Origin of the sequence: Nonomuraea candida (assembly GCF_000725485.1) — a bacterium.
GTDB lineage: Bacteria > Actinomycetota > Actinomycetes > Streptosporangiales > Streptosporangiaceae > Nonomuraea > Nonomuraea candida.
The window spans coordinates 1-56573 of the sequence record NZ_JOAG01000033.1 but is presented as its reverse complement, the minus strand read 5'-3'; the positions used below and the strand labels follow the sequence as shown (position 1 = coordinate 56573).

51 protein-coding genes, 1 tRNA gene and 1 pseudogene (1 of these 53 running past the window's edge) are annotated in these 56573 nt (G+C 72.0%); 21 read left to right on the top strand and 32 right to left on the bottom strand.

From position 1 onward, the window contains the following. From IO39_RS30145 to IO39_RS51115, 3 genes are all read right to left on the bottom strand, one after another. Positions 1-1123: the 5' portion of an FAD-binding oxidoreductase gene (locus IO39_RS30145; RefSeq protein WP_043630067.1), read on the bottom strand. The gene continues 227 nt to the left of window position 1, outside the view; only the first 1123 of its 1350 coding nucleotides appear in the window; its start codon is at positions 1121-1123; the stop codon falls past the left edge of the window. A 130-nt stretch (positions 1124-1253) separates the two neighbouring features. Further along, positions 1254-2237, bottom strand: coding sequence for an NAD(P)-dependent oxidoreductase (locus tag IO39_RS30140; RefSeq protein WP_043630066.1), 984 nt, complete (start codon positions 2235-2237; stop codon positions 1254-1256). Next, on the bottom strand, positions 2234-3781 hold the full coding sequence (locus IO39_RS51115) for a serine/threonine-protein kinase (RefSeq protein ID WP_084773732.1): 1548 nt from the start codon (positions 3779-3781) through the stop codon (positions 2234-2236). The genes IO39_RS30140 and IO39_RS51115 overlap by 4 nt, the downstream gene beginning before the upstream one ends. A gap of 238 nt (positions 3782-4019) precedes the next feature. Between IO39_RS51115 and IO39_RS30130 the strand changes: the two genes are divergently transcribed. Then, positions 4020-5141, top strand: a complete 1122-nt coding sequence (locus IO39_RS30130; protein ID WP_043630120.1) for a CaiB/BaiF CoA transferase family protein — start codon at positions 4020-4022, stop codon at positions 5139-5141. After that, positions 5138-6289, top strand: a complete 1152-nt coding sequence (locus tag IO39_RS30125) for a cytochrome P450 (protein WP_043630064.1) — start codon at positions 5138-5140, stop codon at positions 6287-6289. Before IO39_RS30130 ends, IO39_RS30125 begins: the two co-directional genes overlap by 4 nt. Here the strand turns inward: IO39_RS30125 and IO39_RS30120 are convergent. After that, on the bottom strand, positions 6246-7466 hold the full coding sequence (locus IO39_RS30120; RefSeq protein WP_043630063.1) for an FAD-dependent monooxygenase: 1221 nt from the start codon (positions 7464-7466) through the stop codon (positions 6246-6248). The two genes, IO39_RS30125 and IO39_RS30120, sit on opposite strands and share 44 nt — an antisense overlap. Positions 7467-7545: 79 nt before the next feature. On the opposite strand from IO39_RS30120, the gene IO39_RS30115 reads away from it, so the two are divergent. Continuing rightward, positions 7546-8067, top strand: a complete 522-nt coding sequence (locus IO39_RS30115; RefSeq protein WP_043630060.1) for a TetR/AcrR family transcriptional regulator — start codon at positions 7546-7548, stop codon at positions 8065-8067. A 132-nt stretch (positions 8068-8199) separates the two neighbouring features. On the opposite strand, the gene IO39_RS30110 is transcribed toward IO39_RS30115, so the two are convergent. Continuing rightward, positions 8200-8652: a GyrI-like domain-containing protein gene (locus tag IO39_RS30110; RefSeq protein ID WP_043630058.1), complete on the bottom strand. Its 453-nt coding sequence runs from the start codon at positions 8650-8652 to the stop codon at positions 8200-8202. A 96-nt stretch (positions 8653-8748) separates the two neighbouring features. Here IO39_RS30110 and IO39_RS30105 point away from each other — a divergent pair, with 96 nt between their 5' ends. Beyond that, the gene (locus IO39_RS30105; protein ID WP_043630118.1) at positions 8749-10188 is read left to right on the top strand and encodes a GuaB1 family IMP dehydrogenase-related protein; all 1440 of its coding nucleotides are present in this window, start codon (positions 8749-8751) and stop codon (positions 10186-10188) included. A gap of 206 nt (positions 10189-10394) precedes the next feature. Here the strand turns inward: IO39_RS30105 and IO39_RS59110 are convergent, their stop codons facing one another. Continuing rightward, positions 10395-11327 (bottom strand): SDR family NAD(P)-dependent oxidoreductase, encoded by a 933-nt coding sequence (locus IO39_RS59110; protein WP_043630056.1) that lies wholly within the window; start codon positions 11325-11327, stop codon positions 10395-10397. 99 nt (positions 11328-11426) lie between these two features. Here IO39_RS59110 and IO39_RS30095 point away from each other — a divergent pair, with 99 nt between their 5' ends. From IO39_RS30095 to IO39_RS58085, 3 genes are all read left to right on the top strand, one after another. Beyond that, on the top strand, positions 11427-11801 hold the full coding sequence (locus tag IO39_RS30095) for an FKBP-type peptidyl-prolyl cis-trans isomerase (protein WP_043630054.1): 375 nt from the start codon (positions 11427-11429) through the stop codon (positions 11799-11801). A 457-nt stretch (positions 11802-12258) separates the two neighbouring features. Further along, entirely contained in the window at positions 12259-13782 is a 1524-nt protein-coding gene (locus IO39_RS30090) for an ATP-dependent DNA ligase (RefSeq protein WP_043630052.1), read from the top strand. A gap of 379 nt (positions 13783-14161) precedes the next feature. Beyond that, the gene (locus tag IO39_RS58085) at positions 14162-15043 is read left to right on the top strand and encodes a septal ring lytic transglycosylase RlpA family protein (RefSeq protein WP_245642369.1); all 882 of its coding nucleotides are present in this window, start codon (positions 14162-14164) and stop codon (positions 15041-15043) included. Between the two features lie 222 nt (positions 15044-15265). Here the strand turns inward: IO39_RS58085 and IO39_RS30075 are convergent. Together IO39_RS30075 and IO39_RS30070 are read right to left on the bottom strand one after the other, a co-directional pair. Further along, positions 15266-16303, bottom strand: a pseudogene (locus tag IO39_RS30075) (phosphotransferase family protein); the annotation flags it as partial. Between the two features lie 535 nt (positions 16304-16838). Beyond that, the gene (locus IO39_RS30070; RefSeq protein ID WP_043630046.1) at positions 16839-17441 is read right to left on the bottom strand and encodes a DUF1707 and DUF4870 domain-containing protein; all 603 of its coding nucleotides are present in this window, start codon (positions 17439-17441) and stop codon (positions 16839-16841) included. A gap of 133 nt (positions 17442-17574) precedes the next feature. On the opposite strand from IO39_RS30070, the gene IO39_RS30065 reads away from it, so the two are divergent. Then, entirely contained in the window at positions 17575-17919 is a 345-nt protein-coding gene (locus IO39_RS30065; protein ID WP_043630044.1) for a hypothetical protein, read from the top strand. Between the two features lie 336 nt (positions 17920-18255). Here IO39_RS30065 and IO39_RS30060 read toward each other — a convergent pair whose 3' ends face one another. Then, the gene (locus IO39_RS30060; protein WP_052423551.1) at positions 18256-19362 is read right to left on the bottom strand and encodes a DUF4192 domain-containing protein; all 1107 of its coding nucleotides are present in this window, start codon (positions 19360-19362) and stop codon (positions 18256-18258) included. Positions 19363-19913: 551 nt separating this feature from the next. Here IO39_RS30060 and IO39_RS30055 point away from each other — a divergent pair. Continuing rightward, positions 19914-20297 (top strand): DUF4260 family protein, encoded by a 384-nt coding sequence (locus tag IO39_RS30055; protein ID WP_211267221.1) that lies wholly within the window; start codon positions 19914-19916, stop codon positions 20295-20297. 97 nt (positions 20298-20394) lie between these two features. Here the strand turns inward: IO39_RS30055 and IO39_RS30050 are convergent, their stop codons facing one another. The 5 genes from IO39_RS30050 to IO39_RS30030 all read right to left on the bottom strand — a co-directional run bounded on the left by IO39_RS30050 (position 20395) and on the right by IO39_RS30030 (position 25368). After that, a complete protein-coding gene (locus IO39_RS30050) occupies positions 20395-21129 on the bottom strand; it encodes an EI24 domain-containing protein (protein ID WP_063765367.1) in 735 nt (244 codons plus the stop codon). 10 nt (positions 21130-21139) lie between these two features. Continuing rightward, the gene (locus IO39_RS30045; RefSeq protein WP_043630042.1) at positions 21140-21727 is read right to left on the bottom strand and encodes a Maf family protein; all 588 of its coding nucleotides are present in this window, start codon (positions 21725-21727) and stop codon (positions 21140-21142) included. A gap of 10 nt (positions 21728-21737) precedes the next feature. After that, positions 21738-22439 (bottom strand): DUF937 domain-containing protein, encoded by a 702-nt coding sequence (locus IO39_RS30040; protein WP_084773726.1) that lies wholly within the window; start codon positions 22437-22439, stop codon positions 21738-21740. 67 nt (positions 22440-22506) lie between these two features. Further along, complete coding sequence (gene ftsH, locus IO39_RS30035; RefSeq protein WP_281200201.1) at positions 22507-24501, bottom strand: ATP-dependent zinc metalloprotease FtsH; 1995 nt, start codon at positions 24499-24501, stop codon at positions 22507-22509. 36 nt (positions 24502-24537) lie between these two features. Then, entirely contained in the window at positions 24538-25368 is an 831-nt protein-coding gene (locus IO39_RS30030; protein WP_043630039.1) for a hypothetical protein, read from the bottom strand. Between the two features lie 167 nt (positions 25369-25535). On the opposite strand from IO39_RS30030, the gene IO39_RS30025 reads away from it, so the two are divergent. After that, on the top strand, positions 25536-26501 hold the full coding sequence (locus tag IO39_RS30025) for a DUF3616 domain-containing protein (protein ID WP_052423549.1): 966 nt from the start codon (positions 25536-25538) through the stop codon (positions 26499-26501). Positions 26502-26570: 69 nt separating this feature from the next. Here IO39_RS30025 and IO39_RS30020 read toward each other — a convergent pair whose 3' ends face one another. Both IO39_RS30020 and IO39_RS30015 read right to left on the bottom strand, forming a co-directional pair. Then, positions 26571-27233: a peptidyl-tRNA hydrolase gene (locus IO39_RS30020; RefSeq protein ID WP_084773721.1), complete on the bottom strand. Its 663-nt coding sequence runs from the start codon at positions 27231-27233 to the stop codon at positions 26571-26573. Further along, positions 27230-28582 carry an MFS transporter gene (locus IO39_RS30015; protein ID WP_043630035.1) on the bottom strand — a complete coding sequence of 451 codons (1353 nt, stop codon included), beginning with the start codon at positions 28580-28582 and terminating at the stop codon, positions 27230-27232. The genes IO39_RS30020 and IO39_RS30015 overlap by 4 nt, the downstream gene beginning before the upstream one ends. Positions 28583-28653: 71 nt before the next feature. Between IO39_RS30015 and IO39_RS30010 the strand changes: the two genes are divergently transcribed. From IO39_RS30010 to IO39_RS29995, 4 genes are all read left to right on the top strand, one after another. Then, positions 28654-29604 carry a GlxA family transcriptional regulator gene (locus IO39_RS30010; RefSeq protein ID WP_245642368.1) on the top strand — a complete coding sequence of 317 codons (951 nt, stop codon included), beginning with the start codon at positions 28654-28656 and terminating at the stop codon, positions 29602-29604. A gap of 95 nt (positions 29605-29699) precedes the next feature. After that, positions 29700-30272 (top strand): CGNR zinc finger domain-containing protein, encoded by a 573-nt coding sequence (locus IO39_RS30005; protein WP_043630033.1) that lies wholly within the window; start codon positions 29700-29702, stop codon positions 30270-30272. An 85-nt stretch (positions 30273-30357) separates the two neighbouring features. Further along, positions 30358-30801 (top strand): VOC family protein, encoded by a 444-nt coding sequence (locus tag IO39_RS30000; RefSeq protein WP_043630031.1) that lies wholly within the window; start codon positions 30358-30360, stop codon positions 30799-30801. Beyond that, positions 30801-31661 (top strand): pyridoxamine 5'-phosphate oxidase family protein, encoded by an 861-nt coding sequence (locus IO39_RS29995; protein WP_043630029.1) that lies wholly within the window; start codon positions 30801-30803, stop codon positions 31659-31661. Before IO39_RS30000 ends, IO39_RS29995 begins: the two co-directional genes overlap by 1 nt. Positions 31662-31736: 75 nt before the next feature. Here the strand turns inward: IO39_RS29995 and IO39_RS29990 are convergent. Both IO39_RS29990 and IO39_RS29985 read right to left on the bottom strand, forming a co-directional pair. Continuing rightward, a tRNA-Ala gene (locus tag IO39_RS29990) sits at positions 31737-31809 on the bottom strand. Positions 31810-31902: 93 nt separating this feature from the next. Beyond that, positions 31903-33225 (bottom strand): MFS transporter, encoded by a 1323-nt coding sequence (locus IO39_RS29985; protein ID WP_043630027.1) that lies wholly within the window; start codon positions 33223-33225, stop codon positions 31903-31905. A 22-nt stretch (positions 33226-33247) separates the two neighbouring features. Between IO39_RS29985 and IO39_RS29980 the strand changes: the two genes are divergently transcribed. Together IO39_RS29980 and IO39_RS29975 are read left to right on the top strand one after the other, a co-directional pair. Next, positions 33248-33886 (top strand): TetR/AcrR family transcriptional regulator, encoded by a 639-nt coding sequence (locus tag IO39_RS29980; protein WP_043630026.1) that lies wholly within the window; start codon positions 33248-33250, stop codon positions 33884-33886. Between the two features lie 168 nt (positions 33887-34054). After that, a complete protein-coding gene (locus IO39_RS29975; protein ID WP_043630024.1) occupies positions 34055-35140 on the top strand; it encodes a 50S ribosomal protein L11 methyltransferase in 1086 nt (361 codons plus the stop codon). Positions 35141-35201: 61 nt separating this feature from the next. On the opposite strand, the gene ftrA is transcribed toward IO39_RS29975, so the two are convergent. Next, a complete protein-coding gene (ftrA, locus tag IO39_RS29970; RefSeq protein WP_043630021.1) occupies positions 35202-36173 on the bottom strand; it encodes a transcriptional regulator FtrA in 972 nt (323 codons plus the stop codon). Between the two features lie 6 nt (positions 36174-36179). On the opposite strand from ftrA, the gene IO39_RS29965 reads away from it, so the two are divergent. The 3 genes from IO39_RS29965 to IO39_RS29955 are packed head-to-tail and all read left to right on the top strand — an operon-like array spanning position 36180 to position 38286. Further along, on the top strand, positions 36180-37235 hold the full coding sequence (locus IO39_RS29965; RefSeq protein ID WP_342671452.1) for a type III polyketide synthase: 1056 nt from the start codon (positions 36180-36182) through the stop codon (positions 37233-37235). Further along, a complete protein-coding gene (locus IO39_RS29960; protein WP_043630017.1) occupies positions 37235-37744 on the top strand; it encodes an isoprenylcysteine carboxyl methyltransferase family protein in 510 nt (169 codons plus the stop codon). The genes IO39_RS29965 and IO39_RS29960 overlap by 1 nt, the downstream gene beginning before the upstream one ends. Further along, positions 37741-38286, top strand: coding sequence for a TIGR03086 family metal-binding protein (locus IO39_RS29955; protein WP_043630015.1), 546 nt, complete (start codon positions 37741-37743; stop codon positions 38284-38286). Before IO39_RS29960 ends, IO39_RS29955 begins: the two co-directional genes overlap by 4 nt. Here IO39_RS29955 and IO39_RS29950 read toward each other — a convergent pair. After that, positions 38255-39940 carry an asparagine synthase-related protein gene (locus IO39_RS29950; protein WP_245642366.1) on the bottom strand — a complete coding sequence of 562 codons (1686 nt, stop codon included), beginning with the start codon at positions 39938-39940 and terminating at the stop codon, positions 38255-38257. The genes IO39_RS29955 and IO39_RS29950 overlap by 32 nt on opposite strands. A gap of 370 nt (positions 39941-40310) precedes the next feature. On the opposite strand from IO39_RS29950, the gene IO39_RS29945 reads away from it, so the two are divergent. After that, the gene (locus IO39_RS29945) at positions 40311-41648 is read left to right on the top strand and encodes a vWA domain-containing protein (protein ID WP_245642365.1); all 1338 of its coding nucleotides are present in this window, start codon (positions 40311-40313) and stop codon (positions 41646-41648) included. Between the two features lie 74 nt (positions 41649-41722). Here IO39_RS29945 and IO39_RS29940 read toward each other — a convergent pair whose 3' ends face one another. Continuing rightward, positions 41723-42115 carry a DUF3224 domain-containing protein gene (locus IO39_RS29940; protein WP_043630007.1) on the bottom strand — a complete coding sequence of 131 codons (393 nt, stop codon included), beginning with the start codon at positions 42113-42115 and terminating at the stop codon, positions 41723-41725. A 66-nt stretch (positions 42116-42181) separates the two neighbouring features. Next, a complete protein-coding gene (locus IO39_RS29935; RefSeq protein WP_281200198.1) occupies positions 42182-43345 on the bottom strand; it encodes an FAD-binding protein in 1164 nt (387 codons plus the stop codon). 136 nt (positions 43346-43481) lie between these two features. Between IO39_RS29935 and IO39_RS29930 the strand changes: the two genes are divergently transcribed. Beyond that, entirely contained in the window at positions 43482-43829 is a 348-nt protein-coding gene (locus IO39_RS29930; RefSeq protein ID WP_043630002.1) for a PLD nuclease N-terminal domain-containing protein, read from the top strand. Here IO39_RS29930 and araA read toward each other — a convergent pair. The 10 genes from araA to IO39_RS29880 form a co-directional block, all read right to left on the bottom strand. After that, complete coding sequence (gene araA, locus IO39_RS29925) at positions 43826-45280, bottom strand: L-arabinose isomerase (protein ID WP_043630000.1); 1455 nt, start codon at positions 45278-45280, stop codon at positions 43826-43828. The genes IO39_RS29930 and araA overlap by 4 nt on opposite strands. Beyond that, complete coding sequence (locus tag IO39_RS29920; protein ID WP_439331490.1) at positions 45277-45930, bottom strand: L-ribulose-5-phosphate 4-epimerase; 654 nt, start codon at positions 45928-45930, stop codon at positions 45277-45279. The genes araA and IO39_RS29920 overlap by 4 nt, the downstream gene beginning before the upstream one ends. Next, positions 45930-47549, bottom strand: a complete 1620-nt coding sequence (gene araB, locus IO39_RS29915) for a ribulokinase (protein WP_084773719.1) — start codon at positions 47547-47549, stop codon at positions 45930-45932. Before araB ends, IO39_RS29920 begins: the two co-directional genes overlap by 1 nt. Before the next feature lie 69 nt (positions 47550-47618). Next, positions 47619-48644, bottom strand: coding sequence for a LacI family DNA-binding transcriptional regulator (locus tag IO39_RS29910; protein ID WP_245642364.1), 1026 nt, complete (start codon positions 48642-48644; stop codon positions 47619-47621). Positions 48645-48677: 33 nt separating this feature from the next. Continuing rightward, positions 48678-49937 carry a multiple monosaccharide ABC transporter permease gene (gene mmsB / locus IO39_RS29905; protein WP_043629995.1) on the bottom strand — a complete coding sequence of 420 codons (1260 nt, stop codon included), beginning with the start codon at positions 49935-49937 and terminating at the stop codon, positions 48678-48680. A 5-nt stretch (positions 49938-49942) separates the two neighbouring features. Next, complete coding sequence (gene mmsA, locus IO39_RS29900; protein WP_043629992.1) at positions 49943-51472, bottom strand: multiple monosaccharide ABC transporter ATP-binding protein; 1530 nt, start codon at positions 51470-51472, stop codon at positions 49943-49945. Between the two features lie 49 nt (positions 51473-51521). After that, positions 51522-52631, bottom strand: coding sequence for a multiple monosaccharide ABC transporter substrate-binding protein (gene chvE, locus IO39_RS29895; RefSeq protein ID WP_043630105.1), 1110 nt, complete (start codon positions 52629-52631; stop codon positions 51522-51524). Positions 52632-52828: 197 nt separating this feature from the next. Beyond that, a complete protein-coding gene (yjfF, locus tag IO39_RS29890) occupies positions 52829-53803 on the bottom strand; it encodes a galactofuranose ABC transporter, permease protein YjfF (RefSeq protein WP_245642375.1) in 975 nt (324 codons plus the stop codon). A 5-nt stretch (positions 53804-53808) separates the two neighbouring features. After that, positions 53809-54819 carry an ABC transporter permease gene (locus tag IO39_RS29885; RefSeq protein WP_043629989.1) on the bottom strand — a complete coding sequence of 337 codons (1011 nt, stop codon included), beginning with the start codon at positions 54817-54819 and terminating at the stop codon, positions 53809-53811. Continuing rightward, positions 54816-56354, bottom strand: a complete 1539-nt coding sequence (locus tag IO39_RS29880; protein WP_043629987.1) for a sugar ABC transporter ATP-binding protein — start codon at positions 56352-56354, stop codon at positions 54816-54818. Before IO39_RS29880 ends, IO39_RS29885 begins: the two co-directional genes overlap by 4 nt. Positions 56355-56573: the final 219 nt, after the last annotated feature.

Below are 56573 nucleotides of genomic sequence, written 5' to 3'. Positions count from 1 at the left end.
CCCAGAAACCGAAGTTGACGTAGAGCTTGCCCGGTTCGAGCGGGTAGTGGGGCCAGCGGGAGCCGGCCCGCAGCGGGCACATCCACACCGGGGTCATGCCCACCTTGTCGTGGAAGAACTCCAGGAACTCCGCCCCGCGCTCGACCGGCGTCTCCACGTCCTGGATGACCGGCTCGTGCACCGGCTGGCCGCGCCACCTGTCGAGGCGGGCGGTGAAGCCGTATTTGCGGTCGAGCGCGACCAGGCGCCGGTAGACGTCGGAGCGCATCCAGCGGCGCGGCATGAGCGAGCGGACCACGGGCTGCTGCACGCCGAAGGCGCGCGAACACCAGAACCAGTCGGTGTCCCAGCGCCACAGGTAGTCGCGGACGGTCAGCCAGTCGCGGGTGCGCTGCCTGATCGACTGGTAGTAGATGCGCATGCCGGTGTAGTCGGAGATGTAGGGCGCGCGGTCGGCGAAGCGGCCGAGCGTGAGGTACATCTCGCCGGGCTCGAAGAAGACGCCGTCCACGAAGTCGACGCTCTCGCCGTCGTAGACCATGCTGTCGCAGATCTCCTGCATGGCCAGCATGCACTTGCCCGCGTCGGTGAACCTGACGTGGGTCAGGTGCACGTACGGCTGGACCTTGCGCAGCTTGATCCTGATGCGCAGGGCGTAGCCGAGCGTGCCGTAGGAGTTCGGGAAGGAGCGGAACAGGTCGGCGTGCTCGTTGTCGTCGCGGGCCACGACGACGCGGCCGTCGCCGGTGAGGATCTCCATCTCCTCGACCGACTCGTGCGGCAGCCCGTCCCTGAAGCTGGTGGACTCGATCCCCAGCCCGGTGACGGCGCCGCCCAGCGTGATCGTCTTGAGCTGCGGCACGACGTACGGCATGAGCCCGTGCGGCAGCGTGGCGTCCACCAGGTGCTCGTACGTCGTCATGCCCTGGACCTCGGCCGTCATGGTCTCGGGATCGACGCTGATGACCTGGTCGAGATCCCGGGCCGAGAGCTTGGCCGTCCTGCCGCCGTCGCGGAACCTGAACAGGTTGGACGTGGCCTTGGCGAGCCGGGGCGCGGCGTCACCCGGAATCTCGGCGTACGACCGCCTGATCTGCTCTACTGCCCGACGGTGAGCCGACATCGTCGTCGTCACGAAAGCACCCCCTTGAGCCGGCAGAGATCGTCCGTAAGACCGTATCTCCCATGAGCGACCCGGAACAGACCGGGGTCGTTAAAGACACGAAAACTGTTCATCGTGCCAGGTGAATCCCCTACTCGGCAGGCGATTCCGTAAAATTCCTGCTGATCACGGACGGAGCGCCGTTCACCACGTGAGCCACCTCCCGCCCTTCCACCACGGCCGTCAGGTTCTCCATCACGGCCGCGACCAGGCGCCCGCTCGCCTCCGGCGTCACCCCCGCGACGTGCGGCGACAGCAGCACGTTCGGCAGGTCGCGCAGCGGGTCGCCGGGCGGGAGCGGCTCGACGTCGAAGACGTCCAGCGCGGCGCCGCCGAGGTGGCCCTCGCGCAGCGCCGCCACGAGCGCCTGCTGGTCGACGACGCCGCCCCTGGCCGCGTTGACCAGCAGGGCGCCCCGCTTCATGCGGCGGGGGTCGAGCAGGCCGCGCGTCTCGTCCGAGAGCGCGATCACGACGACCACGACGTCGCTGCCGGACACGAGCGCGTCCAGGTCCTCGAAGCCGGGGTCGGCGCGCGGCGTGCGGGTCCAGTAGGTCACCTGGCAGCCGAGCGCCCGGAACATCGCCGCGCAGGTGGCGCCGATCGGGCCGTAGCCGATGACGCCGACGCGTTTGCCGCGCAGCTCCATCGGCCGCAGGCCCTGCTGGGGCCACTCCCCCGCGCGTACGGCGGCGTCGCCGGCGCCCAGCTTGCGGGCCAGCGACAGCGTGGCGGCCAGGCACCACTCGGAGACCGCGGCCGCGCTGACGCCGGGCGTGTTGGCCACCGGCACCCCGGCGGCGGCCAGCGCGGCGAGGTCGTGGCCGTCCACGCCCACGGACGGCTGCTGCACGAACGCCAGCCGGGGCGCGGCGCGCACCGCCGCGGCGTCGAGGACGAGCGTGCCCGTCCAGTCGCCGAGCACGATCTCCGCCTCCGGCAGCGCCGCCAGCAGCGCGTCCCTGTCACGGGAGGCGGGCAGGCGCACCCTCACCCGGTCGCCGAGCGGGGCCAGCAGGCTCCGCATGAGCTCCTCGGGCAGCGGCGGGAGCGCCAGCAGGTCCCAGGGCCTCATGGCGCCACGGTGAAGCTGCCGATCACCTGGCGCATCAGAGCCCTGTTGCGCGGCCACTGCCTCTCGGCGACCGTCCAGGACAGCACGTACGCGGTGTCCCCCACCACCAGGGCCCGGCGCACCTCGCGGTAGCGAGCGCCCGGGCGCACCCAGCGCTGCTCGTTCTCCTCGCCCGCGGTCCAGGAGAACTCCCACTCCACGGCCTTGACGCCCTGGTGGGTGACGGTCCTGCGGCCGCGGTTCACCACGTCCTGGGCGGTCTGCGCGAGGTTCTCCTGCTCGGTGACGATGATCTCGCCCGGGGTGAGGTCGACGTAGAGCGCCTGCACGCCGAGGTGCGCGTTGCCGTCCCTGCGGGTCCAGTGCGTGTACGCCTCCCCGCGCGCGCCCCGCCACCCGGTCGGCCGCATGATGGACCAGCCGTCGCGCGAGGTCCACGCGCGTACGGCGGGCGCGACCCTGGTCACGCTGGGCGTGGGGGTCGGCGTCGGCGTCGCGGTCACCGTCGGCGTGGCGCTCGGCGTGATGGAGCCGGTCGCGGCGGCCGGCTGGGTGCTGGCCCGGGGCGCGCCCTCCGCCGGCGAGGCCGTCCTGAAGTAGGCGACCGCGCCGCCCGTGAGCACCAGCACCACCGTGGCCGCCGCCGCGAGCAGCGCCCTGCCCGGCCCGCCGCTCTTGCCGCGCTTCCGCCGCTCGGGCACGTCGAGGTCGTCGTGGGCGGGCCTGCTGGCCAGGATGGCGCTGAGCAGCCGGTCGGCCTCCTCGGCGTCCACCCGGTCCTGGGGCTCCTTGCGGAGCAGGCCCTTCAGGATCGGGTGCATGGCCGGCGGGATCCTGCGGTAGTCGGGCTCCTCGTTGAGCAGCGCGTTGAGCGTGGCCATGGGGTCGCCGCGCTCGAACGGCGAGCGGCCGACCATGCAGGCGTACAGCGTGGCGCCCAGCGACCACAGGTCGGACTCCGGCCCGGCGTTCTCGGCGCGGACCCGTTCCGGCGCCAGGAAGCTCGGCGAGCCCGTCACCATGCCGGTCCTGGTCAGCGAGGCGTCGCCCTCGACGGTGGCGATGCCGAAGTCCATCAGCACCGCGCGGCCGTCGTCGCCGAGCAGGATGTTGCTCGGCTTGACGTCGCGGTGCAGGATGCCCACCTGGTGGGCGGCCCTGAGCGCCGACAGCACCTGCTTGCCCAGGTCGGCCGCCTCGCGCACGGGCAGCGCGCCGGAGGTGAGCACGACCTGCTCGACCGAGGGGTGGCTGACCAGCTCCATCACGATCCAGGGCCGGCCGCCCTCCTCGACCACGTCGTAGACGGCGACGACGTTGGGGTGGTTGAGCTTGGCCGCGGTGCGTGCCTCGCGGGCGGTTCTCAGGAGCTGGCGCTCCCGGTCGCCCGGTGACAGCCCGTCGGGCAGCAGCACCTCCTTGATGGCCACCTGCCGGTGCAGCAGTGTGTCGCGGCCTTCCCAGACCACGCCCATCCCCCCGCGGCCCAGTTCGCGCAGTAACTGGTAGCGCCCTGCGACGAGCCGGTTGCTATCCGAAACCATGTCCTACCCCTGTGGCTGCGCGTAGCGCCCGCCGCGGGCGTCCGCCGGGCGTCGCCGAGGTGCGGCGGCGCCGGCGGGCGCCGCGGACGGCCGCTGGACGCTGCCGTCTGAAGACCACCCGAACAGTGGGCAAGTTTCCCATACCTGCCACGACTTCGCGGGAAGGTCGGAAAGGCCGCTTGCACCAGTTCACCGAATGTTGTTCTACTGGGGCAGGGTCCACAGCAAGGAGAGGCCGATGCCTGAGGTTCGCCGGGGTCCGCTGTCCGGAGTGCGCGTGCTGGAGCTCGCGGGGCTCGCCCCCGGGCCGTTCGCGGGGATGATGCTAGCCGATCACGGCGCCGACGTCCTGCGGATCGACCGGGTCAAGACGGTTTCCGACCGGCCGCGCACCGACGTCATGGACCGCGGCAAGCACACGATCGGGCTGGATCTGAAGGCGCCCGAGGGCGTGGCGGCCTTCAAGGAGCTGGTGCGCCACGCCGACGTGGTGATCGAGGTCTTCCGGCCGGGAGTGGCCGAACGCCTCGGCATCGGCCCCGAGGACCTGCACGCCGTGAACGAGCGGCTGGTCTACGGCCGCATGACCGGGTGGGGGCAGGACGGGCCGCTGGCTCCGACGGCCGGGCACGACATCGACTACATCGCCGTGTCCGGGGTGCTGTCGATGCTGGGACGCGAGGGGGACAAGCCGACCCCGCCGATCAACATCCTGGGCGACTTCGCCGGCGGCGGTCTCATGCTGGCCTACGGGGTGCTGCTGGCGTTGTTCGAGCGGGAGCGCACGGGCCGGGGCCGGGTGATCGACGCGGCCATGGTGGACGGGGCGGCGATCCTGTTCTCGATGTTCTACCAGGCCGTCCAGGGCGGGCACTGGGGGCCGCGGGGCACGAACCTGCTCGACACCGGCGCGCCGCAGTACGACACGTACGAGACGGCCGACGGCGGATATGTGGCCGTGGGCGCGCTGGAGCCGCAGTTCTGGGAGACGATGGTCACGCTCATGGGCCTGACCGACCTGCCCGACAGGAACGACCGGGCCCAGTGGCCGGCGCTCAGGGCGCGGCTGGCCGAGGAGTTCCGGCGCAGGACGCGCGCCGAGTGGGAGGCGGTCTTCGAGGGCTCCGACGCCTGCGTCTCCCCGGTGCTGTCCATGGCCGAGGCCGCCGCCCACCCGCACAACGCCGCCCGCGGCTCGTTCGTCAAGGTCGGCGAGGTCACCCACCCGGTGCCCGCGCCCCGCCTGCTCGGCGTGCCCGCCCAGGACCTGGCGCCCGCCACCCGCCTGACCGACCTGTCCGGCTGGGGACTGCCGCAGGAGGAGGCGGACAAGCTGCGCGGCCAGGGGGTCCTGGCATGACCGACCTACTCGACGGCGCCCTGTACGCGGGCGACCCCGCCCCCGTCTACGCCTGGCTGCGCGAGCACGACCCCGTCCACTGGGACGAGGGCAACGGCCTGTGGGGCGTCTCCCGCCACGCCGACATCTCGGCCATCGAGCGCGACCCCGGGCTGTGGACCAGCACCGGCGGCTACCGCCCCCAGCTCCCCTCAGAGCCGTCCATGATCGGGCTGGATGATCCGGAGCACGCCGGGCGCCGCCGGCTCGTCTACCGCCGTTTCACGCCCCGCCAGGTGTTCGAGCGCCACGCCGGCCACATCCGCGGGATCGTCGTCGAGCTGCTGACCCGCGCGCTGGCGCGCGGCACGGTGGACGCGGTGGCCGAGCTGGCCGCGCCGCTGCCCGCCCGGATGATCGGCCGGCTGCTCGGCTTCCCCGACGAGGACTGGCCCAGGCTCAAGCACTGGTCGGAGTCCACGATCGTGGCCGGGGGCGGGCTGCGGTACGTCACCCACGAGGCCGCCGTGGCGGCGGGCGAGTTCGCGCTGGCGGTGCTGGAGCTGGCCGCCGAGCGCCGCGCCCGCCCCCGCGACGACCTGGTGTCCCTGTGGTGCGCCGACCCCGGCTACGACGACGAGCACCTGGTGAACGAGGCGCTGCTGCTGCTCGACGGCGGCGCCGAGACCACCAGGACGGTCATCGCCACCGCGATCGACGCGCTGATCCGCCATCCGGAGCAGTGGCGGCGGCTGCGCGCCGACCCCGGCCTGATGGAGGGGGCCGTGGAGGAGTTCATCCGGTGGACCACCCCGATACTCAACATGTGCCGCGCGGCCACCCGCGACACCCTGCTGCGCGGGCGGGAGATCCGCCGGGGGCAGCAGGTGCTGCTCATGTACGGCTCGGCCAACCGCGACCCCGAGGTGTTCGACGACCCGGAGGTCTTCGACGTGACGCGGCGGCCGGGCGGGCACATCGCGTTCGGCCTGGGCACGCACTTCTGCCTGGGGGCGGCGCTGGCCCGGCTGGAGCTGCGGATCTTCTTCGAGGAGTGGCTGGCGCGGGTGGGCTCGGCCTCCTGGGCCGACGCGGAGGGTCCGCGCATCCTGCCGAACGCGTTCGTCAGGGGCGTGACGTCGTTTCCCGTCGAGCTGCGTAGTCCTTGAGCGCGATCGAGTCGTGCAGCCGCACGCCCTTGCTGCCGGCCTTGGCCGCGGCCCTGGTCAGGGCGACGGGCAGGCGGTTGATCAGCCGCACGCCGGCGGTGAGCGCCCACAGCTCGAACCGGCTGCCCGGCACGAGCCGCCGGGCCGCGTTGATCGCGAACGTGCGGCTGCGGCGCACGTAGTCGCCCAGCTCGGCCTCGTACGCCGGGTAGGCCCGCGTGTGGTCGCCGCCGTGCGCCGCCAGCTCGCCCGCCAGCACGTACGCCCCCACGACCGCCAGGCTCGTGCTGCCCCCGACCGCCGGGCCGGGGCAGTAGCCGGCGTCGCCCACGAGCGTCACCCGGCCCCGTGACCACGTGTCGAGGCGGAGCTGGGTGATCGAGTCGAAGTAGAAGGCCGGGGTGCGCGCCAGCTCCTCCATGAGCCGGGGCACCTCCCAGCCCAGGCCGTCGAAGCGGGCGCGCAGCAGCTCCTTCTGCCGGTCGGTGTCCCGGTGGTGGTAGTCGAGCTCCCGCGCCGTCCTGAACAGGAACACCGCCCGCGCGTCGGGCAGGTGCGCGGCGCCGTACATCGCGGCCATCCTGCCCACTCCGGCCACGCCCTCCATGCGGCCGTCGAGCCCCAGGTGGTTGGGCACCGAGGCCACGGCCAGGTAGGCGCCGACCCAGGAGGTGTAGCGCGACTCCGGCCCGAAGACCAGGCGGCGCACGTTGGAGTGCAGGCCGTCGGCGCCGATCACCAGGTCGTACCGGGCCGGCGCGCCGCGCTCGAACGTGACCTCGCCGTCGCCGGAGATCGAGGTGATGGAGTCGCCGAAGACGTATTCGACGTCGTGGCGGGTGGCGTCGTAGAAGATCTCGCTGAGGTCGTCGCGCATGATCTCGACGTGCCGGTCGGAGACGGCGCCCATGACACGCCGGATCTCCAGCTCCGCCCGCGCCCCCGACTCCGTGTGCATGGTCAGGAAGTCGGTGCCGGTCTTGGCGGCCAGGACCTGCTCCAGCACGCCCATCCGCTCGACGATGTCCATCGCCGGCCGGAACAGGTCGATCGCGTGGCCGCCCGTCTTGCGCAGCGCCGGCGCCCGCTCGACGACGGTGACGGTGAAGCCGTGCCGGGTGAGCCAGTACGCCAGCGCGGGCCCGGCGACGCTGGCCCCGGAGATGAGGACCTTCATGATCCCTCCTTACCTATCGGTAAGTAAGCACGGTAGCACGAGAGCTTACTTAACGGTAGGTAAGGGATATTCTTGGCGCATGCCCAGTGACACCAAGGCCCGCATCCAGGCGGTCGCCCGCGAACTGTTCGTCGAGCAGGGCGTGCAGAACACCAGCCTGCGCCAGATCTCCGAACGGCTGGGCATCACCAAGCCCGCGCTCTACTACCACTTCTCCTCCCGCGACGACCTGGTGCGCAGCATCGTGGCGCCGCTGGTGGAGGAGATGGAGAGGTTCGTCGGCGGCCCGCGGCCCGCGGACGACCCGCGCAGGCTGCTCGACGACTACTTCGAGCTGATCTGGCGGCACCGCGAGGTGATCGTCATGATGGTGCGCGAGCTGTCCACGCTGAGCCACCTGAACCTGGGCACGCGCATGTTCGCCTGGCGGCGCGAGCTGATCGCCATGCTGCTCGGGGACGATCTCCCCCAGGAGCAGCACATCCGGGCGACGGTGGCGCTGGGCGGCATGTCGGACTGCGCGGTCGAGTTCGCGCACCTGCCGATGGAAGAGGTCAAGCCGACGGCCGTCGAGGCCGCGGCCATCGTGCTCGGATTGTGACCCGCCCCGTCCCGCCACGCGGCGGGACGGGCGTGAGGTCGCCGTCGTCCGTCCCGCCACGCGGCGGGGCGGGGCGGGGCGGGGCGGTTGTGGCGTTGGCGCGGTCCTCCCCGCCGTGCGGCGGGGCGCCGGCTACACCGCTATGTAGAGGTCGACCCCGTCGGGGTGGTGCACCTCCAGATCCGTCGTGAACGCGCGCGACGGCGTGCCGCCCGACTCGGTGTGCTTCCACACCTGCTGCCACGAATCGAGCAGCGCCTGCGGCATCGGGCCGCGCGCCTCCAGCCTCAGCGCCTGCCCGGCCGGCACGCGCACGGCGACCATGCCCTCCGGCAGGCGCGGCACCGTGCGCACCCCGGTGCCCACGATTTGCGTGTAGGCGCCGTGGTGATCGCTCTCGTAATCGGTCAGCACCGCGTAAAGATTCTCGTCGACGCGGCCCGGCACATGCGCGAAAGCACCGGGCGCGCCCGCCCGCTGCCACAACGCGGGCAGTTTCGCCCGTGCCGGATCCATTTCGTCGGCGTTGGTCGTGCGTACGGCGAAACCGACCACGACCAGTTCGGCCCGTTCCGTGATGTCCACAGGCCCTCCCTCCCCCAAAAGTGTCCCGGCCGATCATAAGCCCCCGAGAAAGGGGGAAACCCCTTGTAGACCAACCAGCACATATGATGGATGAACGTGAGATTTCTCAACGACCTCGAGCCGCATTACGACCTGACCTATAGCGACGTGTTCATGGTCCCGTCGCGTTCCTCGGTGGGCTCCCGGCTCGCAGTCGACCTCTCGACGAACGACGGCACGGGCACCACCATCCCGATCGTCGTCGCCAACATGACCGCGGTCGCCGGCCGCCGCATGGCCGAGACCGTCGCCCGGCGGGGCGGCATCGCCGTGATACCTCAGGACATCCCGCTGGACGTGGTGGCGGACGTCGTCGACTGGGTCAAGAAGCGCGACCTCGTCCACGACACCCCGCTCACCCTCACCCCGCACGACACCGTCGGCGAGGCCCTGCAACTGCTGCCCAAGCGGGCGCACAACGCCGTCATCGTGGTCGACTGGGAGAACCGCCCCGTCGGCGTCGTGACCGAGGCCGACTGCCAGGGCGTCGACATGTTCACCCAGCTCTCGCACGTCATGTCGAGCGAGCTGCTCACGCTGCCCGCCGGGCTCGACCCGCGCGCCGCCTTCGACCGGCTGCACGAGGGCCGGCACCGGCTGGCGCCCATCGTGGACGACAGCGGGCGGCTGGTCGGCATCCTCACCCGTACGGGCGCGCTGCGCGCCACCCTCTACCAGCCGGCCGTGGACGCCGAGGGCAGGCTGCGCATCGCGGCCGCCGTCGGCGTCAACGGCGACGTGGCCGCCAAGGCCAAGGAGCTGCTGGAGGCCGGCGTCGACTGCCTCGTCGTGGACACCGCCCACGGCCACCAGGAGAAGATGATCTCCGCCCTGCGCTCCGTCAAGGCGCTCGACCCCGCCGTGCCCGTCGCCGCCGGCAACGTGGTGACCGCCTCCGGCGTGCGCGACCTGGTGGCCGCCGGGGCCGACATCCTCAAGGTCGGCGTCGGGCCCGGCGCGATGTGCACCACCCGGATGATGACCGGCGTGGGCCGCCCGCAGTTCTCGGCCGTGCTGGAGTGCTCGGCCGAGGCCCGCCGGCTGGGCCGGCACGTGTGGGCCGACGGCGGCGTGCGCCACCCGCGCGACGTGGCGCTCGCCCTGGCCGCCGGGGCGTCCAACGTGATGATCGGGTCGTGGTTCGCGGGCACGTACGAGTCGCCCGGAGACACCCGCACCGACGCCGACGGGCGCAAGTACAAGGAGAACTACGGCATGGCCTCCGCGCGGGCCGTGCGGCTGCGCACCGCCGAGGACTCCGCGTTCGACCGGGCCAGGAAGGCGCTGTTCGAGGAGGGCATCTCGACCTCCAGGATGTACCTGGACCCGCGGCGGCCCAGCGTGGAGGACCAGATCGACGCGATCGTGGCCGGGCTGCGGTCGTCGTGCACGTACGCGGGGGCGTCGACCCTGGAGGAGTTCCACGAGCAGGCCGTCGTGGGCATCCAGAGCTCGTCGGGGTACGCCGAGGGCATGCCCCTGCACCAGAGCTGGTGACCCACCGGGCACCGGGCGCCTGAGCCCCGGACCGGCGGACGACGGGGACCTCGGCGGCGGCCGGGGTCCTTCGCCATCCACCGGCCGCGCCTCGGAGCCCGTGCCTTCTACCAGCGGCATCCACCGGCCGCGCCCCAGAGCCCGTGCCCCTGCCGGCGGCATCCACCGGCCGCGACTCAGCCCCTGCGCCACCTGCCGGCGGCGTGTCAGGCCCGGCGCCACCCGCCGGCCGCGTGGATCCCGCCGTCCACGTGCACCGTGGTGCCCGTCACGAACCTGGCCAGGTCGCCGGCCAGGTACACGGCCGCCGCGGCGGCGTCGCGGGGATCTCCCAGGTGGCCGAGCGGCGGCAGGCGTACCGGGTCGTAGGGCAGCGGGCGGGCCAGCATGCGTTCGCGCACGCCCGCCTCGCCGTCCGTGCGGAGCGCGTCGGGTGCGATGGCGTTCACCCTGATGCCCCGGGGGGCCAGCTCCAGCGCCAGCGACTTCGTCAGGCTCTCCAGGGCCGCCTTCATTGCCGCGTACACGGCGAACCCGGGCGCGGCCTGGTGCGCCTCGATGGAGGTCACGTTGATGATCGACGCGCCCTCGGGCATCATCGGCAGCAGCCGCCGGATCATGCCGGTGACCTGGGTGAAGTTCTCCTCGATGAGCACCTGCTCGCCGCGCGGCGAGGTGTCGGCGAACCCCACGTGAAACGTGCCGCCCGCGTTGTTGACGAGCACGTCCACGCGGCCCCAGCGCTCGCGTACGGCCTGGGCGAACACCTCCACCGCCACGTGGTCGCGCACGTCGAGCGTCATGTCCAGCGCGACGCCCGGCCCGTCCCGGCCATCACCGTCGCCCCGCCGCGCGCCGTCCCCCTCGGGCCCACCACCGTCGCTCCACCGTGCGCCGTCCCCCTCGGGCCCATCACTGTCGCTCCACCGTGCGCCGTCCCGGTCGGGGCCGGCCCCGCGCTGGGCTCCGGCGTGGCCGCACGCGGCGTCGCGGCGGGTCTTGTCGCGGTCGCAGACGGCGACGTGCGCGCCGAACGCGGCGAACGTCTCCGCGATCGCCCGCCCGATGCCCCTGGCCGCCCCGGTGACGACGGCCACGCGGCCGGTGAGCAGGATCGCGTCGGGTGAAAGGGCGGCCATGAACGATGACGATATCCCGACCGCATAGAGTCGTCGGGTCCATTCTCTTCGACAGACAGTCGGCGGCAGTCGACGACAATCGTCAACAGGAGCACTTTCGTGGCACTCCAGAAGCCCGAGATCGACTTTCCCGGCGGCAACCCGCCCCAGGACCTCGAGATCGAGGACCTGACCGTGGGTGACGGCCCCGAGGCCAAGCCCGGCCAGAACGTACGCGTGCACTACGTGGGCGTGTCGTTCTCGTCCGGGGAGGAGTTCGACGCCTCGTGGAACCGCGGCCAGCCGTTCGAGTTCCCGCTGGGCGCCGGGCGCGTCATCGGGGGCTGGGACCAGGGGGTCGCGGGCATGAAGGTCGGCGGCCGGCGCAAGCTGGTCATCCCGCCGCACCTCGGCTACGGCACCCGCGGGGCCCCTCCGCGCATCAAGCCGAACGAGACGCTCATCTTCGTCGTCGACCTGCTCGGCGTGAGCTGACGTCCGCTCCGGTGGCGCCGGCGCCCGGGGCCGAGGTCCTTCACGACCCGGCACCGGGCCCCTCCCCCCTTCCGGGTGCCATCGCCGAACCCTTGGGGCGTCGCCCAGGCGCGGCCCCGAGCCGTACCGCTCGCCGGCGGCGCACCACGCGACCGCCGGCCCCGCCCCTCCCCACGCGACCGCCGGCCCCGCCCCTCCCCACGCGCCCGCCCACGGACCCCCCACCGCCGGGCATCGCCCTCACGCACGCCCGCCCGCCACGGACGTCGCCCTCACGCCCACCGACCGCCGGGCATGCCTCTCGCCCACGGACCCCGACCGCCGGGTGTTTTCTTCCCTTCGCGACTGCAGGGGCGGGATGACCGAATTGCCCCAGCACTGCCCATCGACCGACACACTCTGCGGATATGCCGATATCAGGTAGGGAAATGTCACCGCCGTAAGGCACCATAGGCGTGTGCTTCTGATCGACGTGGTCCGGGTTTCCGAGGCGGTGACGCGTACATCCGCGAGGCTCGGCAAGATCGGCCACCTGGCGGAGCTCCTGGGCCGGGTCGGCCCCGAGGAGGCGGAGATCGCGATCTCCTACCTCTCGGGCGAGCTGCCCCAGCGTCAGGTCGGCGTGGGCTGGCGCACGCTGGAGGACATCCCGCAGCCCAAGCTGGTCGCCACCGCCACGCTGACCGAGGTCGACGCGCTGCTGAGCCGGATCAAGGCCGTCTCCGGCCAGGGCTCGCAGGCGGCGCGCAAGGCGCTGGTGGCCGAGCTGTTCGCGGGGCTGACCAGCCAGGAGCAGCAGTTCATGCGGCGGCTGCTCTTCGGCGAGCTGCGCCAGGGCGCGCTCGACGGCGTCATGATCGAGGCCGTGGCCAAGGCGTCGGGCGCGCCGTCGGCCGACGTACGCCGCGCGCTCACGCTGCGCGGCTGGCTTCCCGCCGTCGGGGCGGCCGCGCTGACCGGCGGGGTGGCGGCGCTGCACGCCTTCCGGCTGGAGGTGGGGCGGCCGGTCGCGCCGATGCTGGCGGGCAGCGCCCCCAACGTGGCCGCCGCCCTGGAGAAGGCGGGCGCGCCGGCGTCGCTGGAGTGGAAGCTCGACGGCGTACGCGTCCAGGCCCACCGCTCCGGCCAGGAGGTGAAGGTCTTCACCCGTACGCTCGACGACATCACGCCGCAGGTGCCCGAGCTGGTCGAGGCGGTCCTCGGGATGCCCTCCGACGACCTGGTCCTCGACGGCGAGGTGATCGCGCTGCGGGGCGACGGCCGGCCGCATCCGTTCCAGGTGACGGCGAGCCGGGTCTCCAGCAAGACCAACGTGGAGCGGTTGCGCGAGCAGACGCCGCTGAGCGTGTTCTTCTTCGACGCCCTGCGCGTGGACGGCGCCGACCTGCTCGACCTGCCCTACTCCCGGCGCCAGGAGGTCCTCACCCGCACGGTGCCGCAGGGCCTGCTGACGCCGCACCTGGTGACGTCGCAGGTGGCGGAGGCGGAGCAGTTCTTCACCGACGTGGTGAAGGCCGGTCACGAGGGCCTGGTGGTCAAGTCCCTCGCCTCCCCCTACGCGGCCGGCCGGCGCGGGGCGGGCTGGATCAAGGTCAAGCCCCGCCACACCCTCGACCTGGTCGTCCTGGCGGCCGAGTGGGGCCACGGCCGCAGGGAAGGCAAGCTGTCCAACCTGCATCTCGGCGCCCGCGACCCCGAGGGCGGGTTCGTGATGCTCGGCAAGACCTTCAAGGGGCTGACCGACGAGCTGCTGGCCTGGCAGACCGAACGCTTCCTCGAACTGGCCGAGGGGCCCACGGACGAGTGGACGGTGCGGCTGCGTCCCGAGCTGGTGGTCGAGATCGCCTTCGACGGCGTGCAGCGCTCACCCCGCTATCCCGGCGGCATGGCCCTGCGCTTCGCCCGGGTGCTGCGTTACCGCCCGGACAAGCGCGTCGAGGACGCCGACACGGTCGACACCGTCCGCTCCCTGATGCTCTGACCACCGCCTCTCCCGACCCCCCTCTTCGCACTCTCGGACCTCCGGCCATCCCCCCTCACGGCCACCCCCTTCGCGCCCTTCTCGTCACGCCGGGGCGATCGCTCCGGGTCGTCGCCTCGGACGATCAAGCTCAGCCCTTGAGGGGAGCCGAGAAGTCGAAGATCCACGGCGCACGCTGGGTGTCTCGGGATACTTGCGGCATAGGTGAGAAATTTCACTGGATGGCCCATTAAGTTGCCTTTACCTGCTGTTTGTCGCATATGTTCGTCCCCGTCGCGCGGGATCCCCACCCCGCCTGCGGATCGGCCTCCGTACGCCCCCGCCCCCTCACGGCCTGGCCTTTCCTTTCCCCATCCCCTGACTAGGACCGTGGTTTACCTTGGGCCAGCACAGCCGTAAGCCTTCTCCTCCGGATCGCAAGCCCTCCCCGCACAAGCGCCGCTGGACCGCCGTCGCGGCCGGCGCGGCCGTCGTGGCGGCGGCGTCGACGACCGCCTGGGCCGCCATCGGCAACGACGACTCACCCAAGAGCACAGTGGCCTTCACCCCGTCGGCCGCCACCCCGAGCACCGCGGTGACGTCTCCCGGCCCTGCCTCGTCCCCGAACGGCGCCGCCCACCGCCACACTCCGCAGCCCGACTCCCCGACCCCCAAGCCACCGGCCGCCGCAGCCCAGCCGGAGACTGCCGGTTCTCCCGGACCGGCCACCGCATCCCCCGCTCCCGCCCGCTCCCAGACCCGGAAGACCGAGACCGGTCCGACCAGGGCCAGGACCGGGACCAGGACCGGTACCGGGACCGGGACCACCGAGCCCGGGGCCGAGACCGCCAGAACCGGGGCCGAGGGCGCCAGGCCCCGGACCGAGGGCGCCAGGACTGGCAGCCAGGCCGCCAAGAGCGAAGCCGCCGAGACCGGTTCCGCCACGACCGAAACGGCGAAGTCCGAGGCCAGGAAGCCCAAGTACCGCGTGCTCTCGTCCGGTGCCTGTGGCGCCTCCTACTACGGCGAGCCCCAGATGACGGCCAGCGGCGAACGCTTCAACCCCGCCGCCATGACGGCCGCCCACAAGACCCTGCCGCTGGGCAGCAAGGTACGCGTCACGAACCCGAACAACGGCGAGTCCGTCACGGTCCGCATCAACGACCGGGGCCCGTACATCGGCGGCCGCTGCCTCGACCTCTCCAGGGCCGCCTTCGCCGCCATCGGCAACATCAGCTCCGGGGTGATGCGCGTCAAGTACGAGGTGCTGGCCCGCCGCTGACGCCCAAGCGCCCCCGGAACTTGGCACGCCATCCCCGCCCTTCGCCGCGCCCCGTAGGCCCGGTTCCCAGCCCGCCACACACCGCGTCCTGGACGCCCCGTACCCATTCGAGGGCAACGGGCTACGGCTCACGAGCCCGGATGCGGGTCAGTCACGGTTCGCAGGAGAATGTCCGTCAGTGCCGCGAGGGCGAGGGGCAGCGGTGGCCGTGGCCGGGTGGACGTATGCGGCCAGGCCATCGGCCCGTTCCACCTCGTCCCCGTCTCTGTGCGCGTACAGGGCCTGTTGCAGGGCGAAGGAGCCGCGAATGGCGGCGATGCGGGCTTCGAGGTCGCTGTCCTGCCGGCCGCGGGCCCTGAGCACCCGGCGCAGAAACCTGGATCCGTACGAGGCTCCGACGGCCGCCAGGTCCTCGGCGCGGTCGCCGATCGTGACCTCGTCCCAGTCCACCACGCCGCTGAGCCGCGGCACCCCGTCGTGCCACTCCCACAGGACGTTCTCGGCGCCGAGGTCACCGTGCACCACCGCCGGCTGCGCCGGGTCGGGCAGCCGTTCCAGTGCCGTGAGCTCGCGCTCGGCACGGTCGCGGCCGTCGTCCGACATCATCCCGTACAACTCGGCGCGAACCTCCGCCGCGAACTGCCGCCAGCGACCCTCGGGCGCCGGCAGCACCGCCCGCGCCCGCTCGTCGGCCCCGGCCTCCGACAGTCCGGTCAGCAGCGCGGCGTACTGGGCGGCGACAGCCTCGGCCACCCGCGAGTCCGCCAGCAGCTCAGCCACAAGCGGCGCACCGGGAACCCGCGTCAGAACCAGCCACGAGCCCCCGGAAACGACCACCCCCCGGCCACCGCCACCGACCCCCGACGCCACACCATCGCCAACCCCCGGCAACCGGCCCCCACCGCCGGCCCCCGAGAGCGCACCGCCACTCGCCCCCGGTGCCCGCCGCAGGCCATCGCCAGCCACCCCTGACATCCGATGGCCGTCACCCATCCCCGGCCGCCGGCCGCCGTCGCCTGCCTCCGACAGTGACAACGGCCGGGGGATGCGGAAGGGCAGGCCGAGCTCCGCGAGCACGTGCAAGGTGGCGGCCCTTTGCGGCAGCCGGGCGGCGGCCGCACTGGTGCGGGGCAGGCACACCACCCGGTCTCTGCCGATCAGCACATGGTGGAACTGCCCTTGATGGACTTCGAGATCCGCAGGCTCGGTGCCTGGCAGCAAGCGGCTCAGCAGGGCGGGATCAATCTGCAGGTCTTTCATGAGGAGGGCTCTTGCTCTCCGTTCCCCGATCAGGTGCTCCCCGGCGTCGTCCGCGCCCGTCCCCCGGACGGGCCGAACAGGCTGAGCGAGCAGCGTGGCGATCTTTTTCTCACTGACATTCGTACGTCAACCGGAGCCTGCCCGCGCGAACCCACACATCAATGCAGACCTCCTCATCGAGCACGGCCCTCACCCGCGACCTCGCCACCGCCCTCAAGTCCGGGACGGAACCGCGAAGCGCCACAGAGCCGAGCAGAGCGCCGGGACACGACGGCCCAGCGGAAGGCCACCGCATCAAAGATCGCACCCGGAACGGACCCGACACACAACCCCGACACGGAACCCCGGCACCCGACCGTCAACCCAGGACCCGACCCGCAACTCCGACATCCGACCCGCAACCCCGACACTCCGACCCGCGCACCGGATGTGTGAGCCGGGAACTCGGATGCGTGTGCTGGAAAGACGACGCCCCGCCCGGTTCATGAGCCAGGGCGGGGCGGGAGGGATTGGGATTGTGGTCAGCGGCGAAACGCTACTTCACCAGGCGAAGGGTCATGGGGTAGCGGAAATTGCCCTCTGACAGTGCCGAGACGCCGCCGACGATGGCGAGGATGATGGCCGCGACCCAGATGAACGGCACAAGGACGATTCCGACGAAGGTGAGCGGCAACAATATCGAGGCGCCCACCACCGTGATCTGGAAGTTGAGCGCTTCCAGGGCGTGGCTGCGGATGTAAGGCGACGTCTTGCCGCCGGTGAGCAGCAGGAGCAGCGGGCCCAGGACCGGGAAGCCGATGATCGGCAGCAGATGAGCGAGCGCGCCGCCGAGGCGCTCGTTGCTCTCCGCCGGCCCCGTCGCGGGCGCCGGGCGCGCCGGGTGGGGCGGCGGGGCGAGCGTGGGCACGGCGAGGGAACCGTACAGCTCGTTCATGATGGGCATCAGGTCGCCGTGGGTACGCGCCGTCATGGCGCGCTCCAGCCGATCGTCGAATTCGAGCTTGTCGAAGCGGCCCTCCGCGTACGCGGCCTTGACGTGCTCCACCACGTTCTCGCGGTCCTGGTTGGTGACGCGCAGATGAGCTGGCGGCACCTGTCCCGGCCCGGGGGTTTTCGGTACCCCAGCCATAATCGCCATGCCTCTCCTTGAAGAATCGGACTGTCACTCCTCATACTGCGTCCTGCGAACTCGTGCCGCCATCGGGAGAATCCCGGATCTGTCCCCGAGATCATCCCCGACGCAAGGGCCCCAGACGGTATAAAAAGGATTCATGAGATGGCGAGACCGCTACGGCATTCGTCGGCTACGCGGCCGTAAGATCGCGAAGTTCGACCGTGAGGCGACAGACGCCGACATCGAGGCGCTCATCGCCTTCGCTCGTTCGCGGCGCGGTGTCGAGTTTTACGTCGAGCCAGAGACCTTCGCCACCGACACGACCGCTGTGGCCGTCGCCGACGACGGCGAGTGGACCCGGCGCAGGGTCGGCTCACCGGCAGTGATCCACAAGGTCGCCCGCGACCTCGCCCTGCCGGTGTACGACGTCCAGCTCACCGGCTATCCGCAGCGCATGCGGGCCTACAACGAACGCCGCAGAAAGGAAGAAGGCAGCCTTTAGCCTTTCCTTCCCCTACCCGGCCACTTCGTCCCCCACCGCCGGTGACGTCCACGGAGGTGCCGACAGGGGTGGAGTTCTTCACGCCATACGCTCGCGCCGTGGGCGATCAAGCACATGAACGACCACATCCCCGTCCCCGTCTCCACCCCAGCCCCCGGCCCGTGGTCTCTGCTCCCGTCTCCCGGGTTCCCGGGTTCCCGGGCCATGCGGCCGTGGCTCGGGGCACGCCGCTGATGGATGGCCCAAGGAGGGGATCACGTTCTCGTCCCGGACGGTTGCCCGGTGCGGTCCGGCCGACGGAGGGCTTACGTCTGGGGTTTCAGGGGGCCCTGGTTGTCATTCGAGTTTGGGTGGTGAATCGTCCTCTCCGAGGAGATTGACCAGGGGGAGGAGCCAGGCTGCGTTGGGCGGGCCCATCGCGGAGTCCAGCTCGGCCGGCGTCGGGAGGCGGTCTTTGAGGATGGCCGGGGAGAGCAGGTTCTGGAGGGCGTGCATGAGGAGATTGGCCATCGAGTAGCCGGGGTCGGCGGTCAGGGCGCGTTCGAGGGCTATCGTCGCCTGAACGCTGTTGCCCGCCCGCCAGGCCGCCATCGCCAGCAACGACGCGGCCGGCGGGACGAAACGCGGCTCCAGCCTGCGGGTCAGGTCTCGCCAGAGCAGAGTGTGTGAATCCTCCATGAGCGTCCACGCCTCGTCGCGCACTCTCATGATCGTCAGGTCCAGGCCCAGCCGCGCCGCCTCCGCGTCGTCGAGGCGGCCGCCCTCGGCATGGGTGGCCAGCGCCGAGCGGACCCGGCTCAGCCCGTCGGACACGAACTGTGTGGCGAACGCCTCCAGGTCGGGGGCCGCCATGATCCGTGCCTGGAAGTCGGCGATCGCCTCGGCCGTGGCGCGGCGCATCGCCACGCGTACGGGGCCGGTGACGGGAGCCACCATGCGTTCCAGCGTCTCCCGGTCGGGCAGGGCCACCAGGCCGCGCACCGTGGCCTCGGCCGCTATCTGGCTGCTCGACAGGTCGTACGGGGTGCCGTCGGCGGGGCAGCACGTCGTCAGGTCGCAGATGTACGACCAGTAACGACCCTCATGGGCCCGCAGCGCCTCCCCCACGTGAACCCCGTGCGTGGCCGCGAGGCGTCTGGCCTCGTCCACCGCCGGAGTGACCAGGTCGCCCGCGCCGTAGCCGATGACGACGATCTCCGTGACGCTCTCGCGCTCGAAGAGGGGCGCCATCGCGTCGAGGGTGCCCGGCGGGAACGGCAGCCCCCACCTCGTCACCAGCTTGGCCTGCCCTCGGGCCAGGCCGATGACGATCAGGCTGGCGGTGGGATGGAAGCCGACGAGGTAGGGCACGGCGGCCAGGATGTCGGTGGGGCTGCTCAGGGTGAGACAGGGCTCCGCGCCAAAGGGGGAACCGCCCGAGGCGTCTTCCTCCGCGCCGTCCATCGGTATCAGTGCCGACCCCGACGCCGGTGCCGACCCCGACCCCGGTGCCAGGGCCGGCACCGGCCCCGACGCCGGTGTCAGTGCTGACGCAGGTGTCACGGCCGAGGCCGAGGCTCTCCTCGTGGCCGGGCCTTCGGCGGGGCCGCGGAAGCTGGGGCTCGGAGGGGTGGAGGCAGAGCTCGGGAGGTTGGTGGCGGGTTGGGGGGACTGGGGGCCGGGAGCGGCGGGCGGCGAGGCGTTGAGGGGTGAATGCGGGCGGTTCGGGGGGCGGTGAGGCCGGGGGTTGGTCGTCATGGGTCCCTAGGGTGCCCGGTGTTCGGGGGCGCCGACGGGGCTCAGGTCGCTTCTGTGGATGAAGCGGGCCGGGCGCTCAGCGGCTGTGGACAACCACGTCGAGCCGGCCGGACACATCTCGTCCTGTGCCTCCCGGCGGCCCGTTCGGGGCGGCCGGAGCGTCGGGCGCTCCAGGTCGCGCAGCCTGTGGCCTCGGGGGGAAGGATGGCGTCGCCGGGAGGTGGGCCGAAGGTGATCTACGGCATACGCTGACGGGTGTGACTATCGAAGGCTCGCGTGACGACCTCTCCCAGCCCGCCCGCGACGCCGTCGGCCTGCCGCGCAGGATCGCCTGGGGAGCGCTGACGCTGTTCCTGGCCGCGTTCGCGGTGTTCGAGAGCGTCAAGTACGGCCTGCCCACCACCGCCGCCGCCGTCCTGCTGTTCGTGCTGCCCGACCTGGCGCGACTGGCGGGGGTACGCCCGCCGGGAGTCCTGCACCAGGCCGTGCACCGTGTCTGGATCCCGCTCGCGGTGCTGGTCGGTTACACGTTCGGGCCGATCGTGTGGCCGCCGCTGTTCACCGCCGGCCTGGGGTGGCTCACCCGCATCGGCCTGGACCGGACGCTCGGGCGCGGCCTCACGTCCGGTCGCGAGGCGTGAACGGCCGGCGCCGGCGGCGTCCCGGCGGAGTCCGAGCAGGGCGGAGGCGTCCCGTCAGAAGGCGTCCCGCGCAGAACGGCCGGGGACGGCCGGCGGTTCAGGAGACCGGGGCCAGGCGGGTGCGGACGAGCAGGGCCGCCCCCGCCACCGCCGCCGGCATGGCGATGACGGCCACGAACGGCACCAGGAACAGCAGGAAGCCCGCCACCCCGAACCCCAGCGCGCTGGCCTTGTTGGCCCGCAGCAGGGCGAAGCGCTGCTTGCGGGACATGCCCCGCCGTTCCAGGGCGAGCGTCGTGAGCTCCACCGTGAGGAAGAACCCGGAGACGGCGGCTCCCAGCACGGGCACCACCGTCTGCCCCACCACCGGCACGAACCCCAGGAAGAACAGCGGAATCGTGAACAGCAGCACGTAGAAGAGCGTCACCAGGCTGTCGCGGATGGAGCGCGGCAACGTACGCCACCACGGCTGCTCCTCCTCCTTCTCCAGCACGTCCGCCGCCGCCGACAACTTCTCGTAGAACGGCTCCCCGATCACCAGGGTGATCGCCGCGAACGTGAGCACCGCCAGCGCCAGCCCCCCGATGAACAGGGCGATCCCCACCAGCGTGCGGAACAGCTCCGCCCAGCTCCACGAGTCGGCGAACGGCGTCAGGAACTCGGCCAGCGCCGAGGCGTTCGTGCCCAGGAAGATCAGCGCCACGGCATAGACGCTGAACGCGATCAGCGCCGGGATCAGCCCGAACAACCACCACCGGGTGTTCTTGGCGACCCAGCCGAAACCCTGGAAGAGAAAGCCCACACCGGCGGTGAAATCACGCACTGATCGCATGCCCGGCAGGCTAGCGCCAGAACGACGTCACCGCGTAGCCGAGTTCGGCGAACAGCTCGCGCAGCAGCGGCAGCGACAGGCCGAGCACGTTGCCGTGGTCGCCCTCGATGCCCTCGACGAACCAGCCGCCGCGCCCGTCGATGCTGAACGCCCCGGCCAGGCCGAGCGGCTCGTCGGTGGCGACGTAGGCGGCGATCTCCTCCTCCGACGGCTGGCCGAAGCGCACCACGGTGGTGGCGACCTCGGCCACCTGGCGGCCGGCCGCGACGTCGATCACGCAGTGGCCGGTGACCAGGCGCCCGGTGCGGCCGCGCATGAGGCGCCAGCGCTCCGTGGCCTCCTCGCGGGTGGCCGGCTTGCCGTAGGGGCGGCCGTCGAGCTCCAGGATCGAGTCGCACCCGATGACCAGGCCCTCTTCGAGCCCGCCCGCGACCGCCTCCGCCTTGGCCGTGGCCAGCACCCGGCTGAGGGCCGCGGGCGAGTGGGCGGAGTAGCTCTCCTCGTCGACCCCGCTGACGATCACTTTGGGGTCGAGACCTGCGCTGCGCAGGAGGGCCAGGCGGGCGGAGGAGGCTGAGGCCAAGACGATCACCGGCATAGCTTACCGGTCACCAGTCGGGGTTCGACGTGCCCGGGGCGGGGTCCCAATCGCTGCGGTAGGGCTCGGACGCCGCCTCGCGTCCGGCGCCGTAGGGTCCGGACGCCGCCCCGTGCCCGGTGCCCCGGTAGGGCTCCGGCGTGATCTCGTGCTCGGTGCGGTACGCCTCGTACGGCCCGGCCTGGCGCGGCACGCCCGCCGCCCCGAAGATGCCGCCCAGCAGCGTGCCGATCAGCTCTCCCAGCCCGCCGGGGATGGCCGCGCGCTCGCGGTTCAGGTCGTCGGCCACTTCGCCGGCGTCCATGTCGTGACCGGCGGCCCGGTCGGCGAGCAGCGACATGATCATGGGTGCGATCAGCGGCAGCAGTCTCATGATCGCCGTCGAGCTGACCCCGGCGAGCTGCGCGAGCCCGGCCGCGGCCTGCTCGGTGCCCTGACCGCCCAGCACGTGGGCGAGGATGCTGTGCCCGTCGCGCACCAGCGAGGCCACGTCGCCGTTGAACGGGTCGGCATCCATGTGGTCGTCGAGCGCCCCGCGCAGGGCGTCGGCGCCGTCCGGGTGCTCGGCGTTGCGGGCCAGGCCCCCCACGATCGTGCCCGACACGGCTTCGATGACCTTGCGGGCGGTCAGCGTGTCCGTGCCGAGCATGCCGGCGATCTGTTCCAGTCCTTGGTCTCCGAGTCCGGCGAGAAGCTCGTCATTCAGTGTCACGACGGTCCCCCGATCAGTCGTCTCGGGAGACCTGCCCCTGCCGGACGCGAAGCAACGCCCGAATTGCCTAACTTTCGGAAAAACGCGCGGGCTGAGCCTCGGGGGCTCCGGCCCGGTGCGCCTCCACCGCCGGGCGGGCCGCCACGGCCTCCGGCCTGCTCTCGGCCGGCCGCGCCAGACCGGCCGCCGCGTACGCGCTCGCCTCGTCCAGCGTCTCCTGCTCCAGCAGCGCCGCCACGATGGCGTCCAGCTTGTCGCGGTTCTCGGTCAGGATGCGGACGGCGCGCTCGTAGCACTCGTCCACGATCCGCCGCGCCTCCTCGTCCACCATGGCGAGGGTGACGGGCGAGGCCTGGGGCGGCTGGCCGTCGTTGGGCAGGATGGTCAGCGGCCCGACCTTCTCCGACATGCCCCACCGCCCGACCATGCCGCGGGCGATCATGGTGACCTGCTCCAGGTCGTTCTCGGCGCCGGTGGTGATGACGCCGTAGACGACCTGCTCGGCCGCCATGCCGCCGAGCGCGCCGGTGATGCGGCCGCGGAGATACTGCTCGTCGTAGGCGTAGCGGTCGGTGTCGGGCGTGGAGAGCGTGACGCCCAGCGCCCGGCCGCGCGGGATGATCGAGATCTTCCTGACCGGGTCGGCGCCCGGCTGGAGCATCCCGAGCAGCGCGTGGCCGGCCTCGTGGAAGGCGGTCCTGGTGCGCTCCTCCTCCGGCATGACGATGCTGCGCGCCGCGCCGAGCTGCAGCTTCTCCAGCGCGTCGGCGAAGTCGGCCATCGTGACCTTCTCCTTGCCGCGCTTGGCGGCGAGCAGGGCGGCCTCGTTGACCAGGTTGGCCAGGTCGGCGCCGGTCATGCCCGGGGTGGTCTTGGCGAGCTGGTCGGGGCTGACGCCGTCGTCCAGCGGCACGCCGCGCGTGTGCACGGCCAGGATCGCGGCGCGGCCGGCCGCGTCGGGCAGGCCCACCTGCACCGTACGGTCGAAGCGCCCGGGACGCAGCAGCGCCGGGTCGAGGATCTCGGGCCGGTTGGTCGCCCCGATGACGATCACGCCCTCGGCCCCGGAGAAGCCGTCCATCTCGGTGAGGATCTGGTTGAGCGTCTGCTCGCGCTCGTCGTGGCCGCCGATGCCGCCCGCGCCGCCGCGGGCCCGCCCGATGGCGTCGATCTCGTCGATGAACACGATCGACGGCGCCACCTTGCGCGCCTCCTCGAACAGGTCACGCACCCGGGAGGCGCCGACGCCGACGATCATCTCGATGAACTCGGAGGCGCTGGCCGAGAAGTACGGCACCTTGGCCTCGCCGGCGACCGCCCTGGCCAGCAGCGTCTTGCCGGTGCCGGGAGGACCGGCCAGCAGCACGCCCTTGGGCAGCTTGGCGCCCAGCCTGCGGTATTTGCCGGGGTCCTTGAGGTAGTCGACGATCTCGACGAGCTCGTTCTCGACCTCGTCGATGCCCGCGACGTCCTCGAACGTGACGCGCACCTTCGCGGCCTCGACCGGCTTGGCCGCCTTGGACTTGCCGAGCCCGCCCAGACCGCCGCCCATCATGCTGGCGCCGCGGCGCATGATCCAGATCCACAGGCCGGCCAGCAGCAGCACGGGCAGCAGGGACAGCAGCAGGTTGGAGAAGAAGCCGCGGGTGATGGGCTGCGAGGTGATCTCGACCTGGCCGGTGGCCAGTTGCTGGTCGAGCTGGTCGGTGTTGGCGAAGGCGGGGATCTCGGTGGCGAACTTCGTGTACGACTCCCCGCTCTCCGGGTTCTTCGCCGCGGCCCTCAGATCGCCCTCGACCGACAGGCCCTGGGCGTAGATGTCCTTGACGTTCTTGGCGCTCACCTGCTTGGTGAACTCGGTGTACGAGATCGTCTCGACCGAGCCGCTGTCCATGAACGACGACACGACGAAGAAGCCCGCGTACACCACGAGCAGGGTGACGACGAACCGCCACCAGTTGATCTTGGGCCGGCCTCCGGGGGTCCCGGGCAGGCCCTCAGAGCGCCAGGGCGGCTTGCCCCTGCGCTTGTCCGAAGCCTGCGGCGGTCCAGAGCGTTCCACGGCGTCACTCCCCAATATCGCCGCATCCATGATCTTCTAGCCTAGAACACGCACCCCTGAGGCCACGCGGCCGATGTCGCGCCACTGTTTGCGCTGCGAGTCAGGCACTGTGACGAACGCCAGACCGGGCTTGCTCATTCCCCCGTCCATGATCACGACCGCTGCCCGTGACGTGCGCTTGCCGTAGGTGACGCGGTAGGCGAGCATCCAGCCGCGCTTGACCGGCTGGGAGGCCAGCCACGTGATGCGCGAGCCCTTGGGGTGGTGGTTGAGCGTCCACCGGGCGGCCAGCAGCGCCGTGTCCCGCGGGGAGCGCTGCTCCATGATGGGCAGCGGGCAGGTCACGAACATGCCGCGCAGGCTCGTGCCCCGCTGTCTGGGCAGCACCTGCTTGGTGGTGAACGGCGCCGCCCCCGACGTCTTCCACCGTCCCGGCAGCCGCGGCACGGCCAGGCCGGTGCGCCGGTCCTTGATGACGCGCTTGCCGGGGTCGCGCAGGGCCATGCGCTTGACGCCACGGGTGAGCCGGGGGACGCGCGGGTCGGCGTACAGGGCCTCCATGGCCGTGTAGCCGGGGGCGAGCGAGACGCCCGGCGTCGGGGTCGCGCCGGGCGGCGCGGCGCTCTGCGACGCGGCAGCCGGCGGGGTGGCCGCCACAGTGGCGCCCGACACAGCGGCGGCCGACACAGTGGACGACACAGTGGCAGCCGGGGTCGGCGCGGGGCCGGACGAGGGCGGTGCGGCCGGCGGCGCGGTTACCGGCCCCGCCGCGACCTCGTCCGGCTCCGACGGGAGCACCACGACCAGCGCCACGGCGACGGCCGCGGCGGCGGCGGCCACGGCCAGCCCCCGGTACACCACCCGCATGCGAATGTCGCCGATGCGGGAGCGTTTGGGCGGAGAAGTGGGGACCCCACGCCTTGCGGCCGTTCTCTCTTGGGAGCCCTTGATCTCTTCTTCCCCTTGGAGCACGACGGGAGCGTACGACATATCCCGCCATCGCGCCTCGGAAGCTACCGAAGTGCAATCATGGCGTGGTGGAACAGGTTGAGCTGCGATTCGACCACGCCTCGCGAGCGTCTCAGACGCACACGAACCTCTCGGCGATCCGTCAGAGCGCCACCGGCCTGTGGGTCGCCGGGGACGAGACCGCCTCCTTCGAGCACCTCACCTGGACCGGCGACCACTACGGCGACCAGCGTTCCTTCCGCCTGGCCGACTATGTGGAGCTGCCCGCGGGCCCGGAGGACGAGGCCGACATCGAGGGCCTGGCCCACGCGGACGGCCACCTCTGGCTGGCCGGCTCGCACAGCCTGAAGCGCAGGAAGGTCAAGTCCAAGGACCCGGAGAAGGCCGCCGACCGGCTGGCCACCGTGCTCAGGGAGGAGAACCGCTTCATCCTGGCCCGCCTGCCGCTGGACCCGGCCACCGGGACGCCGCGGCCCGGCTCGATCATGTCGGGCGCGCAGAGCCTCACCGCGCGGCTCAAGCACGACCGGCACCTGGCGCCGTTCCTGGCGCTGCCGGGCAAGGACAACGGCTTCGACGTCGAGGGCATCGCGGTCACCGCCGGCCGCGTCTGGCTGGGCCTGCGCGGTCCCGTGCTGCGGGGCTGGGCGGTGGTGCTGGAGCTGCGGATCGAGGAGGCGGGCAGGGGGCGGCTGCGGCCGGCGGAGCCGTACCGCAAGCACTTCCTCGACCTCGGCGGGCTGGGCGTGCGCGACATGTGCCCGGACGGGGACGCGCTGCTGCTGCTGGCCGGCCCCACGATGGACCTCGACGGCCCGGTACGCGTCGTGCGCTGGCCCCTGGACCGCCGGGGCGTGGCCGCGGCCGGCGACCTGGAGACCGTGCTGGAGCTGCCCTTCGGCGTGGGCTGCGATCACCCGGAGGGGCTGGTCCGGCTGGCGGACGGCAGGCTCATGGTCGTGTACGACAGCCCGTCGCCCGCCAGGCTCACCCCGGCGGGCGGCGTGCTCGCCGACGTCTTCAAGGCCTGACCCCGTTCAGGGCCGCTGGAGGCTCAGGACCGGGCTCAAGGACTGACCCCGTTCAGGGTCGCCGAAGGCTCACGGCCGGACGTGGACGCGGCCCGACAGCCACGGCGCCTCGGCCACGAACGTGCACGACCCCGGCTCGATCTCGGTGAACCCCGCGTCGCGCACCACCGGCAGCCCGGCGGCCACCATGGCGTCGAAGCCGGCCCGGTCGGCGGCCGTGCGCACCGACACCGCCAGCCCCCGCTCCCGCCAGGCCGCCCGCTCGCCGGCGTCGCTGGCCCACCAGGCGAGCTGGGCGGCGTGCCCGGCCTGGGCCATGGCCTTGCCCGCGGTCATCTCCAGGCCGGGGTTGGCCCACAGGGTCGGCGGCGCGGCGGGGCCGGGCGCGGCGCTGTCGGTCAGGTCGGTGCCCGACACCTGAAGCCGCGCCAGGTCGCGCGGCCAGTCGTCGAGCGGCACGGGCGGGTGCACGCGCACCTCGGCGGTGCGGTGCTCGATCGTGCGGCCGGGCAGCGCGACCGCCCGGCGCCACTCGGCGCCCCTGGCCCGGCGCACCACCTTGCGGATCTTTCCGGTGGACTGCCAGGCGTGCAGCTCGGCGGTCCACTCTCCCGGGTCGTCGAGCAGGCTCAGCACGGCCATGGCGGCCGCCTCCAGCGCGTCGGTGCGCTCGGGAGGGGCGGCCCGCTCGATCCGCACGACCAGGGGCAGGACATACAGCTCGGAGTTCATCGTCTCCTAGCATGCCCGATGGCCAGGGACATGCCGGCGGCGAGGAGGCAGAGGGCGCCCGCGGCGTACCAGGCCAGGTCGTAGGCGCCCAGGTGGTCGCGGGTGAGGCCGGCGCCGACGGCGGCGATGGCGGCCCCGACCTGGTGCGCGCCGAACACCCAGCCGAACACCACGGCCCCGTCGGGCCCGTAGACCTGCCGGCACAGCGCCACGGTGGGTGGCACGGTCGCCACCCAGTCCAGGCCGTAGAACACGATGAAGATCAGCATGCTGGGCTCGGTCGTCGCCGCGAACAGGCCGGGCAGCACCATCAGCGACAGCCCGCGCAGGCCGTAGTAGACGCCGAGCAGCATCTTGGGGCTGACCCGGTCGCTGAGCCAGCCCGAGGCGACGGTGCCCACGATGTCGAACACGCCGATGACCGCGAGCAGGCCGGCGGCGACGGGCTGGGGCATGCCGTGGTCGTGGGCGGCGGGGATGAAGTGCGTGCCGACCAGGCCGTTCGTGCTGATGCCGCAGATCGCGAAGCCGCCGGCGAGCAGCCAGAACGGGCGCGTCCTGGCGGCGGAGAAGAGCACGGTGACGGCCCTGACGGCCGCGTTGACCCGGGCCGGGGAGCCCGCGCCCCCGGCCACCGCCGCACCCGTTCGAGCGGCCGCACCCGCCGCGCCGCCTGTGTCGCCTGTGTCGCTTGTGCCGCCTGTGCCGGGCCCGGGCGCCGGCTCCGCGCCCAGCGCGGTCGTGCCCACGTCCGCGGGCCGGTCGCGCAGCAGCCACCACACGAACGGCACCACGGCCAGCGCCGCCACGGCCACCGTCAGGGAGGCGAACCGCCACCCGGGCCCCTGCGCGAGCTGCGCGAGCACGGGCAGGAAGACGAGCTGCCCGGTCGCCCCCGCGGCGGTCAGCACGCCGGTGACCAGCCCGCGGTGGCGCACGAACCAGCGGTCCACCACCGTGGCGGCGAACACCAGCGCCATCGACCCGGTGCCCAGCCCCACCAGCACGCCCCAGCAGAGCAGGAGCTGCCAGCTCGCCGTCATGAGCACGGTGAACCCGCTGCCCCCGGCGATCAGCAGGAGGGCGACGGCGACCACGCGCCGCATGCCGAAGCGGTCCATCAGCGCGGCGGCGAAGGGCGCGGTCAGGCCGTAGAGCACCAGGTTGATCGACACGGCCAGCGAGATGGTGCCGGTCGACCAGCCGAACTCCTCCTGCAACGGCGTGATCAGCACGCCGGGGGTGGCGCGGAAGCCGGCGGAGCCCAGGATGGCCACGAACGCGACGGCCGCGACGTACCAGGCCCGGTGCAACCGCCGGCGGGTGGGGGCGGTGGTGCTCACAGTCATGCGCCAATCCTGATTTATCCCTTTCCATGGCTACGAGTGGCCGGAAAGCCAATATGTGCAAGAATCCGGCCATGCCGCATCGTGTCGCGGTCGTCGTGCTCGACCACTTCGCCCCGCTCGACCTCGGTGTGCCCGGCCAGGTGTTCCGGACGGCGGAGACGGCGGCGGGCGAGCGGCTGTATGAGGTGGTGACCTGCTCGGAGAACCGCGGGCCGGTGCGGTGCTCCGCGGGCTACACCGTGCTGCCCGACCACGACCTCGACGTCCTCGACACCGCCGACACGGTCGTGGTGCCCGGCATCCACGGCGGCCGGGCGATGAAGGACGGCACGATCAGCGGCCCGCTGCGCGACGCCCTGCGCGGCCGGCCCCGGACGATGTCGATCTGCACGGGCTCGTTCGTGCTGGCCGCGGCGGGCCTGCTCGACGGCCGTCGGGCCACCACCCACTGGCGCGAGGCCGACCGGTTCCGCCGCCTGTTCCCCCGGGTCGAGCTGGACCCCGACGTGTTGTTCGTGGACGACGGCGACGTGCTGACCTCGGCGGGCGTGGCGGCTGGGCTGGATCTGTGCCTGCACGTGATCAGGCGCGACTTCGGCAGCGCGGTGGCCAACAGGGCGGCCCGGCGCTGCGTGATGCCGCCGTGGCGGGAGGGCGGCCAGGCCCAGTACATCGACCGGCCGCTCCCGTACGGCAGCGGCGGCGGCACGGCGGCCACCCGCGACTGGATGCTGGCCCACCTGGACGCCCCGCTCGACCTGAACGCGCTGGCCCGGCACGCCAGGATGAGCGTGCGCACGTTCACCAGGCGCTTTCGCGAGGAGACCGGCCAGAGCCCGGCCCGCTGGCTGAACGGCCAGCGCGTGCAGCACGCCCGCCACCTGCTGGAGACCACGGACCTGGGCGTGGAGGAGGTGGCCAGGCGGGCGGGGTTCGGCACAGCGGTCTCGCTGCGCCAGCACCTGCACGCGGCCGTCGGCGTGTCACCGCTGGCCTACCGCCACACCTTCCGCCGTACCTGAGCCGCCGTCCGGCCTGCCGGAGCCGGTGTGCGGCACGCCCGCAGGGGGTCGCGCGTCTAACGGCTGCGTCCACAGGAAGGCGTTAGATTGAGGGCATGTCCTCTCTCACCCTGGAATTCGCCGGCACGGTCAGGGCCGACCGGCGCGGCCCGGTCGACGACCTGCCGGACGCGGCCGGCCTGACGGCCTGGGCCCGCGCGCACGCGGCCGACCTGGGCGTGGACGCCGGCTTCACGGCCTCGGAGGAGGCGTGGCGGCAGACCGTACGGCTGCGCCAGGCCGTACGCGCCCTGCTGGCCAGGGCCGTCGCCCCCGAGCCGCCGAGCCGGGCGGACGCGGCGGACCTGCCCGCGTTCGGGGAGGCGCTGGCGCTGGTGAACGCCACGGCCCTGGCGGCGCCCACGGCCCCGCAGCTCTCCTGGGACGGCGAGCCCGTCCTCACCATGGCCTCCGCCACCGGCGCGGACGAGCCCGCCCGCCTGCGCGCCCGGCTCGCCACGGCGGCCGTGGAGTTCCTCGCCGGCCCCGACCGGGCCCTGCTGCGCACCTGCCAGGCCCCCCGCTGCGTGCTCTATTTCGTCAAGGAGCACCCGCGCCAGGAGTGGTGCTCGACGGCCTGCGGGAACCGCGCCCGCGCGGCCCGGCACTACCGGGAGCACAAGAAATAGCCCTCTTCTAACGCCAAAGCAGTAGATTTGCCGTTATAGTGCTTCTAACGGCAAATCTACCGTGCAAGCGTTAGAGGAGTGAGGCATGGCCTTTCAGACCGGGCACATCGGGCTCAACGTCACCGACCTCGACAGGTCCATCGCGTTCTACGGGCGCGTCTTCGGGTTCACGCCGGCGGGCGAGTCGCAGGAGAAGGGGCGCCGCTACGCCTTCCTGGCCCAGGACGGCAAGCTGGTGCTGACGCTCTGGCAGCAGAGCGACGGCCGCTTCGCCGCCGGCCTGCCGGGCCTGCACCACCTGTCGTTCCAGGTCGCCGACCTCGACGCGGTGCGCCGGGCGGAGACCGTGATCAGGGAGCTGGGCGCGACCCTGCACCACGACGGCGTCGTGCCGCACGGCGAGGGCGCCGCGTCGGGCGGCGTGTTCTTCGAGGACCCCGACGGCATCCGGCTGGAGATCTTCGCCCCCGACGCCGCCGGAGACCGTCCCGCGCCCACCACCGGCGCGCCGACCTGCGGGTTCTTCTAATGAGAAACCATCCCGGCGAGGTCGCGGCGCAGCGGCGGGCCGGGGTCGGGCTCACCGGGCACGGCAGCGCGCGCACCCGGCCGGAGATCCCCGGCCCGGCCGCCGAGTTCCTGCGGGCCCAGCGCATGATCGTCGCCGGGGCGGCCGACGACCTCGGGCACCTCTGGGCGGGCGTGCTCACCGGGCCCGCCGGGTTCGCCGCCGCCGAGGACGACCGCACGATCGTGATCCGCGCCCTGCCCGCCGCCGGCGACCCGCTGCACGGGCTGTTCGCGGCGGAGCGGGACCTCGGCCTGCTGGCCATCGAGCCGCACACCCGCCGCAGGATGCGGGTGAACGGCACCGCCGTACAGGCCGGGGACTCCCTCGTCGTGTGGACCGAGCAGGTCTACTCCAACTGCCCCAAGTACATCCAGACCCGCGAGCCCACCACCTTCCCCGGCACGCCCGCCACCCTCGGCGGCGGGAGCGAGCTGACGGAGCGGCACGCGGATCTGATCGCGGCGGCGGACACGTTCTTCGTCGCCACCGCCGCCGACGGGCACGGGGCCGACGTGTCGCACCGGGGCGGCAACCCCGGCTTCGTCCGGGTCACCGGGCCGCGCACGCTGGAGTGGCCCGACTATCCGGGCAACGGCATGTACATGACCCTGGGCAACCTGGAGCTGAACCCGGCGGCCGGGCTGCTGTTCCCCGACTGGGAGCAGGGCGGGACGCTGCAGCTCACCGGCACGGCCAGGGTGGAGTGGGGGGATCGGCCGGTGGTGCGGTATGAGCTGGAGTCGTACGTCCACCAGCTCGCCGCCATGCCCGGCGGGTGGACGGCGCCCGGCTACCACCGCTTCAACCCGCCCGTGTGAGCCCGCCACCGGAGCCGGGCCCCGGCAACGCGAGAAGGCCGCCCCCGATCTCGGGAGCGGCCTTCTCGCCTGTTGTGGAGCTATGGGGATTCGAACCCCAGACCTCCTCCATGCCATGGAGGCGCGCTACCAACTGCGCCATAGCCCCTCGTGCCTGAACAAGTGTATCCGACTTCGGGACCGCCCGAGCACGCTTCGAACCGGGGCCGCCGCCCGCCCTCCGACGGCCCCGGCCCGCGCGTCAGGCCGGTTGCTTTCGCGCGAGGTTCCCGTAGGCGGCGGCGAAGAGCGCGGCCAGCAGGGCCGCCACCGCCGCGACGCCGAAGCTCCACCCGGCGCCCCCGGCGGCCAGCACCACCGCCCCCACCGCACCGGCCACGCTGCTGCCCACGACCCTGACCAGCGCGTTGATCCCGCCGGCCGCCGCCGTCTTGGCCGGCTCCACGTGCTCGACCGCCATCGTGCCGAGCGCGGCGTACCCGAGGCCGACGCCCAGGCCCAGCACGGTCGCGGCGCCGTACAGGTCGGCGCTCGACGACCTGGACACCGCCAGCCACAACGCGGCGGCCGTCACCAGCGCCGAGCCGGCCGTCACGAGCGCGGAGGCGGTGAAGCGGCGCATCAGCGCGCCCGCCAGCACGGAGACCACGAGCATGAGCACCGTCGTCGGCAGCAGGTAGATCCCGACCTGCAGCACCGTGGCGCCGAGCGCGCCCTGGGCCACGGCCGACACCGTGGTGATGGCCGCGAACAGGGCGAACCCCAGCAGGAACGACGCCACGGTCGCCCCCACCGTCCGCCGGTGCACGAGCATGGGAATCTCGATCAGCGGCGACTCGGCGCGGCGGGCGGTCGCGACCCAGATCGCGGCCACCACCACGGCCGCCGCCAGCAGTCCCAGCGTCAGCGGCGAGGTCCAGCCCCACGCCGCGCCCTTGCTGATGGCGAGCAGCAGGCACACGAGCCACGCCGCGACCAGCGCCGCCCCGGTCAGGTCGGGCCGCCCGGGGGCGCGGGCGGGCGTCTCGCGCACCACGGCCGCCACCAGGACGAAGCTCAGCGCGCCCAGCCCGGTCAGCGCCCAGAACACGGCGCGGTGGTCCCCGTCGAGGAGTCCGGCGAGGATCATGCCGCCGCCGCTGCCGACGCCGATCATGGCGCTCAGCACCCCGATCGCGGCCGGCAGCCGGCGGGCGGGGACGGCCTGCCTGACCAGGCCCATGGCCAGCGGGAGCAGCGGCGCCGCGACGCCCTGGAGCACGCGGCCCGCGATGAGCGGCGCGAGCGTGTCCGACAGCGCGCCGAGCGCCGAGCCGGCGACCAGCAGGCCGAGCGCGACCAGCGACGTCATGCGGCGGCCGTACATGTCGCCGAGCCGTGACAGCAGCGGGATCGAGACCGCGCCCGACAGCAGCCCGGCGGTGAGGGTCCAGGAGACGGTGGTGGGCGAGGCGCCGAGGTGCCGCGCGAGCCCCGGCAGCAGCGGCACCACGACCGTCATCTGCAAGGTGCCCACGGCCACGGCGAAGGCCAGGACCGCGACGGCCCACAAGTTTTTATACATGTATAAAAAGTAACATGACAAGATGCCGACGCGTACGGGCAGGCCGCCCAGGATCTCCAAGGCGGAGATCGTGGCCGCCGCCACCAGAGTGATCGAGGAAGACGGGCTCCCCGGGCTGACCATGCGCCGCCTGGCCAGAGAGGTCGGCAGCACGGCCATGGCGATCTACCACCACGTGCGTGACAAGGAGGAGCTGCTGCTGCTGTTGCTCGACGACTACGCCGCCGGCTTCCCCAGGCCCGAGCTGCCGGCGGAGCCGCGCGAGCGCATGGTGGCCGCCGCCCTGGCCATGCGGGAGGCGGTGGCCGGCTGCCCGTGGGCGGTGGACGTGCTGCGGGCCGACGACCTGCTCTCGGTGAGCGCGCTGTGGTACCCGGAGCAGATCATCGACGCCGCGATGCGGGCCGGGCTGGGCGTCGAGGACGCCGTGGACGCCTACCGGGTGATCTGGCACTACACGGCCGGGGAGATCGCCGCCGGGGCGGCGGCGCGCCGGCGGCGCGAGGAGGGCGGGAGCACCTACCGGGAGCGGGTGTTCGCCGAGCTGGACGGCGCTGAGTACCCGAGGCTGGGCGAGATCGGCGGCCGGTGGGAGGAGCTGACCGGGCGCGACACCTACGCCAAGGGGGTCCGCGCCCTGGTGACGGGCCTGCTCCCGTAACCCATCCCCGGCGGGTGGTCCGCCACGACCCTCCCCGGCGTACTGCCCCGTCACCGTCACGCCCCTCCCCGGCGTGCGGCCCCGTCACCGTCACGACCCTCCCCGGCGTACGGCCCGTCGCGGAAAAGCGGTGGCCCGGCGGGGGCGTTCCGTGAAACGGTCGGTGCGATGATCCGATGGACCGAGGCGGGGCAGGAGCGGTCGGCGGTCTGGCGCAGCGCGCTGGGCGCGCCCCCGCCGGGGCGCGTGATCGTCGCCGACGACGGCATGAACGCCGCCACCGCCTACCGCCTGGCCTGCGAGGGCACGGCGCTGCTGTGGCGGGGCGACTTCCACAACGGCCGCCGGCTCCTGACGGCGATGGGCCGCCGCTGCAAGCCGGCCGAGCCGGGCAGCGGCTTCCACCGCCACCGCCAGGCGCGGTCCCGGCGCGCCCGCACGCTCGGCATGCTGCTCATCCCCTACGCGGAGGACCACGTCGTGCCGCTGCGCCGGGCGCCCGACGTACGGCTGGCCTGCGCCGAGGTGCACGGCCCGCACGCCCCGCCCGCGGTCGGCCCGCTCCGCGAGCTGCTCGGCCTGATCGGGGCGCACGAGTGGCGCAAGAAGGGCGTCTACGTCCCGGCGCTCGGCGCCCGCGTCCACCCGCACCACGGCGTGTTCTCGCCCACCAGGAGCGAATACGTCGACCTGGTGGCACAGGCGCCGCTGCCGGGTGACCGGCTCGCCTTCGACGTGGGCACCGGCACCGGCGTGCTGGCGGCGGTGCTGGCCAGGCGCGGGGTGCGGCGCGTGGTGGCCACCGACCTCGACGAGCGGGCCGTCGCGTGCGCCCGCGACAACGTCGCCCGCCTGGGGCTGGAGGACCGGGTGGAGGTCGTGCCCGCCGACCTGTTCCCGCCGGGGCGCGCGCCGCTGATCGTCTGCAACCCGCCGTGGCTGCCCGCCAAGCCGCTCTCCCCTCTCGACCACGCCGTCTACGACCCGGGCGGGCGGATGTTGCGCGGATTCCTGGACGGGCTGGCCGGGCATCTGGAGCCGGCGGGCGAGGGCTGGCTCGTCCTGTCGGACCTGGCCGAGCGGCTGGGGCTGCGCGGTAAGGGCGAGCTGGCCGCGGAGTTCGAGCGGGCGGGGCTGCGGGTGGCCGGCCGGGTGGACGTCGCGCCCCGGCACCGCCGCGCGGGCGACGCGGACGACCCGCTGCACGCGGCCCGCGCCGCCGAGGTGACCTCGCTCTGGCGGCTCACCCGCTGACGGTGATGGCGCGGGTGCGCGCCTCCCCGACCCACTCCCGCCGCATCCGGTGGGCGGCCGGTCAGGCGCCGAACGCCCGGCGGTAGGCCGACGGCGAGGTGCGCATCGCGCGGGTGAAGTGGTGCCGGAACGTCGCCGGGCTCTCGAACCCGACCGCCGCCCCGATCTCCTCCACCGGCGCCGCCGTCGACTCCAGCAGGGGCAGGCTGGCCGCCACTCGCTGGGAGATCACCCAGCGCAGCGGGCTGGTGCCGGTCTGCCGCTTGAAGCGCCGGATGAACGTGCGCTCCGACATGTGCGCCACCCCGGCCAGGTCGCCCACCGAGATGGGGCCGGCCAGATGGTCCAGGGCCCAGGCCATCGCCCTGGCCACCGCGTCGTCGTCCGCCACGGGGGTGACGGCGGCCTGGATGAACTGGGCCTGCCCGCCCTCCCGGTGCGGCGGCACGACCAGGCGGCGGGCCACGGTGTTGGCCACGTTCGGGCCGTGGTCGCGGCGTACGAGGTGGATCAGCAGGTCGAGGCCGGCGGCGCTGCCCGCGCTGGTGAGCACGTCGCCGTCGTCCACGTACAGGACGGAGGGGTTGACCAGGACGGCGGGGAAGCGCCGCTGGAACAGCTCGGCGTACCTCCAGTGGGTGGTGGCCGGGCGGCCGTCCAGCAGGCCGGCCGCCGCCAGCGCGAACGCGCCCGAGCAGATCGAGACCATCCGCGCGCCGCGGGCGGAGGCCGCGCGCAGGGCGGTGACGAGCGGCTCCGAGACCGGCGCCCTGACGTCCGCGACGCCGGGCACGATGACCGTGTCGGCCTCGGCCAGCAGGTCCAGGCCGTGCTCGGCCCGCATGGTGAAACCGCCGACCACGCGCAGCGGCTCCCGCGTCTCCGCGCACACCGTCAGGTCGTACCAGGGGACGTCCAGCTCGGGGCGGGGCAGCCCGAACAGTTCGACGACGCAGCCGAGCTCGAACGGCGCCATTCCGTCGAACGCCAGCACGGAAACCAGGTGCGGCCTGGCAGGGAACGGGAGCAGCATGCCCGCATGTTAGCGGCGGCCTTTCAGCGGCAGGAGAGATATATGCATATTGCGGGAGTACAGACCGTTTTGCCCGATCACCGTTACGAGCAGGCGGAGATCACCGAGGCGTTCTCCCGGCTGACGGATTGTGACGAGGCGCTGCTGAGGCGGTTCCACCAGGCCACCGGGGTGCAAGGCCGCAACCTCGCCCTGCCGCTGGCCGACTACGCCAAGCTGGACTCCTTCGCCCGCGCCAACGACGCCTACGTCGAGGCCGCGCTCGACCTCGGGGAGCAGGCGCTGATCGGGGCGCTGCGCAAGGCCGACGTGCCGCCGGAGAAGGTCGATCACCTGCTGTTCTGCTCGACCACCGGCCTGGCGACCCCGTCGATCGACGCCAAGCTGGCGCAGCGGGCGGGGCTGCGGCCCGACGTGAAACGGGTGCCGGTGTTCGGCCTGGGGTGCGCGGCGGGCGCGTCCGGGCTCTCCCGCCTGCACGACTACCTGCGCGGCTGGCCCGACCACGTCGCGGTGCTGGTCTGCGTGGAGCTGTGCTCGCTGACCATCCAGCGTGACGACACCTCGATCGCGAACCTGGTCGCCAGCGGCCTGTTCGGCGACGGCGCGGCGGCGGTGGTGGCGTGCGGGCGCGGCCCGGGCCCCGAGGTCGTCGCCACCCGCAGCAGGCTCTACCCGGGCACGGAGCACCTCATGGGATGGGAGGTGGGCGACCACGGCTTCCGCATCGTGCTGGACGCGGACCTGACGTCGTTCGTGGAGCAGGTGCTGGCCGCCGACATCAAGGCGTTCCTGGCCGACTACGGGCTGACCCCCGAGCAGGTCGCCACCTGGATCTGCCACCCCGGCGGCCCCAAGGTGATCGACAAGATCGTGGAGACGCTCGGCCTGCCCGCCAAGGCCCTCGACGTGACCTGGCGCTCGCTGCGCGAGCACGGCAACCTGTCGTCGGTCTCGGTCCTGCACGTCCTGCAGGAGACGCGCGGCCGGCCCGGCACCCCCGCCCTGCTGATGGCGCTGGGGCCCGGGTTCTCCGCCGAGCTGCTCCTGCTGCACTGGTGATGGCGTACGCGCTGCTCATCGGCCTGGTCGTGCTCGAACGGCTGGCCGAGCTGGTCGTGGCCCGGCGCAACCTGGCCTGGGCCAGGGCCAGGGGCGGCGTCGAGCGCGGCGCGCGGCACTACCCGTGGATCGTGCTGGTCCACGTGGCGCTGCTCGCCGCGGCCCCGGCCGAGGTCTGGCTGCTCGGCCGCCCGTTCCTGCCCGCGCTCGGCTGGCCCATGCTCGCCCTCGTCGTGCTGGCGCAGGGGCTGCGCTGGTGGTGCATCGGCACGCTGGGCCGGCAGTGGAACACCCGCGTGGTCGTGGTGCCGGGCCTGCCGCTGGTGGCGCGGGGGCCGTACCGGTGGCTGCGCCATCCCAACTACGTCGCCGTGGTGGCCGAGGGGATCGCGCTGCCGCTCGTGCACACGGCCTGGCTGACCGCGGCGGTGTTCACGGCCGTCAACGCGGTGCTGCTCACGGTCCGGATACGCGTCGAGAACGCGGCCCTGGCAGGCTTGAGCCCATGAACGAGACCATGACCCTGCTGAAGCGCGCCGCGGCCGGCACCTCGGCCCTGGTGCGCGAGATCAAGGACGACCAGCTCGGCCTGCCCACCCCGTGCGCCGACTACGACGTCAAGGCGCTGCTCACCCACCTGGAGTGGGGCGCCGACCTGTTCGAGTCCCTCGGGCTCGGCGGCGGGCTCGTGCCGCCGAAGGAGTACACCGGCGACTTCCCCGAGCGGGTGGCGCGCATGCTGGCCGTCTGGGAGCGCCCCGAGGCCTGGGAGGGCGTCAGCGAGGCCATGGGCGGCCTGCCCAAGCCGGTGCTGGCGAACATGGCGCTGACCGACCTGGTGGCGCACGGCTGGGACCTGTCCCGGGCGACGGGCCTGCCCTACGAGGTGGACGAGGAGACCGCCGGCACGCTGCTGGCGGTCGCCACGCAGATGGCGCCCAAGGGGCGGGAGCAGGGCGCGTTCGGGCCGGAGGTGCCGGTCCCGGCCGACGCGCCCGCGCTGGACCGCTTCCTCGGGCTCATCGGGCGGGATCCGGCCTGGCGACCGTGATCTCCGCGAGGCCCTCGGGGCGCTTGCCGGGGTAGAGGCCGGTCAGCAGCGTGCTGACCGTGTAGAGGTGCCAGGCCAGGGCGGGCTTCTGCACGACGGGGCCGGCGAACAGGGCGCGGACCTCGTCCGGGTTCACGATGGGGGCCAGGGCGTCGAGGGTGCCGAGCACCTGCTCGCGCAGCACGTCGGTGAGGGCGGGGCCGGGGCTGGTCCGCCAGCTCCACCCGCCGCCCGTCTTGGCCGTGGGCATGTGCGCGGGCGGCACGGGCAGCTGTCCCGGCCAGGGGAACCGGTTGCGCGTCATGCCCTCGGCGAACCTCCAGGGCTTGCCTTCGATGGGCACGTCCCGCAGCTTTGGCGCGAATCGCAATATCAGCGTATAAATCACCTCTTCGGAGAGCCGCCAGCCCTGGTCGAGGCCGAGCGCCGCGCGCACCACCCGGTTGTCCAGGAACGGCCGGACCGGGTCGCCGCGCCGCAACGAGCCCGCCCGCGCGCTGGCCTGCCAGCGCCCGACCTTGTACCAGATGTAGATGTGGTCCAGCGCCTCCAGCCGGTTCGGCCGGGCCAGCCACGGCGCGGCCAGCTCGCGGGCGTGCTCGTTGGCCTCGGCGGTGAACAGCTTGGCGTCCTTGCGGAAGGTGTTGTCGATGCGCCGCTGCAGCGCCTTGTCGCTCAGGTCGGTCTGCAGCAGGTTCAGGCTGCCCGCGCGCAGCGTCTCGCCGCTCTGGCCGGACATAGTGGGCTTGCCGGAGTAGGGCAGGTAGCTCACGATCGACTCGTACGCCGAGGTCATCCCCTCACACGTGCGCAGCGTCTCCCAGGCCCGGCTCAGCGGATGCTCGACCAGCACCGCGTCCTTGGCGGCGGTCTGGGCGGGGGCGATGACCTTGTGCTCCACCCCGAGCCTCTCGGCGATCATGCGGGCGAGGATCACGTCGGGATGCGTGTCGAGCCCGTTGGTCGTCGCGCGGAACGGCACCCGCGCCGCGTGCAGCAGCGCCGCCAGGATGCGGGTGTCGCGCCCGCCGGTCAGCGCCAGGTTCACCGGCTCGCCCAGGTCGCGCAGCGGGGCGACGGTGGCCAGCAGCGCCTCGGCCAGCTCGTCGATCGCCGCCCGCTTGCGCCGCCCCGAGGCCGGCACGGGCGCCGCCTCCGGCAGCGGCGTCTCGGTGATCGTGCGCACGCCGTCCCGCACCACCAGCCGCGAGCTGGGCCGCAGCGCCGAGACCCCCTTGTACGGCGTCTCGTCCGACAGGAAGAACCCCTGCCTGACCATCGTCTGGAGTGCGAGCACGTCGTGGTTGATGCGGTCGTCCGGCTGGGCCGCCAGGTGCACGAGCAGCGCCCGGCTGCCGACGACGTGCAGCTCCGGCGTCTCGGTGTAGAAGACGGGGCAGACCCGGTTGATCGCGGTGCTCGCGCCCAGCTCGCCGTCGCGGGCGAGCCAGGCCGAGAAGCAGCCGCCCACGGAGTCGTCCGGCAGCCGGGTCACGTCGGCCGGGTCGGCCAGGTGCCCGTTGAGCCCCACGACGCGGTCGCCGAGCTCGGAGATCAGCGGCGGCAGGCGGGAGTCGTCGGGCTCGTTGGTCCAGGCGAACAGCGAGACGCCCCGGCCGTGCCACTCCCTGCCGCGGATGACGTCTGACGGCACCGGAAAGGCGGTGTCGATAACGGACCGGACTCTGTTCAGCACGCGATCAGGAATGTCCCGAGACTTCGTCGCGATGCCCAGATAAATGCGCACGGCGTCCAGGCATACCGCAATACCTCATCCGTCACAACCGATCACGCGGCGATCGCGGTTTGCGCTCGCTTGCGTCACCGGCCGGGCTGTGGCCGATCGTCTTCCGTCGTACGACTCGGAGGTGGTTCAGATGAGATTACGTCCGTGGGCGGCCGGCACAGCGGTTGTCGCCCTCCTCGCTCTGACGGCCTGCGGCGGCGGTCCGAGCGCCACGAGCGGCGAGAGGGCGGCCGACGGCGGCTCGGCCCCTCGCCGGCCGGCCGCGTCCGCGTCCCCCATGCCCGAGGCCGCGGAGGAGGGCGACCGCGAGCAGGACACGACGACGGCGCAGATCTCCACGTTCGCCCTTGACGTGGACACCGCGTCGTACGGCTACGCCCGCCGTACCCTCCAGGAGGGCCGCTGGCCCGCGCCCGCCGAGATCCGCCCGGAGGAGTGGGTCAACGCGTTCCGGCAGGGCTACGCGCAGCCGACCGGCGACGGGTTCAGCGTGCACGTGGACGGCGCGCGGCTGCCCGGGCGGGACGAGGCGGTCATGCGGGTCGGCCTGCAGACGCGCGCCTCCGAGGCGGCCGAGCGGCGGCCCGCCAACCTCACGTTCGTGGTGGACGTGTCCGGCTCGATGGCCGAGGCCGGCCGCCTCGACCTGGTCAAGTCGGCGCTGCGCAAGCTGCTCGACCAGCTCGCGCCCGGCGACCAGGTCTCGATCGTCTCCTTCAGCGGCCAGGCCGAGGTGCTGGCCTCCATGACCCCGCTGACCGCCAGGGACGAGCTGGTCGCGGCGGTGGACCGGCTGGCGATCGGCGGCAGCACGAACCTGGAGTCCGGGATGGTCACCGGCTACCGGGAGGCGGCCAAGGCGTTCCGTCCCGCCGCCACCAACCGGGTCATCCTGCTCTCCGACGGCCTGGCCAACCAGGGCAGCACGCAGTGGCAGAACATCCTGGCGCAGGTCAAGGAGCACGCGGGCAAGCAGGTCACGCTGCTGACGGTCGGCGTCGGCAGGGACTACGGCGACGAGCTGATGGAGCAGCTCGCCGACAACGGCGACGGCATGGCCGTGTACGTCAGCAGCGAGGAGGAGGCCGCCAGGCTCTTCGTCGAGCAGCTCCCGGCCACCATCGAGCTGCGCGCCCGCGACGCCAAGGCGCAGGTGGTCTTCAACCCGTCGGTGGTGGAGGGCTACCGGCTCATCGGGTACGACAACCGCGCGCTGAGCGCCGAGGAGTTCCGCGACGACAGCCGCGACGGCGGCGAGATCGGCCCCGGCCACTCCGTCACCGCCCTGTACGCCCTGACGCTCAAGCCCGGCGCCGAGGGCCAGCTCGCCCAGGCCACGGTGCGCTGGCAGGACCCGGACACCAGGGCCGCGTCGGAGGCGGGCGAGGCGCTGCGGTCGGACCAGCTGAGCGGCTCGATCTGGACGGAGGCGCCGATCCGGCTGCAGGTGGACGTCGTGGTGGCCGCGTTCGCGGTCTACCTGCGCGACCGCGAGGCGTTCGGCCTGGACCTGGCCACGCTCGGCGAGCACGCCGCCAGGCTGGCCGCGGCCTCCGAGGATCCGATGGTGTCCGAGCTGGCCGGGCTGGTCGAGCGGGCCAGATCGATCGGCTGACCCCGCGCGCGGGGCCCCGCTCACGCGGGGCCCCGCTCACGCGGGGCCCTGCCGTTCTCCGCGCGGGCGGCCGGTCAGAGCGTGTAGTCGAAGGTGTAGGAATGGCCGCCGTCGGGGCCGATGGCGATGGTCATCTCGCCCCTGATCCCGGCCAGTTCCCCTGTCCCCGAGTCCGCGACCACCCTGATGCGCAGCGTCTGCTCGCCCCGGTCGCTGGTCGCGTCGTGCTGCACGGCGAACGTGCCCGTGCGGCCGTCCAGGGTCGCCTCGATGTGCTCCAGCGCCACGTACGAGCGTGACTCCTCCACCGGGGTGGTGGCCATCAGCATGGTCACGGTGCTGGTGCCGGCGAGGTCGCCGTGCCAGGTCTTGCCCAGGGTCACCAGGCCCAGCGTGACGCCGTCACGGTCGTGGAAGGCCGGCTGGGGGCTCCAGCCGGCGGTGTCGAAGGTTCCCTTTGCGGTCATGCGGACATCCTGGCGGACGTACCTGTCAGCTCCCGTCAGGTACGGGGGGCCATGCGCGCGGAGGCGCTACTCCCCCAGCAGGGCGCGGGTGAAGTCGTTGCCGAACTTGCCCTCCGGGTCGAGCCGGCGCGCCAGCGCGCGGAACGGCTCGGAGCACTCGGGCCACCGGGTGAACAGCTTGCCCCAGTGCGGGATCGGCGCGTACGGCGCCAGCGCCTCCTCCACCAGCTCCACCACCGGCATCACGGCGGCGACGTCCCTGATCCAGGTGAAGTGCACGCCCACGCTGTCGCGGCCGTGGAAGGGGCTCAGCCACAGGTCGTCGGCGGCGATGCAGCGGACCTCGGAGATCTGCAGGACCGGGCGGATGCGGTCGCCGATCGCGAAGAGCGCGCGCAGCGCGCCGGGCGCGTGCTCCCGGGGCAGCAGCAGCTCGGTCTGGAGCTCGTCGCCCGCGCCGCTGGGCGGGGAGTCGGCGCGGAAGTGCGGCAGCCGCTCGTGCCAGGGGCCGGGCACGCCGAGCTGCGGCGTGCAGGTGGCGGCCGGCATGGCGGGCAGCGGGTGGCGGGGGCCGTCGGCGGCGGTGGTGCCGTACCAGTCGGCGTCGGTCAGCTCCTCCTCGCGCTTGAGCCAGACGCGGGTGTCGCGGTAGTCGGTGAACAGGCTGACGCTGTAGCCGCTCGACATGATCGCCTCGAAGTGGGCCAGGGCGACCTCCGCGGCCAGGCCCTCGCGTACGTACTGGCGCAGCTCGAAGGCCGGCACCAGGTCGAGCGTGAGCGTGGTGACCACGCCGAGCGCGCCGGCGGACACCACGGCGCCGGGGAAGTCGGCGTCGCCGCGCGAGAGCGACAGCAGCGAGCCGTCGGCGGTGACGAGGTCGATCCCGGAGACGGCGGCGGCCAGACTGGGCTGGGCCACGCCCGAGCCGTGCGTGCCGGTCGCGACGGAGCCGGCCACGGAGATGTGCGGCAGCGAGGCCATGTTCGCCAGCGCGAACCCGGCCCGGTGCAGCCGGTGCGCCAGCTCCGCGTACGTCATGCGCGCGTTGACCCGCACCGTGGCCGCGGCGCCGTCGATCTCCACCACGGCGGGCATCCGGTCCAGCACCACGAGGTCGCCGGAGGTGTCGGCGACGTGGTTGAAGGAGTGCCCGCTGCCCAGCGCCCGCACCTTGACACTGGCCGCGACGAGCCGCCGCAGCTCGTCCAGAGAGGTCGGATGATGCACGTCTTTTGCGTGGAATGTGGTGTTTCCAGCCCAATTGGTGAGCGTCACGGCCTTACCTTCCCACAGTGTCGCCAGTGTTGCCTTGTCAGCCCGGCCGGGTACCGCTAGTTTCAGGTGCCCGCTGACGGAGGTTGCCGTGCTCTATCTGTCCCAGGCTGTCGGCCTGGTCACGCTCGTGCTCTGGCTCTACTGCGTGTTCGACGCGCTCACCACGCCCGACGCGCTCTGCCGCAACCTGCCGAAGATCGCCTGGGTGCTGATCGTGCTGCTGTTCCCGCTGATCGGGTCCGTGGCCTGGCTCGTGGCGGGCCGGCCCGCCCGCACGCAGGCCCAGACCCGGCCGAGCGCCTTCCCCGAATACGACCGCCCCGGCCGCTTCGCCGCCACCAACCCGGACGACGACGAGGAGTTCCTGCGCCGCTGCCGCGAACGCGCGGAGGAGCAGCGCAGGAACGCCCCGAAGAAGCCCTCGGAAGAGAGTTAGAAGCCCTGGGCCAGGCGGTAGTACGCCTGGTTCCAGCGCAGCTCCTTGGCGAAGCGCTCGGTCGTGGTGTCGGCGTCGATGATCACCAGCTCCACGCCCAGCATGTCGGCCAGGTCCGTCAGCTCCTCGCGGCCGACCGCCTTCGACAGCACCGTGTGGTGCGGGGCGCCCGCGGTGAGCCACGACTCGGTCGAGGTGCGCAGGTTCGGCCGCGGCCGCCACACCGCCCGCGCCACCGGCAGCTTGGGCAGCGGCTGCGGCGGGGCCACGACGTCGATCTCGTTGGCCACGAGGCGGAAGCGGTCGCCCATGTCGGCCAGGCCGACCACGATGCCGGGGCCGGGCTCGGCGTCGAACACGAGCCGGACCGGGTCCTCCCGGCCGCCGATGCCCAGCGGGTGGATCTCGCACGACGGCGTGCCCGCCGCGATGGAGGGGCAGACCTCCAGCATGTGCGCGCCGAGGATGAGCTCCTGGCCGGGGGTCAGGTCGTAGGTGTAGTCCTCCATGAAGGAGGTGCCGCCGGGCGTCATGGCCTTCATCGTGCGCAGCAGCACCGAGGTCTTCCAGTCGCCCTCGCCGCCGAAACCGTAGCCGTCGGCCATGAGCCGCTGCACGGCCAGGCCGGGGAGCTGGCGCAGCCCGCCGAGGTCCTCGAAGTTGGTGGTGAACGCCTTGAAGCCCCCGGACTCCAGGAAGCCGCGCAGGCCCAGCTCGATCCTCGCCGCGTAACGCAGCGACTCGTTGCGCTCGCCCAGCAGCTCGGGCGCCACGGTGTACTGCTCGACGTACTCCTTGACCAGCGACGTCACGTCGGCGTCGCTGACGGAGTCCACGACCTCGACCAGGTCGTTGACGCCGTAGGTGTTGACCGAGACGCCGAAGCGCAGCTGCGCCTCGACCTTGTCGCCCTCGGTGACCGCCACGTCGCGCATGTTGTCGCCGAAGCGGGCCAGCTTGAGCGTGCGCACCTCGGCCAGGCCCTTGGCGGCGCGCAGCCACGCCTGGATGCGCTCGCCCACGGCCGGGTCGGAGACGTGCCCGGCCACGGTCTTGCGCGGCACGCCGAGCCGGGTCTGGATGTGCCCGAACTCGCGGTCGCCGTGCGCGGCCTGGTTGAGGTTCATGAAGTCCATGTCGATGGAGCTCCACGGCAGCTCCACGTTGGCCTGCGTGTGCAGGTGGAGCAGCGGCTTGCGCAGCGCGTCCAGGCCGGCGATCCACATCTTCGCCGGGGAGAAGGTGTGCATCCACGCGATCACGCCGGCGCACTCGTCGTCGGCGTTGGCCTCGAGCATGATCCGCCGGATGGCCGCCGCGTCGGTCAGGACGGGCTTCCACTCCACCGGCATGGGCAGCTGCTCGGCGATGCGCCGCGACTGCTCCGCCACCTGGCGCAGCGTCTCCTCGCCGTACAGTCCCTGGCTGCCGGTCAGAAACCAGATGTTCAACGCGGGCTCCTCTGTCCGTAGACGTTCTGATAGCGGTCGTAAAGGCGGTCGATGTCGTCCTGCGCGATGGGCAGCGGGTCACCGAGCTGGCGGGCGACGTGCACCGTGCGCGCCACGTCCTCGCACATCACGGCGGCCTTCACGGCGGCCTTGGCGTCCTTGCCGATGGTGAAGACGCCGTGGTTCCGCATGAGCACGGCCTTGGAGCGGTGGCCCTTCAGCGTCTCGACGATGCCCTGGCCGATCGAGTCGTCGCCGATCAGCGCGAACGGCCCGACCGGGATCTCGCCGCCGAACTCGTCGGCCATCGCGGTCAGCACGCAGGGGATGGCCTCGCCCCTGGCGGCCCAGGCCGAGGCGTAGGTCGAGTGGGTGTGCACGACGCCGCCGACCTCGGGCATGTTCCTGTAGACGTACGCGTGCGCCGCCGTGTCGCTGGACGGCGCGTGCTCGCCCTCCACCAGGTTGCCGTCGAGGTCGCACACGACCATGTTCTCCGGGGTCAGCTCGTCGTAGGAGACGCCGGAGGGCTTGATCACGAACAGCTCCTCGCCCGGGACCCGCCCCGAGACGTTGCCGGCCGTCCAGACCACCAGGTTGTAGCGGACCAGCTCGGCGTGCAGGTCGGCGACGATCTTTTTCATGTCCATCAGGCCTGTGCCTCGTTCCTGATCGCGCGCAGCGCGTGCAACATCTGTCCGTCCCCGAAGAAGTCGTGGAGCCTGCGGTATTCGGCGTAGAGCCGGTCGTAGGCGTCGGCGCGGGCCTCGTCCGGCACGTACGCGTTCTCGGTGCGCTTGCCCATGGCCGCGGCGGCCTCCTCGATGGAGGCGTACTCGCCGGCGGCGACGGCCGCGTGGATGGCCGAGCCGAGCGCGGGGCCCTGGTCGGAGCCGATCACCGACAGCGGGCGGCGCAGCACGTCGCTGTAGACCTGCATGAGGAAGCGGTTCTTCAGCAGGCCGCCGGCCACGATGAACTCCTCGACCGGCACGCCCGACCGCTCGAACGTCTCCACGATCATCCGCGCGCCGAACGCCGTGGACTCGATGAGCGCCCGGTAGACGTCCTCCGGCTTCGTGGCCAGGGTCTGGCCGACGATCACGCCGGAGAGGTTGTGGTCGACCAGCACCGAGCGGTTGCCGCCGAACCAGTCGAGCGCGACCAGGCCGTGCTGGCCCACGGCCTGCTTCTCGGCCAGCTCGGTCAGGCGCTCGTGGCCGTCGGTGCCGAAGTTCTCGACGTACCAGGCGAAGATGTCGCCGACCGCCGACTGCCCGGCCTCGTAGCCCCACAGGCCCGGCACGATGCCGTCGCGGACGACGCCGCACATGCCGGGCACCTCGGCGAGCCGGTCGCTGGGCATGATGTGGCAGGTGGAGGTGCCCATGATGGCCACCATCTGGCCGGGCCTGACGGCGTCCGCGGCAGCGGCGGTGACGTGCGCGTCCACGTTGCCGACCGCGACGGCGGCGCCCTCGGGCAGGCCCGTCCACTCCGCGGCCCGCGCGGTCAGGCGCCCGGCCAGGCCGCCCAGCGGGGCCAGCGTGACGCCCTCGACCTTGTCGCCGACCTCGCCGGTGGCGAGCTTGCCGACGAAGCCGGCGAAGCCCGGGTTCAGCTCGGCCAGGTACTCCTCCGACGGGTAGCCCCCGTCCTGGAAGACGCCCTTGTAGCCGACGGTGCAGATGTTGCGGCTCTCGACGCCGGTGAGCTGCCAGATGATCCAGTCGGCGGCCTCGATCCAGCGCTCGGTCCTGGCGTACACCTCGGGGGCCTCTTCGAGGAGCTGCAGGCCCTTGGCGAACTCCCACTCGGAGGAGATCTTGCCGCCGTAGCGCGGCAGCCAGCTCTCGCCCCGGCGCGCGGCCACCTCGTTGATCCGGTCGGCGTGCGGCTGGGCGGCGTGGTGCTTCCAGAGCTTGGGCCAGGCGTGCGGCTCGGCGGGCGTCTCGAAGCACAGCGGCGTGCCGTCGGCCGTGGTGGGCATGACGGTGCAGGCGGTGAAGTCGGTGCCGATGCCGACGATCTCCTCGGGGCGCACCCCGGCCGCGGCGACGGCGGCCGGCACGGCGATCCTGAGCACGTCGATCCAGTCCTGCGGCGACTGCAGCGCCCAGTCGGGGCCGAGTCGCACGTCCGTGCCCGGCAGGGTGTGCTCGATGACGCGGTGCTCGTACTCGTGGACGGCGCTGCCCAGCTCGGCGCCGTCGCTCACGCGCACGACGACGGCACGCCCTGACAGCGTGCCGAAGTCCACTCCCACCACGTATTTGTTAGCGCTCACATTCAACCTCACGAGATATCGGGGGCATGCTCATCATCTACCTGACGCCGTTCATCTGACAGGAGCCGTGCTCGACCGCACGACGAAGCTCGGCCGCACGACGAGCCGCTCGTAGGCGGTGGAGCCGCCGTTGAGCTGCACGTCGATCTGCCGCAGCAGCACCTCGATGCAGTGCCTGCCGACCACGTCGAAGTCCTGCCTGACCGTGGTCAGCGGCGGCGAGAAGAACTCCGACTCGGGGATGTCGTCGAAGCCGACCACGCTGATCTGGTCGGGAACCCGCACCCCCTTCTCGGACAGGGCGCGCAGCACGCCGAGCGCCATCTGGTCGTTGCCCGCGAAGACGGCCGTGACGCCGTCCATCGCGGCCAGGCTCTTGCCCGCCTCGTAGCCGGCGCGCGGGCTCCAGTCGCCGGCCAGCGGCTCGGGCACCGGGCGGCCCGCCTCCTCCAGGGCGGCGCGCCAGCCCTCCAGCCGGCCCTCGGTCTCCAGCCAGTCGTGCGGGCCGGTGACGTGCCAGACCGTCTCGTGGCCCTGCGCCAGCAGGTGCCGCGTGGCCAGCCTGGCCCCCTCCTTCTGGTCGATGCACACGACCGACACGTCGGCGCTGTGCGTGCCCTCGACCGCCACCGCGGGCAGCCCCGGGGGCAGGTTCTCCAGGGCGTGGCCGGCCGAGCGCTGCGGCGCGACCACCACGACGCCGTCGACGCCCTGCTCGACGAGGTAGTCGATGGCCTCACGCACGGTGTCCGCGTCGATCGACTTCAGGCTCACGATGCTGACGAAGTAGCCCGCGGTCCTGGCCGCCTGCTCGATGCCGTAGATGGTGCTGGCGGGGCCGTACAGCGTGGTGTCGAAACTCACCACGCCGAGGGTCCTCGAGCGCTTGGTGACCAGGGCGCGGGCTACCAGGTTGCGCCGGTAGCCCAGCCGGGTGATCGCCGCCTCCACGCGGGCACGGGTGTCGGCCCGCACGTTGGGATGGTCGTTGAGCACCCGGGAGACCGTCTGGTGCGACACGCCGGCCTCCCTGGCCACGTCGGCCATCACCGGTAGGCGACGTTTCGGTGTCGTCACGGTCTCTCCTTATCTGAGCTCCGGGGGATCTTACTATCGGCTCGCGCCCGCCCGGCGCTTGGTCCACACGTCGAACGCCACGGCCGCCAGCAGCACGATGCCCTTGACGAGCATGACCCGCTCGCTGGGCGAGCCGATCAGGGACATGCCGTTGTTGATGACCGCCATGATCAGGCCGCCGGTGATGGCGCCCACGACCTTGCCGACGCCGCCCTGCACGGCCGCGCCGCCGATGAAGGCCGCCGCGATGGCGTCCAGCTCGAAGCTGTTGCCCGCGGTCGGGCCCGCCTGGTTGAGGCGGCCGGCGAAGATGATGCCGGCGATGGCCGACAGCACGCCCATGTTCACGAAGATCCAGAACACGACCGACTTGACCTTCACGCCGGACATGATGGCCGCCTGGAGGTTGCCGCCGATGGCGTAGATCTGCCGGCCGAAGACCGTGCGGTTGGCCATCATCGAGTACGCCAGCACGAGGATCGCCAGCAGCACCAGCACCCACGGCAGGTTCTTGAACCGGGCCAGCTGCACGACCAGGAAGAGGATCACCGCGGCGCCCGCGACCAGCTTCAGCACGAACAGCGCCATCGGCTCGACCGACTGGCCGTAGCCCAGGCGGGCGTGCCTGCTGCGCCACTGCGCGGTGAACATGCCGACGATCGCGACCACGCCGATCAGCAGGCTGAACAGGTCGGCGCCGCCCAGCGGGCCGAGGCCGATGTTGCCGAGGTAGCCGTCGGTGAAGCCGTTGGCCAGCGTGCGGACCTGGTCGGGGAACGGGCCGATGCCCTGGTTGCCCAGGACGGTCAGCGTCAGCGCGCGGAACAGCAGCATGCCGGCCAGCGTCACGATGAAGGCCGGGATGCCGAAGTAGGCGATCCAGTACCCCTGCCAGGCGCCGATGAGCGCGCCGGCCACCAGCGTGGCCAGCAGGGCCAGCGGCCAAGGCCAGCCCATGTTGACCATGAGCACCGCCGCCAGCGCTCCCGTGACCGCCACCACCGAGCCGACCGACAGGTCGATGTGCCCGGCGATGATGATCAGGATCATCCCGATCGCGAGGATCAGGACGTAGGAGTTCTGGACGATGATGTTCGAGATGTTCTGCGGCGTGAGCAGCGCGCCGTCGGTCAGCACCGAGAACAGCACGACGATCGCCGCGAACGCGATGTAGATGCCGCTGGATCGCAGGTTGAGCGACATGCCGCCGAACGACACCCGGCCGGGCCGCCCTGGCGCTCCCCCGTCGCCCTTGGCGCCGACCTCCACGTCGGCGGGCGTGATGCTGCTCATCAGAGCTACTCCTGTCCCTTGGTCATGAGGTGCATGAGGCTTTCCTGGGTGGCCTCCTGGCGGGGAACCTCGCCGGTGATGCGACCTTCCGAGAGTGTGTAGATGCGGTCGCACAGGCCAAGCAGCTCAGGCAACTCACTGGAGATCACCAGCACCGCCTTGCCCTGGTCGGCGAGGTGGTTGATGATCGTGTAGATCTCGTACTTGGCGCCGACGTCGATGCCGCGGGTGGGCTCGTCGAGGATGAGCACGTCCGGCTCGGTCATGATCCACTTGGACAGCACGACCTTCTGCTGGTTGCCGCCGCTCAGCTTGCCCACGACGCTGTTGACGCTGGGCGCCTTGATGTTCATGCTCTTGTGGAACTCTTCGGCGACCCGGTATTCCTCGTTCTCGTTCACCCAGCCGCGCTTGGCCAGGCTCTTGAGCCCGGCGGCGCTGATGTTGCGCTTGATGTCCTCGATGAGGTTGAGGCCGTACCGCTTGCGGTCCTCGGAGGCGTAGGCGATGCCGTGGTTGATCGCGTCCTGCACGTTGCGGATCGTGATCGGCTTGCCGTCCTTGAAGACCTTGCCGGAGATGTTCACCCCGTACGTGCGCCCGAACAGGCTCATCGCCAGCTCCGTGCGCCCGGCGCCCATCAGCCCGGCCAGCCCGACGATCTCCCCGCGCCGCAGCGTCAGCGCGGCCCCGTCCACGACCTTGCGGTCCGGCTGGCTGGGGCTGTAGACCGTCCAGTCCTCGATCCGCAGCGCCTCCTCGCCGATCGTCGGCTCGTGCGGCGGGTAGCGGTTGTCGAGGGCGCGGCCGACCATGCCGGAGATGATGCGGTCCTCGGTGACGTGGTCGGTGACCATGTCCAGCGTCTCGATCGTGCGGCCGTCCCGGATGATCGTGACGGAGTCGGCGATCGCGGTCACCTCGTTGAGCTTGTGCGAGATGATCACGCAGGTGATGCCCTCGTCGCGCAGCCCGCGCAGCAGGTCCAGCAGGTGCGCGGAGTCGTCGTCGTTGAGCGCCGCGGTCGGCTCGTCGAGGATGAGCAGCTTCACCTTCTTCGACAGGGCCTTGGCGATCTCGACGAGCTGCTGCTTGCCCACGCCGATGTCGGAGATGGGCGTCGTCGGGTTCTCGCGCAGGCCGACCCGCTTCATCAGCTCGCCGGCCTCGTAGTTGGTGCGGTTCCAGTCGATGAAACCGCGCTTGGCGCGCTCGTTGCCGAGGAAGATGTTCTCCGCGATCGACAGCTGAGGGCTCAGCGCCAGCTCCTGGTGGATGATGACGATGCCGGCGTGCTCGCTGTCGCGGATGCCGCCGAACTCGCAGCGCTTGCCCTCGAAGAAGATCTCGCCCTCGTAGTCGCCGTGCGGGTAGACCCCGGACAGCACCTTCATCAGCGTCGACTTGCCGGCGCCGTTCTCGCCGCAGATCGCGTGGATCTCGCCCTGCCGGACCGACAGGGTGACGTCCTGCAGCGCCTTGACGCCGGGGAACGTCTTGGTGATCCCGCTCATCCGCAAGATGTGCTCGGTCATATCCCCTCGCTCAGGAAAAGCCCCGGGGCCGGGCCCCGGGGCTGAACCCCTACTTGAGCTGGTCCTCGGTGTAGTAGTTGCCGCCGATGATGACGTCCTTGTAGTTGGACTTGTCGACGATCACGGGGTCGAGCAGGTACGACGGCACGACCTTGTTGCCGTTGTCGTAGTCCTTGGTGTTGTTCACCTCGGGCTGGCCGCCCTTGAGCACGGCGTCGGCCATCTTCACCGTCTGCTCGGCGAGCTTGCGGGTGTCCTTGAAGATGGTGGAGTACTGCTCGTCGGCGACGATCGACTTCACCGACTGCAGCTCGGCGTCCTGACCGGTGACGATCGGGTACGGCTTGCTGTAGCCGGAGCTCTTCAGCGCCGACAGGATGCCGATCGACAGGCCGTCATACGGGGAGAGCACGCCGTCGACCTTCTTGCCGCCGGTGTAGGTCTTGGTGAGGATGTCCTCCATGCGCTTCTGCGCGGTGGCCGGGTCCCAGCGCAGGATGGCGGCGGTCTTGAAGTCGGTCTGGCCGCTGGCGACCTTCAGGGTGCCGTCGTCGATCTTCGGCTTCAGCACCGACATCGCGCCCTCCCAGAAGAAGGTGGCGTTGTTGTCGTCGGGCGAGCCGCCGAACAGCTCGACGTTGAACGGGCCCTTCTTGCCGTCCTCGACGCCGAGGCCCTTCAGCAGCGAGGTCGCCTGCTGCACGCCGACCTTGAAGTTGTCGAAGGTGGCGTAGTAGTCGACGTTGGGGCTGTTGCGGATCAACCGGTCGTAGGCGATGACCGGGATCTTGGCGTCGGCGGCCTGCTGGAGCTGCGAGGTGATCGCCGTGCCGTCGATCGAGGCGACGATCAGGAGCTTGGCGCCCTTGGTGATCTGGTTCTCGATCTGGTTGGCCTGCGTCGGGATGTCGTTCTCGGCGTACTGGAGGTCGACCTTGTAGCCGAGCTGCTCGAGCTGCTGCTTGACGTTGTTCCCGTCGTGGATCCAGCGCTCGGAGGACTTGGTGGGCATGGTGACGCCGATCAGGGCGCCCGCGTTACCGGCGGCGGCGGAGGCGGAGGCCTCCTGGTCGACGGTCTTCGTGCTCGAGCCACAAGCCGTCATGGTCGCGGCGAGCGCGATGGCGGACACCACGCCCCCGATTCGTCCCAACCTCATGTGCATCCCTTTCGTTGGGGGTCGCGGCAGCGCTGGACGCGGCTGCTGCCGGTAGAGAAGTGAGGGGATTCGGTCACAGAACGTGACGAATCAGAACAAAGTTCGCAGTCGTTTCCGCCTGATTGTTATCGCTAACAAAGTCTATGTCAACGCTGGGACATAACCTGACGGAAACTTTCAGGTAACTTTCCCGCAGGTCAGCGCCCTGAGCGCCGCGAGAACAGGCGCTGCAACAGGATGAAGACGAACAACAACATTCCGATGAAGATCTTAGTCCACCACGACGAGAGCGTCCCTTCGAAACTGAGGATCGTCTGGATCAGTCCGAGCACGAGCACCCCGAGCACCGTGCCGAACAGGAACCCGCTGCCGCCGGTCAGCAGGGTGCCGCCGATCACCACCGCAGCGATCGCGTCCAGCTCCATCGCCACCGCGTGCTGGCCGTAGCCGGAGAGCATGTAGAACGACAGCAGCACCCCGCCGAGCGCCGAGCAGAACCCGCTGACCGTGTAGACGGCGATCTTCGTGCGGCCCACGGGCAGGCCCATGAGCAGCGCCGACTGCTCGCTGCCGCCCGTCGCGTAGACCGAGCGGCCGAAGCGCGTGTAGTGCAGCACGTACGCCGCCACCCCCACGACCACCAGCGCGATGATCACGCTGGGTGAGATCCACAGATCCGCGAACAGGTCGATCCTGGTCTGCGCGAACGCCGTGAACGTCGGGTCGTCGATCGGGATCGAGTCCGTTCCGATCGTGTAACACAGGCCCCGGGCCAGGAACATCCCCGCCAGCGTCACGATGAACGGCTGGATGTCGAAGGCCTGCACGATGTAGCCCATCACCAGCCCCAGCCCCGACCCGATGGCCAGCACCAGCGGCACCACCAGGTACGGCGGCCACCCCGGCCCCTCCATGAGGCTGGCCGCCACCATCGTCGACAGCGCCACCACCGACCCCACCGACAGGTCGATGCCCCCGGTGAGGATCACGAACGTCATCCCGACCGCGACCACCAGCAGGAAGCCGTTGTCGATGAAGACGTTGAGGATCACCTGCCCGCCGGCGAACCCCTCGTAGCGGATCCCGCCCACCACGAACATCGCCACGAGCAGGCAGCCGGTCACCAGGACCGGCAGGTACTTGGCGGGCACGCTCGCCCGCCCGATCGTCATCGTGCTCACGCGGTCGTCACCCGCACCTTCTCCTCGGGGGCCGGGCCCGGTTTGGCGGTGCGCCGGCGGAACACCTTCTCGCGGAACGTCGGGGACTGGATGAGGCAGACCGCCGTCACGACCAGCGCCTTGAACAGCAGCGTGGTCTCCGGCGGCACGCCGATCGAGTAGATCGTGGTGGTCAGGGTCTGGATGATGAGCGCCCCCAGCACGGTGCCGCCGAGCGAGAAGCGCCCGCCGGCCAGCGAGGTGCCGCCGATGACCACGGCCAGGATCGCGTCCAGCTCGATCCACAGGCCCGCGTTGTTGCCGTCGGCGCTGGAGACGTTCGAGCTGATCATCAGCCCGGCCACGCCCGCGCACAGGGCGGCGAAGGCGTAGGCCATGATGATGATCCCGCGCGCCCTGATGCCCGCCAGCCGCGCCGCCTCGGCGTTGACCCCGACCGACTCGATCAGCATGCCCAGCGCCAGCCGCCGGGTCAGGAACGCGGTGATGGCCAGCACCCCGATCACGATCAGGATGCCGACCGGCACGGCCAGCCAGTAACCGCCGCCGATCACCTTGTACGCCGGGCTGTTGACGGTGATGATCTGCCCGTCGGTGATGAGCTGGGCCAGCCCGCGCCCGGCCACCATGAGGATGAGCGTGGCGATGATCGGCTGGATGCCGACGCCGGCGACCAGGAACCCGTTCCACGCCCCCAGCACCAGGCACAGCCCGAGCGCCAGCGCCACGGCCGCGAACACGCCCTGGTCCTGGCTGATCTGCAGGCAGGCCAGCGCGCCCGAGATCGCCACCACCGACCCCACCGACAGGTCGATGCCGCCGGTCGCGATGACCAGGGTCATGCCCAGGGAGACGAGGATCAGCGGGGCGCCGAAGCGCAGGATGTCGATCAGGCTGCCGTAGAGATGGCCGTCCTTGACCTCGATCGAGAAGAAGCTGGGCGTGAAGAACACGTTCAGCGCCAGCAGCAGCACCAGGACCACGGCGGGCCACATCAGCCGTCTCATGAGGGCCGCCCCCCGTTCACGCTCACGTCCGCCCGTCCTCCGCTCGCGATGGTCTCCATCAGCACGTCGCTGGTCAGGCCCGCGTCGTTGGGCAGCTCGGCCACCAGCCGCCGGTCACGCAGCACCTGCACCTTGTGGCTGAGCCGCAGCACCTCCTCCAGCTCGGCGGAGATGAACAGCACGGCCATGCCGCCGTCGGACAGCTCGGCCACCAGCCGCTGGATCTCGGTCTTGGCCCCGACGTCGATGCCCCGGGTGGGCTCGTCGAGGATGAGCAGCCGGGGCTCCAGGATCAGCCACCGGGCCAGCAGCACCTTCTGCTGGTTGCCGCCGCTGAGGTTGCTCACCAGGTGCTCGGGGTTGGGCGGGCTGATCTTCAGCGCCCGGATGTACCGGCTCACCAGCTCGTCCTGCTGCTCGCGCGGCACCGGCCTGGTCCAGCCCCGGGTGGCCTGGAGGGCCAGGATGATGTTCTCCCGCACGGTCAGGTCCGGGATGAGCCCGTCGGCCTTGCGGTTCTCCGAGCAGAACGCGATCTTCTGCGCCATCGCCGCGCGGGGCGTGCGCAACGGCGTCGCCGTGCCGCGCACCGCGATCTCGCCCGTGCTGGCGTGGTCGGCGCCGAACAGCAGCCGGGCGATCTCCGTACGGCCGGAGCCGAGCAGCCCGGCCAGCCCGACGACCTCGCCCTCGTGGATGGTCATGCTGAACGGCTCGATCGCCCCCGTCCGGCCCAGCCCGCGCGCCTCGACCAGGGGCCGGTCGAAGACCCTGGCCTCACCGTGCAGCCGCTCCAGCGCGGCCAGCTCCTGCCCGATCATCTTGGCGACCAGCTCGACCTGCGACAGCTCCCTGGTCGGGTACTCCCCGACGAGCCGCCCGTTGCGCAGGATCGTCATCCGGTCGGAGATCTCGTAAACCTGGTCGAGGAAGTGGGAGACGAACAGGATCGCGATGCCCTCCCCCTTCAGCCGGCGCATCACCCTGAAGAGCTGCTCGACCTCGTCGGCGTCCAGGCTGGAGGTCGGCTCGTCGAGGATCAGCACCCTGGCGTCCACGTCGATCGCCCGCGCGATGGCCACCATCTGCTGGATGGCCAGCGAGTACGTCGACAGCGGCGCCGACACGTCCAGGCTCAGCTCCAGCCGCGCCAGCAGCTCGGCCGCCCGGGCGCGCATGCGCTTCCAGTCGATGCGTCCCCGGCGCCGCGGCTCGCGGCCGAGCAGGATGTTCTCGGCCACCGAGAGGTTGGTGCAGAGGTTGACCTCCTGGTAGACGGTGGAGATCCCGGCCTGCTGCGCCTCCAGGGGACTGCCGAACGCGACGGGCGCGCCACCCAGCTCGATGGTGCCCGTGTCGGCGGGATGCACGCCGGTGAGCACCTTGATCAGGGTGGACTTGCCCGCGCCGTTCTCTCCCATGAGCGCGTGCACCTCGCCGGGCAGCAGCCGCAGGTCCACGCCGTCCAGGGCCTTCACCCCCGGAAACTGTTTGCCGATCCCGCTCATCGTCAGGACCGGCGCGGGTACGGCCATGAGCCTTCCCTTTCGTCATGGAGGGGCGGCCCGGCCTCGCTCCCGGGCCGCCGCCCCTCGTCCTACGCGGGGCCACCGCCCCTCGTCCTACGCCCGCGCCGGCTCCGCGCCGGCGCCGGTTCAGTACTGGCGGGTGGACAGGACCTGCTTGGCCTGCTCCTGGGTGAACGTGGTCTCCTCGGTCACCACCCGGGCGGGCACCTGCTCACCCTTGACGAC

Coding starts and splice junctions, on each gene's coding strand:
- IO39_RS30140 (WP_043630066.1), bottom strand. CDS start 2,237: ATGAGGCCCTGGGACCTGCTGGCGCTCCCGCCGCTGCCCGAGGAGCTC.
- IO39_RS51115 (WP_084773732.1), bottom strand. CDS start 3,781: ATGGTTTCGGATAGCAACCGGCTCGTCGCAGGGCGCTACCAGTTACTG.
- IO39_RS30130 (WP_043630120.1), top strand. CDS start 4,020: ATGCCTGAGGTTCGCCGGGGTCCGCTGTCCGGAGTGCGCGTGCTGGAG.
- IO39_RS30125 (WP_043630064.1), top strand. CDS start 5,138: ATGACCGACCTACTCGACGGCGCCCTGTACGCGGGCGACCCCGCCCCC.
- IO39_RS30120 (WP_043630063.1), bottom strand. CDS start 7,466: ATGAAGGTCCTCATCTCCGGGGCCAGCGTCGCCGGGCCCGCGCTGGCG.
- IO39_RS30115 (WP_043630060.1), top strand. CDS start 7,546: ATGCCCAGTGACACCAAGGCCCGCATCCAGGCGGTCGCCCGCGAACTG.
- IO39_RS59110 (WP_043630056.1), bottom strand. CDS start 11,327: ATGGCCGCCCTTTCACCCGACGCGATCCTGCTCACCGGCCGCGTGGCC.
- IO39_RS30070 (WP_043630046.1), bottom strand. CDS start 17,441: ATGGCGATTATGGCTGGGGTACCGAAAACCCCCGGGCCGGGACAGGTG.
- IO39_RS30065 (WP_043630044.1), top strand. CDS start 17,575: ATGAGATGGCGAGACCGCTACGGCATTCGTCGGCTACGCGGCCGTAAG.
- IO39_RS30060 (WP_052423551.1), bottom strand. CDS start 19,362: ATGGACGGCGCGGAGGAAGACGCCTCGGGCGGTTCCCCCTTTGGCGCG.
- IO39_RS30050 (WP_063765367.1), bottom strand. CDS start 21,129: ATGCGATCAGTGCGTGATTTCACCGCCGGTGTGGGCTTTCTCTTCCAG.
- IO39_RS30045 (WP_043630042.1), bottom strand. CDS start 21,727: ATGCCGGTGATCGTCTTGGCCTCAGCCTCCTCCGCCCGCCTGGCCCTC.
- IO39_RS30030 (WP_043630039.1), bottom strand. CDS start 25,368: ATGCGGGTGGTGTACCGGGGGCTGGCCGTGGCCGCCGCCGCCGCGGCC.
- IO39_RS30020 (WP_084773721.1), bottom strand. CDS start 27,233: ATGAACTCCGAGCTGTATGTCCTGCCCCTGGTCGTGCGGATCGAGCGG.
- IO39_RS30015 (WP_043630035.1), bottom strand. CDS start 28,582: ATGACTGTGAGCACCACCGCCCCCACCCGCCGGCGGTTGCACCGGGCC.
- IO39_RS30010 (WP_245642368.1), top strand. CDS start 28,654: ATGCCGCATCGTGTCGCGGTCGTCGTGCTCGACCACTTCGCCCCGCTC.
- IO39_RS30005 (WP_043630033.1), top strand. CDS start 29,700: ATGTCCTCTCTCACCCTGGAATTCGCCGGCACGGTCAGGGCCGACCGG.
- IO39_RS30000 (WP_043630031.1), top strand. CDS start 30,358: ATGGCCTTTCAGACCGGGCACATCGGGCTCAACGTCACCGACCTCGAC.
- IO39_RS29995 (WP_043630029.1), top strand. CDS start 30,801: ATGAGAAACCATCCCGGCGAGGTCGCGGCGCAGCGGCGGGCCGGGGTC.
- IO39_RS29985 (WP_043630027.1), bottom strand. CDS start 33,225: ATGTATAAAAACTTGTGGGCCGTCGCGGTCCTGGCCTTCGCCGTGGCC.
- IO39_RS29980 (WP_043630026.1), top strand. CDS start 33,248: ATGCCGACGCGTACGGGCAGGCCGCCCAGGATCTCCAAGGCGGAGATC.
- IO39_RS29975 (WP_043630024.1), top strand. CDS start 34,055: ATGATCCGATGGACCGAGGCGGGGCAGGAGCGGTCGGCGGTCTGGCGC.
- ftrA (WP_043630021.1), bottom strand. CDS start 36,173: ATGCTGCTCCCGTTCCCTGCCAGGCCGCACCTGGTTTCCGTGCTGGCG.
- IO39_RS29965 (WP_342671452.1), top strand. CDS start 36,180: ATGTTAGCGGCGGCCTTTCAGCGGCAGGAGAGATATATGCATATTGCG.
- IO39_RS29960 (WP_043630017.1), top strand. CDS start 37,235: ATGGCGTACGCGCTGCTCATCGGCCTGGTCGTGCTCGAACGGCTGGCC.
- IO39_RS29955 (WP_043630015.1), top strand. CDS start 37,741: ATGAACGAGACCATGACCCTGCTGAAGCGCGCCGCGGCCGGCACCTCG.
- IO39_RS29945 (WP_245642365.1), top strand. CDS start 40,311: ATGCCCGAGGCCGCGGAGGAGGGCGACCGCGAGCAGGACACGACGACG.
- IO39_RS29940 (WP_043630007.1), bottom strand. CDS start 42,115: ATGACCGCAAAGGGAACCTTCGACACCGCCGGCTGGAGCCCCCAGCCG.
- IO39_RS29920 (WP_439331490.1), bottom strand. CDS start 45,930: ATGGACATGAAAAAGATCGTCGCCGACCTGCACGCCGAGCTGGTCCGC.
- mmsB (WP_043629995.1), bottom strand. CDS start 49,937: ATGAGCAGCATCACGCCCGCCGACGTGGAGGTCGGCGCCAAGGGCGAC.
- mmsA (WP_043629992.1), bottom strand. CDS start 51,472: ATGACCGAGCACATCTTGCGGATGAGCGGGATCACCAAGACGTTCCCC.
- chvE (WP_043630105.1), bottom strand. CDS start 52,631: ATGAGGTTGGGACGAATCGGGGGCGTGGTGTCCGCCATCGCGCTCGCC.
- yjfF (WP_245642375.1), bottom strand. CDS start 53,803: ATGACGATCGGGCGGGCGAGCGTGCCCGCCAAGTACCTGCCGGTCCTG.
- IO39_RS29885 (WP_043629989.1), bottom strand. CDS start 54,819: ATGAGACGGCTGATGTGGCCCGCCGTGGTCCTGGTGCTGCTGCTGGCG.
- IO39_RS29880 (WP_043629987.1), bottom strand. CDS start 56,354: ATGGCCGTACCCGCGCCGGTCCTGACGATGAGCGGGATCGGCAAACAG.